This is a genomic window from candidate division WOR-3 bacterium, from assembly GCA_039801725.1.
Taxonomy (GTDB): domain Bacteria; phylum Hydrothermota; class Tepidihabitantia; order Tepidihabitantales; family DTDR01; genus DTDR01.
Window position 1 is genome coordinate 1 of the sequence record JBDRVE010000007.1, and the last position, 57,491, is coordinate 57,491.

Genomic DNA, 57,491 nt, shown 5'->3' on the forward strand with positions numbered 1-57,491 from the left:
GAAGAGAGATAGATGTTGTTGAGCCTTATGACCCCTTTGATTATAAAGAACTTCACCATTTAGAAGGATTACTTTTATGTGATAGAGGAGAAGCACCACAATTATTAGTTGATGGAAAAACCCAAAGAGATGGTGAATTGCCGGTTTGTCCATCAGGTGGTTTATTAGGAGTTGGTAATCCAATTGCTGCTGCTGGTTTAATGAAAGTTATTGAAATCTTTTGGCAGTTAAGGGGTGAAGCAGGTAAAAGGCAGATTGCTAAGAAGGCAAAAAGAGGATTAGCCCAAGCATGGGGAGATTTAATGCAAGTAGGAACTGTTGTTATTTTAGAAATTTAGGAGGTAAAAATGAAAAACTTTTTTGCTCAACCATTAAAAGATGAAGATTTTAAAAAGAGAAATTTTTGCTACGAAACATGGATTGGAAATTGCTTTTATGCTTGGGATTGTGGAAAGGCAATAGGTAGATATTTAGAAGGATTAAAAGAAGGAAAAATATTAGGTGTGAAATGTTCCAAATGTGAAAGGATAATGGTTCCACCAAGGATTTTTTGTGAATGGTGCTTTGTTTTGGTAGAAGATTTTGTTGAACTGAAAGATACTGGAAGAATAAATACTTTTTCTATTTCTTACATTACTTGGGATATGAAAAGGTTAGAAAAACCTCAAATTCCCGCAGTAATTGAAATTGATGGTGCCTCACCGGGTTACGGAATTTTACATTTAGTATCCGAAGTAGACCCAAAAGAAGTAAAAGTAGGAATGAGAGTAAAAGCAGTTTGGAAAGATGAAAAAGAAAGAGAGGGTAAAATTACTGATATTAAATATTTTAAACCTTATTAGGAGGAAAAAATGATACCAAAAGAAAATAGAAAAAAAGAGATTGTCCACTTTTTTGGTCAATTGCCAGTAGAAAGTTTATATACTGCTGGAATTGCTGGCGAAAGATTTCTTTTGGGTTTAAAAGAAGGAAGATTTTTAGCCAATTATTGTGAAGATTGCGATTTTGTCTTTTTGCCACCAAAACTTTATTGTGAATTTTGTTTTAGAGAACTAAAAGAAGAGGATTGGCAGGAAATAGAAAATAAAGGGATTTTACTTTCTTATACTTTTACCCATGTGGATACCAATGGTAACCGGTTGGAAAATCCAATAATTGTTGGCGTTATAAGAATGGATGGTAGTGATACTGGTTTTGTCCACAAACTTTTGGATAAAGTAGAAGATATTGAAATTGGAATGGAAGTTGAGGCGGTTTTTGCTCCCAAAGAAAGAAGAAGGGGAAGTATTAATGACATCGTTGGGTTTAGGAGAATAAGATAATGGCTGAATGCCTTTTTTGTCGCATTGCGGAGAAAAAAGATAAGACATATATTGTTTACGAAGACGAAAAAAATATTGCTTTTTTAGATATCTATCCGGTAACAATTGGTCATACCTTAGTAATTCCTAAAAAACATATTATCTTCCATACTGATTTAGAACCAGAGGATGCTGGTCCTTTTTATCGGGCAGTTTATCTTGTTAGTAAAAAATTAATGAATGCTTTTAAACCCGAATACATATCTCTTCTTATTAGAGGCACAAGAATTCCCCATCTTCATTGCCATTTGATACCGAAGATAAAAGGTAAAGATAATATCTTTGATAAAATCTTAGATTTACACCATTTTTTACAAGTAAGAATAAAAACCGATTTAGAAGAAAAAGATTTTGAAGATATTGCCAAAAGGATAAGAGAAAGTTAAATGGTAAGAGTTAGGATTGCTCCTTCACCAACCGGTGCTATTCATATTGGTTTAGCACGAAGTGCCTTATACAACTTTCTTTTTGCTCGCCAAAATAATGGAAAATTTATTTTGAGAATAGAAGATACTGATCCAACTCGTTCCACAAAGGAATCAGTAGAAGCGATAATGGAAGGATTTAAATGGCTTTCTTTATATTGGGATGAAGGACCTTATTTTCAATCTCAAAGATTTCCTATCTATCAGGAATATGCTAAAAAATTATTGAAAGAGGGAAAAGCTTATTATTGTTATTGTAGCGAAGAAAGATTGCAAGCGGAAAGAGAAAGGGCATTACAAGAAAAGAGAAGCTGGCAATACGACCGGCATTGTTTATATCTTTCTAACGAAGAAAAGGAAAGATTAGAAAGAGAAGGAGTACCAAGAACAATTAGATTTCTTGTGCCACAGGAAAGAAATGTGGTTTTTGAAGATATTATTCACGGAAGAATTGAAAGAAGCGGGAGGGATATTGAAGATTTCATTATATTAAGGGCAGATGGAACACCTACCTATAATTTTGCCTGTGTTGTTGATGATGCTTTGATGGAGATTACCCATGTAATAAGAGCGGTAGAACATATATCTAATACTTTCAAACAAATTCTTTTATATGAGGCATTAAATTTCAAAATACCTTTCTTTGCCCATTTACCATTGATTTTAGGAAAGGATGGTAAGAAATTATCAAAAAGGCACGGTGCAGTATCAATAATGGAATATAAGAAAATGGGAATTTTACCGGAAGCCTTAATAAATTACCTCGCATTATTGGGTTGGTCACCAGGTGGCGATTTAGAGATATTTAGTTTAGAAGAAGCAATAAGACTTTTCCGTTTAGAGAAAGTAAAAAAAGCAAATGCTATTTTTGACTTTCAAAAATTGGAATGGATGAATAGTGAATATATTAAAAGAAGCGATAATAAAAGATTATTAATAGGTGTAAAAGAATTTTTGGAAGATAAGAATATACCATACGAACAAGAGAAAGAAGAGAAACTTTTAGAAATTATCCAATTAAACAAAGATAGAAGTAGAAATCTTTGCGAACTTGCTTTAAATATGGCAATCTATCTTAAAGAAGAGATAGATTATGATAAAGAGGCAATTGAAAAATATCTTGACGAAAAAGGGAAAGAGAGTTTAAAGGAACTTTTGTCTGTTTATGAAGTACTTTCTCTTTTTAATAAAGAAACGGCTGAAAAGGCTTTAAGGGAATTAGCCAATAGTAAAAATAAAAAGCCAGCAGAATATATCCATCCATTAAGAGTAGCATTGACCGGTAAATTGGTTGGTCCACCAATTTTTGATGTTGCTAATATTATGGGAAAAGACTTAGTAATAAAAAGGATTAAAAAAGCATTAATGCTTGGCTTGGAGAAGAATTCCTAAAATAATTAGAAATAAACCGATAATTGTGGTAAAATAAACTCTCTCTTTTAATACAAAATTAATAAAGATTAAAGATAGAAAAGGAGTAAGATAGATAAGGTTATTTATCTTTGCTTTATTTTCCGCCAATCTTAATGCTTTTAAAAAGAAGAAAAAAGTTATTCCCATTTCAAACACACCAACATAAATACCACCCAAAAGATAATTAAATTTTGGGAAAGAAAATTTATTTGTGATTAAAAGAAAAATTGTTGTAAATATAACTCCAAAGAAAAAATTGGCAAAAAGTTTTGCTTCCTCTTTCCTCTCATCCTTAAGATTTAATATCCAATATAATGCCCAGACAAAAGAAGAGGATAGAGCCAAAATTATTCCTAAAAGATTTACATTTTTTAAATCAAAAAATCTTCCATAGGAACTGATAATTAAGACACCAAAAAAACTGAGAATTAAAGCAAGAAAATTTAATAATCTTACTTTTTCTTTTAAAAATATTATTGAAAAAAATGTTAAAACAATAGGCCAAGTGAAATTTAGTGGTTGGGCAATTTGGGCAGGTAAAAGGGAATAGGCTTTAAACAAGATTAAATAATATAAAAAGGGATTAAGAAAACCAAAAAGAAGGGAATTAAAAAAGCCTTGTTTGATTAGTTTAAGGTTTTTTTGAAATAATAATAAGAAAAACTGGACAATAAAAGCAGTTAAAGAAGAGATAAAAAGAAGTTGATAGTGATTTAAATATCTTAGAGAAATCTTAAAGGCAGTAGCAACTGTTGACCAGAAAAAAACTGATAAAATAGCAAAGAGATACCGTTTATATTTCATTATAGAAATCCCCATTTCTGAATAAGAAAACCTATTGGATAACTATCTTCAACATTTCTTTTTTATCTTTTCTTTCAATTTGAAGATAATAAACTCCCTTAGGAAGGACTTTCTCAAGATTTTTTTCTGAGCAACCAGTTTTTATTTTTCTGCCAGTTATTTCATATACAATAACTTCTTTATAATTAGAAATTTCGTTCATCTTTTTAATTTTCTCTCTTTCATCTTTTTTTTCAACGATTCCAACCTCATCTTTTATTACATACAAAGCCGAGTCTTTGAGATCGGTTATATAAATTTGGCGAGTTTTTGGATTGACTTCTATATCAAATAGTTTTCTTCCTAAAGTTATTTTGCTAATTATTGAATCGGTAGAACAATCTAAAACACAAAGATAAAAGATTTGGTTAATATTTTCGGTAAAATAGATACGATTACTAAAAGGAAGAAATTCCCAAGCCCGCATATTCTGGACACTTTCCGGAATTACTTTTATTGCCGAATCAGTATAAGGGTTAACAACAATAATTCCTCCATTGCCATTGATCACCCAACCTACTAAGTATATTTTATCTTCTATGAAATTCCAAATAATTGGATTTCGGATTGTCATAGCATGAAATGGAAAATAAGGGACAATATTTGTGGTTTTAATCATACTATCATATTGAGTAGAGATAACAATTAAGGGTGGAAGATTATTTAAATCAAACAAAATCGCACCAATATATGCTTTTCTTCTAAATTTATTTAAAACACCATAACTTGGGCAGGAAATACTGGTATGAATTTCTTTAATAATAGAATCATTTTTACAATCTATCACATTCAGCAGATCAGAATAGCAAGCCCCGCAATAAACTTTATTACCAATTGAATCAAAAATAGGCAAACCACAAAAATAATGTTGAGAATTAATAACTTTTATTATAGAGTCGGTAAAACAATCAATAACTCCAATATCTCTTCCATTTGGAGAATAAATCTTATCTTCCCAAGCATTGTAAACTAATGACTGAGCGTGCCAAGAAATCACTTTTGTATTAAAATTGCTGTCAATAATTATAATACTATCCGGTGAAGGGTTAAAACAAAAATATACTTTATTTCTTTTCCAATTAAACACACCGTAAGCGCTTCCTTCGTAACCACAAATTCTTTGAATAATTCTTTTTATTTCATAAGTAGAACAATCAAGGACCATATGGTAATTATTTCTTCTAAAATTGATAAATAATTCATTTCTTTGAGGAATATACAATAGCTCGTTGGGTTCATCAGAAAAACGAATTATAGTATCAACAATTTGTAAGAATAAAAAAAGAGTAAAGAAATTCATTTTATTATTATTCTTTTAAATATACCCTTTTCTGTTTTTACATAATAAACTCCTTTTAGAAGTTTATCTTTTCTTTTTATTAAAACTCCAGTAGAGGTATAAATTTTAGTTAAGAAATTTTGAAAATTAGAAAGAAATTTCTCATTTTTAAAAGAGTGGATTGCAAAATTATTATTCTTAAAAATTGGATTTTTACAAACATAAAAACTATCTCTTTCGCCACCTATTGTCAAATACAACCAAGAGCTTTCTGGATAATAGGCAAGAGAAGCACCTTCTTTTAAAGTATCTGGTAACTCATAATAACCTTCCTCCCATCGGTGATAATCTAAATCATAGTAATAATAACGATCCGGAGGACCGCCACCAAAGACTGCCAAAAAGAATCTATTGTGAAAAATAGTATCTTTATAGGAAGAAGCGATTGAAGAACCTCTTCTTTGAGGAAGGAGAGTAGGTAGGTCAGGTAGCCATTTATGGCCATTGATTGAATAACAATAAAAATCGTGTCTTTCGTTTCCAACAAAGGCATAAATACTTTCCGCATTTTGATATTTATGATAACATATTGCACCCCCATTATCAATCGGAATAGTAGGAAGATCTCTTAATCTTTCCCATCCGCTCCTTAGGATTTGGAAAGTATAAATTTTGCTCCAATTAGGATTACTTAAAGATTTTATGCGCCAATAATAAGTTCCGTTTTTTAATGGAAATGATAATTGATATTGATTTGTAGATATTTTTGCGGAAATTATTATAGAGTCAAAGTTTTTATCATAAGCCAATTCAAATTGATAAGAATCTGATGCTGTTAAAGATTCCCATTTAAATAACGGAATTGTATCAGGTATTATTGAACTATCAGGTGGAGCAATGGAAAATTGTGCAGCCTGATATTCGTGAAAAAAATTATATCGGTAGAAAAGGTTAGTGTCGCCTCCTGGTATGAAATATAGTTGTCCAATAAGAAAATATGCTCTTATAGATGGGGGAACATATGCTACTGGGCGATAAGTAATGGAAGTCCCAGCTGAAGGTGAAATTCCAGAAGGCAAAGGAATCCGATAATTTACCCATTCTCCTTCGTAACCATTAGGATACCAAAAACAATATCTATATATTCCAAATTCATTTACATAAAGCAAGGCATCTCCCCAAAGACCCTTTGCAAAACAAAACGATCCATAAATTGTACGCCAAGGATACTCAATATCATCTAAACTAGTCCACATATCCTCCTTTGGTTCATACACATAAAGTGAAGCTCCGTCTCCCTCTTCCCAAGGAACAAAGCGAAAATATATCCTCTCCCATAAGCGATACCGCTGCCAAGTCTCGCCTCTTCAGGCACAGGTTCACAAGGTTCCCATTGAGCAAATAAAAAATTAGATATTGAAAAGAATAAAATATCTCTTAATATTCTTATTTTTTTCCTCCTTTGTTTTTTTATTTTTACTTTTTATAAATTATAAGGCATTTTTAAAAAAAGTCAATAAGAAATAAAAAGCAAGTTTTAAATTATTGATTTGTATGAAAAATTGATTATCTTTTTTAAATGAGACTGGTTAAAATTTTGCTTTTATTTTTTCCTCTAATTTCTTTTGGAAAGAATTATGAGAAAATTTTCTATTTTCTTAAAACCCATCAATTTGATTCCAGTATCTCCTATCTTAATGAGTATTTGTTTAAAAATCCCAAAGACTCTTTTGGCTATTTATATTTAGGAAAGAGTTATCTCTTAAAAAAAGATTACGAGAAAGCAAAAGAAATCTTCCAAGAAGCAAGAAATATCTTTTCTAATTTTGACAGCCTTATCTATTATTACTACTATTCGTCTTTCAAATTGGTAGAAAAGGATAGCGGAAAGTTAAATAATCTAAAAAATAAAATAAGAAATTATTTGGATACCCTTTTATTGAGCCCCACAGAAAAAAATCTTTCTTTTGCCTATCTTTTAAGTTCCTTTTCCGATACTAACTATTTCCAAAGAATAAGTAAAATAATTATAGAAAAATATCCAGAAGGTAAAACCGGCTACGAAATCATCGGTAATATCTTTTATGATAGTTTATATCCTATTTGGTATAATGATACATTAAAAGTAGAATATCTTAAAAGATTCTTAGAAAAATTTAAGAAAAGTGAATGGCGTTTTAATGCTTATCAATTTTTATTATTTTCTTTATATAATTTAAAAGATTTTAATAACTTAATTTCTTATTGTGAAGAGATGGCAAAAGAGATGGCGAATGATGCGCGGGCATTAAATTTTGTTGCTTCCTTATATTTAAGATGTGAAACTTTATTTGATAAGGCGTTAAACTACTCTTTAAAATCATTAAAATTAATTAAAGATTTCAAGAAACCAAAAAATTTACCTATTGAACAATGGGAACTTATCTATCCAAAACTTTATCCTGACGCCTGTTTTAATATTGCCCGCTCTTATTTCTATTTAAAAGATTATAAAAAGGCAAATAATTATATTAAAAAGGCATTAAAGATAAAATTTGATTTGGATAATGATGCTACTGAAGCACCTTATTATTATTTTTCTGGATTAATAAAAGAGAAAAGAGGAAAAATAAAAGAGGCAATTATTGATTATGGTCAAGCTTTAATTTTAGGTGATGTGAATAATTTTTATTCCCAAAAGGCTGAGAGTTCTTTAAAAAGAATTCTTGGTGATACGATTAATTTAATCTCTTATTTAAGAAAGGTTTTTAAATATAAAGGTCCAATATTTACTGATATAACAAAAGAGGTTGGCTTAGAAAACGAAAGGGCAGGAAGGGTTGCTTTTGGTGATTATAATAATGATGGTTATGAAGATTTATTATTAAATGGCAGTAAATTATTTAAAAATGATAATGGCAAAAGATTTAGTGAAGTAACAAAGGAAGCAAAAATTTATGGTAATAATAACGGTGGTCTTTTTGCTGATTTAGATAATGATGGTTATTTAGATATTGTCTGTATCTCTAATGAGAAAAAAGGTGAAAAGGTATTTAAAAATAATGGCGACGGAACTTTTACTGATGTGAGTGAATTAGCAAAGATTTATGATGATTATCCAAGCGAAGGATTAGGGATTGGTGATATTAATAATGACGGGTTTTTAGATATTTATATTGCCAATTATGAAATTTGGGAAGAGCATAGATATCTGCCGGACTTTTTATATAAAAATCTTGGTGATTTTAAATTTGAAGATATTTCCGAAAAAGCTGGGATAAGAAATGTAGAGAACAAAGCAGGAAGAGGAGTAAACATTGGTGATTATAATGATGATGGTTATTTAGATATTTATGTTTCCAATTATCGACTTTGTGAGAATTTTTTATGGCATAATAACAAAGATTTGACCTTTGAAAATAAAGCACATTATTTAGGAGTTGCTGGTGAAGAGCGAGAAGGTTATTACGGACACACTATCGGTTCGGAATGGGCAGATTATGATAATGACGGTGATTTAGATTTGATAACTTGTAATCTTGCTCATCCAAGATATATCCAATTTTCCAATCGGACAATGTTATATGAAAATAAAGGAAATAGATTTGTTGATGTGAGAAAGAAAAAAGGAATAAAGTATGAGGAAACCCATTCAGACCCTGCTTTTGGTGATATTGATAATGATGGTGATTTAGATTTATATATTACTTCGGTTTATGAAAATCGTCGCTCCTTTTTATATCTAAATGATAAAGGAAAATTTAAAGATATTACATATTTGAGCGGTGTGCGGGTATTTAATGGTTGGGGCTGTGCGTTTTGTGATTATGATAATGATGGTGATTTAGATTTGGTTGTTGGTAGTGGTTCAGGAGTTAAATTTTTTAGGAACGATACGGAAAATGGTAATAATTATTTAAAAATAAAAATGATTGGAAAGAAATCTAATAAAGATGGAATTGGTGCTCGGGTAAAAATAAAGATGGATAAAAAAATTCTATTAAGAGAAGTTAATTGTGGCAAAGGAATAACCTCCCAATCCTCAATGATTTTACATTTTGGTTTAGGAAAGAAAAACAAGATAAATTTAAATTATCGTTTTCTTGGCAGTAAAGAAAAAAGTTTCAAAAATATAAAGGCAAATCAATTTTTAATAATTGAAGAAGAATAATTAAATATTGACTTTTCAAAAAATTTGACTTAATATCTTTTGAATTTAAAGGGAGGGTATTATGAAAAGGATATTAGGTTTATTTGTGTTAATTATTTTATTATTCTTTATTAATTGTGGAAGAAGAAGTTTTTTTCCTAATCAGGTAATTGCGACAATTTCGGTAGGCCGAGGTCCTCAAGGAATTGGAGTTTTACCAAATGGACAATATTTATATGTAGCAAATTTCTATGAAAATACTGTTTCAGTAATTAGAGTTTGGGATAACCAAGTAATTACAACAATTCCTGTTGGTGATGGTCCGGATGGAATAGCAGTTTTACCTAACGGAGAGTATATGTATGTCACTAATCATCGTAGTGATGATGTGTATATCATCCGAACTTCTGATAATCAAGTTGTTGGTCGAATTGAAGTTGGTGATGGCCCAGAAGGGATAGTTATTTCGCCCGATGGTGAATATATTTATGTTACTAATCATCATAGCAACGATATTTCAGTGATTGAAGTGAGTTCTAATCAAGTGATAAATACAATTCCAGTAAGTAATGGTCAATTAGATTGGATAACAATTTCGCCAAACGGAAGATTTGCTTATGTTGCTGATTTTTTAAATGACTGTGTTTTTGTAGTCGATTTACAAAATAATCAGGTAACAACAACTATCCCTGTCGGTGATGGTCCACAAGGCATAACTATTTCTCCAAATGGTAATTATGTTTATGTATCTTGTGAATACGATAATAAAGTGGTGATTATTAGAACAAGTGATAATCAAGTAATTGGTAATATTCCTGTAGGAAGAGGTCCTTGCGATGCCCTTACCTTATTACCTAATGGTAGATATCTTTATGTAGCAAATGGAAACGACAATAATGTATCAGTGATAAGAACAAGTGATAATAGTATTGTTTCTATAATTCCGGTTGGTGATCATCCCATCGGCGGAATTTGTGTTCATCCTTCCGGTGATTTTGTCTATGTTTCTAATTTATGGGATAATTCAGTTTCAGTTATTGGTCGTTCCTATATTTATCCTTGGTAGTTGATAGAAAAAAATAATATTCTAATTGTTTTTTGGATAAAATATCCCAGTTAAATTGTTTTGCCCATTCTTTTCCGTTTTCTCCTAAAAATTTTCTTAGATTTTTATCTTTAATTAATTTTAACATTGCCTCACTTAATTGATTTATATTATCTTTTTCAACCAAGATACCTGTTTTGTTATTAATCACTAAGGAATTTAGAGGCTCAATATTGGATACAATTATTGGTTTGCCACAAGCCTGGACTTCACAAGCAACCATACCAAAAGACTCAAAACGAGAAGGCATACAGATAAATAAAGAACTTTCAATAACTTCTTTCTTTTTTTCGCCATAAACTGCTGGTAATAATTTAACTTTATCTTCCAAATTTAAAGAAACAATTAACTTTTCTATTCTTTTTTCATCCTTCCCTTTACCAACAATATATAAATCAGGTAAATCATTTTTTAATTCTAAAGTAAGGTTTTTATAAGCATAAATAAGGGTATCAATCCCCTTTTGTTCAATATCATATCTACCAATAAAAAGAATATAATTTTCCTCTTTAGAAACAGAATCAAAAAGGATTTGTTCGACACCATAAGGGATTAAAATAATATTTGCTTTTTTATTTATTTGATAGACTTCTTTTTTAATTACTTCTGAAACGGCAATAATATATTTAAAATTCTTAATTGCAATATGTTCAAAAATATAAGAAAATAAACCTTGGATTTTTTTGAAAAATTTTCTATTTTTTATTTCATATTTAAAAAAGATATTTTGAAAAAGACCAATAACCGGTCGCTTAGTGTATAAAAAAGCAAAAATTGGTGAATGACTAGAAAAATCTTCAATTAAGATATCATGAGGAATTTTTTTAATATAATAAGGAGCAAAAAGTGAATAAGTTAAGCGAGATAGAAAATAATTAAAGGGAAAACCGATTCTTATATATTTTATATTATCCTTTTTTTCTATTTTTTTACAATGAGGATAAGCACCAGTAATAATAGTAATAAAAATATTTTTGGGAAATCTACTATAAATTTCATAAGTTCTTATTGCCCCGCCACCACCACACCAAGGATTGCTTAAATCGTCATATATCAAATGTAAAATTTTCATTCTCTATTTTATTAAAAACTAAGGATTTTGTCAATTTTAAAATTTCTGGTAACCAAAAGGGCATCTTTTTCGTTATATATATAGAGGAGAATTATAGTATTAAAGGAGACTTATTGTGATAAAAAGAGGGTTGTTAAATTAATATTTCTTAATTTAGAAGAGAAATTTAAAAGGAGGGTTTTAGGGTAGTTAATTAAACCATTAATTAATGTCTTTTATTACTGTTTCACAGAAGAGGAAGGTATTTCTTTAATTAAAATAGGGGACTGTATAGGAGATAGTATAGTTATTTTTTTAAAGTTTCTTTGTAAAGGTCTTTCAAATCGTTAATAATCCTTTCCCAAGAGAAATTTTCTTTTACAAATCTATAACCATTTTCTCCTAATTTTTGAGCTAATTCTTCGTTTCTTAGTATTTCTAATATCTTTTCTTTTAATATTTGAGGTTCTTTTTCAGGAACCAATATTCCATTTTCATAATCTTTTACAATATCTAAAATCCCGCCAACCGCCGAAGCAATAACTGGTTTTTTATAGACCATCGCTTCTAATAGTACAACACCAAGCCCTTCTGTATCGCCTCTTTCATCAATTATTGCCGGCAAAACAAATAAATCACAATTTTTATAATAATAAGCCAATTCTCTATCACTTACAAAGCCTTTAAATTCCACATAATTAGTGAGTTCTAATTCCTTTGTTAAGTTTTCTAAATTTCTTCTTTCGCTTCCATCACCAATAATAATAAGTTTTGCTTCTATTTCTTTTAATACTTCTTTTAATGCTAAAATTAAATAATTAACTCCTTTTCTTTTGACTAACCGACCAACAAATAAGATAGTTTTCTTATCAGATTTTTTCTCTTCTTTTTCTTCTGCTTTTTCTGCCAAAACTTTTACAGCAGCACCGAAAGGAATAATCTTAATTTCCCGAACATAGTATTTTTTTATTTCATTACTTGTATAGTTAGAAATAGCCGTAATCTTATCACTTTTTTTGATAATAAATTTTATTAAACTTTTAATTAATGCTGATTTTAAAAATTTAAATTCCACGCCATAAAAACTACTTATCAATTTTGGTTTTTTGGAAGCAAAAAATTGGGAGATATAGGCAAAGAAAAAATGGGGAAGCGGCCAGTGGATATGAATGATATCGTATTTCTTTCTTCTCAATAAAATTGCTAAATTTAAAATACCAAAAAAAAGATAAAAGATTAAAAGAAATTTATAAAAGAGCCCTTTTTTTAATCTATCCGGCACATTCTCTTCGTGAGTTAATCTTTCATGTTTTTTAAAAAAATATCGGAAGCGATAAACAGGGATATTAAAAATTTGGTGATTTTTTAGACCAAGATAACTGGAAGTAAAAACTTCACAATGAATATTTTCTTCGTTTAATCTTTTTAATGTTTCGGTAAGCCAAGGAGTAATAATATCTTTTTCGTTACGAGCAAAAGCAGTAGCAATGTGAAGAATTTTCATTAATAAAATTTAAGAAAGGGAAGCAATATATTCGGCAAGTTTGCTTTTTATTCGAGCAGCCTTATTTTTATGGATAATACCTACTTTAACTGCTTTATCAATAATTGATTGTACTTTAGGAAATAATTTTAATGCTTCTTCTTTATTGGTTATTTTTTTTAGCTCTTTAATAGCATTCTTTAATCTTTCTTTTCTTGCCTTATTTCTTAAATATCTTCTCCGATTCTGTCTTATCCTTTTTAATACCGAAAGACTTCTTTTCTTCGCCATTTTTACTCCTATTATTAACATATGCCAGGGCGCGGAATCGAACCGCGGACTCCCGGATTTTCAGTCCGGAGCTCTACCTCTGAGCTACCCTGGCATATTTTTTATTATTTTAAAAAAATTTTTCTTATTGTCAACAAGAAGATTATTGATTATAATTATAATTGAAATGGAGAAAAAAGAAATCAGAATTAACAAACGTGATTTACTTTTTGTTTTACAGAAAAGATTACCGGAGATTGATTATTTTTTAGATTTGGAAAATGGCGAGATAATTCCTGTTTTTGAAATTACTAAAGAAGATTTTGAAAGATTACAAAAAAGTTTTCCTAATCGTTTTTATAAAATTAGTGCTTTTAGCGGAAAGGAGACTTTTTTTATTGTAAAAAACTTTGTTAATTTAATTAAAGATAAGAAAATAAGGGAAGAGATTATTAATAATCTTAAAGAAAAGGCAACCTATAAAAATTTTAAAGAGACGCTAAAAAAATATGATAAAGAGTGGCAGGAATGGCTATTATACGAAAGAGAAGAACTTTTAAAATATTTTAAGAAGAAGATAGAAGAAAAATTTTCCTTAAATATTCATTTTGTTTAACCTCTGGTCAGTTAACACATTTACTTATCTTTCTTGACTTTTAAGAAATTTTTATTATAATTCTAAACTATGAAAAAATCGATAATGAGAGTTGTTCTGACGATAATTTTATTAATAGGTTTTTTCTGTAAAAAAAATCAGCCACCGGAATTAATAGAAGCAAATTTCCCATCAACTGGTAAAGTAAATGTGGTAGTTGATTTTAAACTAAAAGCCAAAGATCCGGAAGGAAAGGAAATAAGTTTTAAATTGGATTTTGGAGATAATAACCAATCAGGATGGTCTCCTTATATTCTTACTGAATCGGTGTATACGGATACTCATACTTATCAAAATCCTGGTCAGTTTGACATTAATGTGAAGATAAAAGATATTGAAGGTAAAGAGACAGAATGGATAAAAATAGGTAAGATTGCTATTGCTCCTTTGGAAATAGGTGAAATTTTTTGGATTTTTACCTGTGAAAATAATGGAGAGACAGCGGCTTTTTATTCAACACCAATTATTGATGAGCAAGATAGTGTGATTTATGTGGCGTGTGAATTTGGTCATTTACATGCAATTAAGTTTAATGGCATAGAAAAATGGCATTTTTCTCTTTTGGAAGAAGAAAGGGTAGTTTCTTCACCATTAATGGACGATTATAAATATATTTATTTTGTTACTGAAGAGGGTAAATTTCTTTCTTTAACCAAGGAAGGAAATCTTCGTTGGGAAAGAGATTTATATAACAGTTTTTATGCATCGCCGGCTTTAGGAAAGTTTAATGAAATTTACTTGCAAAGTGAAGATAGTATTTTTGCTTTTAATAATACTGGTGAACTTCTTTGGACAAAAGGGGTTGCTGGTGGCAATAATTCACCAATTGTTGATGAAGAAGGTAATATCTATTTCGCAAGCGAAAAGGACAGTTCGATTTTTTCTTTTGATGCTAATGGTTGGTTAAGATTTGAATTTCGTTTTAATTCTCCAGTTGTTAATTCACCATTTTTTATTAATAGTAAAAAAATTCTTTTTGGTTTAGAAGATAATAGAATAATTTGCATTGATATTCTAGGAGAGACTTTGTGGTCAAGAAATTTAAATGAACCAATATTTTCTTCAGGTGTAGTATTAGATGATTCGGTTTTTTACTTAATTACCAAGTATGGAAGTATATTCCAAGGAGATGTTAATGGTAATTTTTTACCGATTATTTCAGTATCTTGTGATTTAACTTCTTCTTTAGTAATTTCCGAAAATAATTGTCTTTATTTTCGAGCGAGTTGGGAGGATGAAGAGTATGATACTTTATATGGCATTGACTTAAATGGTAATGTGATTTTTCGCACACCAATTCCTGGTGAAGACGAATCAGAAGATTGGGAGATTTTATCTTCACCAAAGGTTGGGCCAGATGGTACAATCTACATAAGCACAGCAAAAGGTTTATATGCAATCGTTGGCAAAGGAAAATCCAAAAATACTAGTTGGTATTCTTTTAGAAAAGATAATAGAAATACGGGAAGAAGATAATGGAGGATAAAAAATTCTTATCAGTACCGCAAATCCCTGATTTTGTAAAAATTGAACATAAAATTTTAAAATTCTGGCAAGAAAATAATTTTCTTAAACAATTAATGGAGAAAAATAAAGGTAAAAAGAAGTTTTCTTTTCTTGATGGCCCAATTACCGCTAATAATCCAATGGGCGTCCATCATGCCTGGGGAAGAACTTATAAAGATGTTATTCAAAGATATAAAGCCCAAAAAGGTTTTGACCAAAGATTTCAAAATGGATTTGATTGCCAAGGACTCTGGGTTGAGGTAGAAGTAGAAAAAGAACTTGGTTTTAAGTCAAAGAAAGATATTGAAAAATTTGGTATTGATAAATTTGTTGAAAAGTGTAAAGAAAGAGTTTTGAAATATTCTCAAATTCAAACCCAACAGTCCATTAGACTTGGTCAATGGATGGATTGGGAAAATTCCTATTATACTATGTCTGATGAAAATAATTATACTATTTGGTATTTCTTAAAAAAGTGCCATGAGCAGGGTTGGATATATAAAGGTGAGGATGTTGTGCCTTGGTGTCCAAGATGTGGCACAGCAATTTCTCAACACGAAATTGTTACTGAAGGGTATAAAGAATTGGTACATCCTGGTGTTTATTTACAATTTCCTGTTAAAGGAAAGGAAAAACATTATCTTTTAGTCTGGACAACAACACCTTGGACATTAACTGCTAATGTTGCTTGTGCGGTTCATCCGGAACTTATATATGTTTTGATAAAACATAATAATAAATTTTATTATCTTTTAAAAGACCGGTTAAATGTAATTGAAGGCGAATACGAAATTATAAAAGAAATTTTTGGTAAGGAGATGTTAAATTGGGAATATGAAGGTCCATTAAGTTTCTTACCGGTTCAACAAGAAGTGAAACATATTGTGATTCCTTGGGAAGGAGTGAGTGCAGAAGAGGGAACGGGAATTGTCCATATTGCTCCTGGTTGTGGTCATGAAGATTTTATTTTAGGAAAAGAATTTTCTTTAAAGATTATTTGTCCGATAGATGAAGAAGGGGTTTTTTTAGACAATTATGATATTTTATCTAAGAAAAATATTAAAGAAAGTGAAGAGATTATTTTTGAGTTGTTAAAAAAAGAAGATAAGTTATATAAAATTGAAAAATATACCCATCGGTATCCAGTTTGTTGGCGTTGTGGTGTAGAATTGGTTTTTCGTCTTGTTCCAGAATGGTATATCTCAATGAAGGAATTAAGATATAAAATAATGGAAGTGGCTAAACAAGTCCAATGGATACCTTCTTTTGGTTTAGATAGAGAATTAGATTGGTTAAGAAATATGGAAGATTGGCTGATTTCTAAAAAAAGATATTGGGGTTTGGCTTTACCTATCTATGAGTGCGAATGTGGTTATTTTGATGTAATCGGTGGAAAAGAGGAACTTAAAGAAAGAGCAGTAGAAGGCTATGAAAAATTTGAAGGCCATTCTCCCCATCGTCCTTGGATTGATTATGTAAAAATTAAATGTGAAAAATGTGGAAACAAGGTCAGTCGTATTCCGGATGTCGGTAATCCTTGGTTAGATGCTGGAATAGTTCCTTTTTCTACTTTACATTATTTAAAAGATAAGGAGTATTGGAAAGAGTGGTATCCTTTTGATTTTGCAGTTGAATGTTTTCCTGGTCAATTTCGCAATTGGTTTTATGCCATTTTAGCAATGGCAACAGTTTTAGAAAATTCTCCTCCGGTAAAAACAATATTCGGTTATGCTTTGGTGAAAGATGAAAAAGGGGAAGATATGCACAAGAGCAAAGGAAATGTTATTTGGTTTGATGAAGCGGCGGAAAAAATGGGAGCCGATATAATGCGTTGGATTTTTGTTTCCCATAATCCTTTTGAAAATTTACTTTTCGGATATAAATTGGGTGACGAAACAAAAAGAAAATTGTTGACTCTTTGGAATTGTTATTCCTTTTTTGTTACCTACGCCCGAATAGATAATTTTGATCCTAAGAAAAAAGAATGTCAGATCAATCTAATAGATATCAAAAATCTTTTAGATAGATGGTTGCTTTCTATTACTAATAATCTTATTAGGAATGTTGATGCTGCATATAATAACTATGAGTTTAATAAAGTTCCTAAATTGATTGAAAAATATATCGATGATCTTTCTAATTGGTACATTCGCCGTTCTCGAAGAAGGTTTTGGAAATCCCAATTGGATTATGATAAATGGTCGGCTTATAATACTTTGTATTATGCTCTAGGAGTGTTAATTAAATTAATTGCACCAATAATGCCATTTTTGAGTGAGGAGATTTATCAGAATTTAGTTGTAAATGTTGATGAACGGGCTCCTAAAAGTATTCATCTTAATGACTTTCCTGAAGTTATAGAAGATTTGATTGATAAAGAGTTAGAGGAAAAGATGGATCTTTGTCGAAAATTAGTTTTTTTAGGGAGAGCTGCTCGCGAAAAAGCAAAAATAAAAATTCGCCAACCTTTAAAAAAGATAGTATTTTTGAAAGTTCCTGATAAAGAAAAATTAAATGATTTAGTTTCTTTGATAATTGACGAGTTGAATGTCAAAGAAATAATTTTTGATGAAGAAAAATATGAAGAAGAGAATTTCGTAAAAGTTGAAGAAGATAATCTGGTAGCTTTTTTAGATATTAGTTTAGATGAAGAACTTTTAGAGGAAGGATTTTTAAGGGAATTTATTCATCGTATTCAAATTTTAAGAAAAGAAGCTGGTTTCGATATTACTGATAGAGTTATTTTGGGGTACCAAACAGATGAAAAAATCGATAAAGTTATTAAGAAAAATGAAGAACATATTAAAAATGAAATTTTAGCAGAAGAGATTAAAAACAGTGTTTTAGCGGCGAAAGATATTGAAAAGAAAATAAAAGTCAATAATTACGAAATTTTGGTGAGTTTAAAAAGGAAAATCTATGGATAGGAAAAAAATAAAAAAACTTCAGGAATTATTAATAAAAGAAAAAGAAAAATTGCTAAGAGGAAAAACTCACATTGAAGAGATTCTTAAAAAGAGTCCCAAAGAAGCGACGGGTGAGCTTTCTACTTATCGTACCCATATTGCTGACTTAGGAAGTGATACTTATCAAAAAGAAATTGCTGCCTATTTGACAACCCAAGAAACGCAGATATTGATGAAAATTGATAAAGCTTTAAGAAAAATAGAGGAAGGAATTTATGGTAAATGTGAAAAATGCAATAAAGAAATTGATGAAGGAAGACTGGAGGCAATACCTTACGCAGAACTTTGTATTGATTGTCAACGAGAATTAGAAAAACGTCAAAAAAAATAATTCTTAATGAAAAATTTTTTATTAACTATTGAATTCGACGGTCACGATTTTTTTGGATGGCAGGAACAGAAAAACAAAAGAACAGTAGCGGGAGAGATTAAAAAAGTCCTAAAAGAAATTTTGAGAAAAGAGATTAAATTATCCGGTATGGGAAGAACTGATCGGGGAGTTTCAGCCTTGAAATATTTTTGTAATTTTAGAGTTTCGAGTGACTCCGAGATAAATTTGGAAAATTTGAGAAAAAGAATAAATTTTTTATTGCCTTCTGAAATTTATGTAAAAGAAATAAAAGAAGTTCCTTTGGATTTTAATGCTCGTTACGCAGTTAAAAGAAAGATCTACTGTTATTTTGTTACGACAGAGATTTCACCAGTGAAGAGATATTATTTTTGGGAAGTTCCCAAAGAGATAGATTTAAAAAAGATGGAGGAAGCTAGTAAACTTTTTATTGGGGAAAAAGATTTTAGTAAATTTTGTTATTATTCTGGAAAAGGAATTTGTCGAATTGAAGAAATTAAAATAATAAAGAAAAACAAAGAAATAATTTTTAAAATTATTGGTAATCGTTTTTTATATAAAATGGTAAGAAGAATAGTGGGTGCTTTGATAGATGTGGGTATTAATAAAAGAAGGATAGAAGATGTTGAAAATGCTCTTTTGGGGAAAAAACATTTACCTCTTGCTACTGCTCCGGCTAAAGGATTAATTCTATGGGATTGTGAAATTGATCCAAAAGAAACAGAAAAAAATTTTTGACAATTGAAAAAAATTTTGTTATATTATATATAATATAACAAAAGCCGGCATAGCTCAGTGGTAGAGCAGGGGTTTTGTAAACCTCAGGTCGGGGGTTCGAATCCCTCTGTCGGCTTAGAAGTGGGCAGGTACCCAAGTGGCCAAAGGGGGCAGACTGTAAATCTGCTGGCGTGATGCCTTCGGAGGTTCGAATCCTTCCCTGCCCACATTGCGGGTGTAGCGCAACGGTAGCGCAACGGCCTTCCAAGCCGTTGGTTGCGGGTTCGAATCCCGTCACCCGCTTGGATAATTAAATATATTGACTTTTGAAAAAAATAATATATAATTTATTTTCTTTTGCCCATGTAGCTCAGGCGGAAGAGCACACCCTTGGTAAGGGTGTGGTCGCCGGTTCGAGTCCGGCCATGGGCTTGAAAAATTTAAAAATTTAATTAAAATTAATTAATAATAATAAAGTGGAGGAAAGAATATGGCAAAACAGAAATTTGAGAGGAAAAAACCGCATGTAAATATTGGTACAATTGGTCATGTAGATCATGGAAAGACCACATTAACTTCAGCAATAACTTTAGTTTTAGAAAAAAAGGGATTAGCAAAATATACTCCTTATGATCAAATTGATAAAGCTCCTGAAGAAAAGGCTAGAGGATTAACAATTCAATTGGCTCATATTGAATACGAAAGTGAAAAGAGACACTACGCGCATATTGATTGTCCAGGTCATGCTGATTATATTAAAAATATGATTACCGGCGCAGCCCAAATGGATGGAGCTATATTAGTTGTCTCTGCTCCGGATGGACCCCAACCACAAACACGAGAACATGTTTTATTAGCTCGTCAAGTAAACGTGCCGGCTATGGTGGTATTTTTAAATAAAATTGATATGATGAGTGATCCAGAACTGATTGAACTTGTTGAGTTAGAAGTTAGAGAAATTCTTTCTAAATATGAGTATCCAGGAGATAAAATACCTTTTGTAAAAGGAAGTGCTCTAAAGATTTTGGAATGTGGCTGTGGAAAAGAAGATTGTCAATGGTGTGGAGCAATATGGCAATTAATTAAAGCTGTTGATGATTATATTCCTGAACCGGTAAGAGAACTGGATAAGCCCTTTTTAATGCCGGTAGAAGATGTATTTTCAATTACTGGCCGGGGTACAGTGGTCACAGGAAAAGTAGAAAGAGGAAAAATAAAACCTGGTGATGAAGTTGAACTTATTGGTTTTGGTACTCATATTAAAACAGTAGCGGTGAGTATTGAAATGTTTAGAAAAGTATTAGATGAAGGTGTAGCGGGAGATAATATTGGGATTCTTTTAAGAGGAGTGGAAAAAGATCAAGCGATGCGAGGAATGGTGGTAGCGGCTCCAGGTTCTATTAAACCTCATAAAAAATTTCAAGCACAGGTATATGTATTAAAGAAGGAAGAGGGAGGAAGACATACACCATTTTTTAGTGGCTACCGACCTCAATTTTATATCCGAACGACCGATGTGACTGGAACGGTAAAATTGCCTGAAGGTGTAGAAATGGTGATGCCTGGCGATAATGTGAATTTGGAAGTAGAATTAATTAGTGAGGTAGCTTTGGAAGAAGGCTCTCGTTTCGCAATTCGGGAGGGTGGTAAGACCGTAGGCGCAGGTGTGGTAACAAAAATTTTAGAATAAAATGCGAATTTTTGTTCATTTAGCTTGTAGTGAATGTAAAAGAAAAAATTATCATACAACTAAGAATAAGAATAAACAAGAAAAATTGGAATTAAGAAAATATTGTAAATTTTGTAAGAAACATACGATACATAAAGAAACTAAATAGGCCAGTAGCTCGAACGGTAGAGCACCGGACTCCAAATCCGGGGGATGGGGGTTCAAATCCCTCCTGGCCTGCTATTGTCTTTTAAATGAAAAAGTTGATTTTAAAAGTAAAAAATTTTATAATGGATGTAAAAAATGAATTAAAAAAAGTTTCCTGGTCTTCTCGTCGGGAACTTTTTCAAACTACTTTGTTGGTGATTGTGCTTTCTTTTCTTTTATCTTTATTTATCGGTTTTTGGGATTTTGTATTTTCACGGGTTTTACGATTGATTATAAAATAACGATAGATAATTATGAAAAAGTTTTATATTGTTCGCACTTATACTGGCAGAGAGAAAAAGGCAAAAGAATTGTTAGAAAAATTGATTGTTGAAGAAAATAAACAAGATTTATTCGGAAGAATTATTGTGCCGATGAAAAAAACCGCCCGATGGTATAAGAAAAAAACTAAGAAAGCAGGCAAAGAGGAAAATGAATATCAAATGATTGAAGAAGAAAGAAAGCTTTATCCGGGATATATTGTAGTCGAAATGGAAGAAGATAATGAAGAAGCTATTAAATTGGTAACTTCAGTGCCAGGTGTTGCTCATTTTTTGGGAACAAAAAACAAACCTACTCCTCTTTCGGAAGAAGAGGTTAAAATGATTGAAGAAATTGAGAAAGAAAAAGATGCTGCTGTTCCTGAGATTCCCTTTTCTCCAGGAGATCATGTGCGAGTAGTTAAGGGCCCTTTTGCAGGTTTTAGCGGCACAGTAGAAGAGGTATATCCGGATCGAAGAAGGGTTAGAATGACTGTCACAATTTTTGGTCGAATGACTCCTATTGAAATTGATTTTTTTGAAGTTGAGAAAATTTGAATATAAATAAGGAGGTAAATAATGGCAAAGAAAGAAATTGCTAAAGTAAAATTACAGATTCCTGCAGGTCAAGCTACTCCTGCACCGCCAGTGGGTCCGGCGTTGGGACAGCATGGTGTAAACATTATGGAATTTTGTAAACAATTTAATGCTCGGACTAAGAATGAACCGCCCGGAATAATTATTCCGGTAGTAGTTACGATTTATTCTGATAGAAGTTTTACTTTTATCACTAAAAGTCCGCCGGCTTCTGTTCTTTTGAAACAAGCAGCAGGATTAGCAAAAGGGTCAAGTGCTCCTAATCAGATAAAAGTGGGGAAGATTACTAAAAAACAATTACGAGAAATTGCTGAGAAAAAATTAAAAGATCTAAATACTAATGATATTGAGGCAGCTATGCGGATTATTGAGGGCACTGCAAGACAGATGGGCATTACCATTGTGGAGGAGTAAAAGATGAAAAGGAGTAAAAGATATCAATTAATAAGTTTAAAAGTAAATAAAGCTAAAACTTATTCTTTAGATGAAGCAATAGATTTGCTAAAAGAAACCTCTAATGCGAAATTTGTTGAGGCAGTAGATATTGCTGTAAAATTAGGTATCGATCCCAAGAGAACGGATCAGATGGTCAAGGGAAGTGTAAATCTTCCTTATGGTACCGGCAAAGAAATTAAAGTATTAGTATTAACTAGAGGTGAAAAAGAAAAGGAAGCAAAGGAAGCCCAAGCAGATTATGTTGGATTAGAAGAATATGTAGAAAAAATAAAACAAGGTTGGACAGATTTTGATGCTGTTGTAGCTACTCCTGATGTGATGCCAGAGGTAGGAAAGTTAGGGAAAATTTTGGGACCAAAAGGGTTAATGCCCTCTCCTAAAACTGGGACAGTTACTTTTGACGTGGCAACTGCTGTTAAAAGTTTAAAAGCTGGGAAAATTCAGTATAAGACTGATAAAACAGGAAATATTCATGCTCGAATTGGAAGAGTGGATTTTGAAAAAGAAAAATTGAAAAAAAACATTATTGCTTTTATAAGTGAACTATTGAAAGAAAAACCGGCTGGAGTAAAAGGACAGTATTTAAAATCGGTTACCATTTCTTCCACAATGGGACCAGGTATAAAATTAGATGTTAAAGAACTACAAGAATTGGCTAGAAAGGAACTATAATTATGGTGGTAAAAGAAGAAAAAATAAATAAAGTAAAAAATTTAAAAGAAATTTTAAAAAATGCTAAAGGAGTATATTTTGTTGATTTTACAAATATCCCTGCTAACGAACTTGCTAAAATTAGAATGCGCTTTCGGGAAGAAAAAATTAAAATGATGGTGGTTAAAAATAACTTATGCGAAATTGCTCTAAGAGAATTGAATTTTCCTAAAGAAACCGAGAATTTTCTTGTGGGTCCTACTGCTTTAGTGATTTCTGACGAGGACCCCACTAAACCTGCCAGATTGATTAAAGAATTGAAATTTCTGAAATTTAAAGGTTGCTTTGTGGAAGAGAAGATTTTTTATGATAAAGATTTTGGATTCTTGGCAAACATTCCGAATAAAGAAGAACTCCGTTCACAAATCGTGAGTTATATTTTATCACCAATTTTTGAATTTGTTTTTGTCTTAGAAAGTAAATTAAGAGAATTAATAATTATTTTAGAAAATTTAAAAAATAAACAAACTTAAGGAGGTTAATATGGCATCAAAAATTGACGAATTAATTAATGCCATTGAAAGTTTAACAGTAATGGAATTAGCGGAGTTAGTTCAAAAATTAAAAGATAAATTTGGAATTACTCAGACTGCTTTCGTAGGACCAGTAACCGGAACAGCTCCCTCTGCTACCCCAACAGAAACCAAGGAAGAAAAAACTGAATTTACAGTGACTTTAGTTTCGGTAGGTGATAAAAAAATTCAGGTTCTTAAAGAGTTGCGTGCTTTAACTAATTTAGGACTTAAAGAGGCAAAGGACTTAATTGATAATGTACCTAGTGTAATAAAAGAAAAGGTTTCGAAAGAAGAAGCTGAAAAAATTAAAGCTAAATTAGAAGAAGTAGGAGCTAAAGTGGAAATAAAATGAATAAAAAAAATTTTACCAAATTTAATCATTCGTTAGAAATTCCTCCTCTTCTTTCTATTCAGTTAGAGTCTTATCGTCAATTTTTTCAATTTGATAAATTGCCGGAAAAAAGGGAGGATATTGGTTTACAAAAAGTCTTCAAAGAACTTTTTCCCATTGTTGATACTCATCATAAACGTTTTATATTAGATTTTGTAAAATATGAAATAAAAGAGCCAAGATATTCGCCAGAAGAAGCTCTCCAAAAAGGATTGAGCTACGATGCTCCTTTTTATGTAACTTTTCGTTTTGTTAGGGGTGAATCTGTTAAAGGAAAAGAGGAATTTAAAATCAAAGATGTTATTGAACAAGATATATACTTATTTAATTTACCTTTAATGACAAACGAAGGTACTTTTATTGTAAACGGTAACGAACGAGTAGTTGTAAATCAATTACATCGGGCACCTGGAGTTTATTTAATTAGAGAAAAAGGAGAACATTCCTTGTTATTGGTGCCTCTCAGAGGCGCTTGGTTTGAGATGATAATTTCTCGGGATAATGATTTTTCAGTGTTACTAGATCGAAAAAAAAGACTCCCTCTGTTTCTTTTTCTTCAAGCATTAGGATATTCTCCCGAAGAGGTTTTAGAGAGGATTTATCCTGATAGGATAATGGAAAAAGAAATTGAGATTGGTGATATGATTGCTGAAAAAACTGAGTTTGAAGCAGTTCCATTGGGAGAAATTGTGACCGAAGGTATTTTAGAATTTCTTCAAAAACAAGGGAAAACAAGATTAAAATGTGTAAAAAGAGGTGCTCCTGGAATAAAAATAATTCATAATATTTTAAAAGCTCACTCTTTTGTCGACGAAAAAGAAGCCCTCGAAAAAATTTTTAGAAAACTGCGAGGAACAGAACCTCAACAAATTCAGGTGGCAAAAAGTCTTATCGAAGGTAGTCTATTTGATGTTGCTCGATTTGATTTAGGAAAATGTGGTCGTTTCCGTTTAAATCAGACTTTCAATGAAAACATTCCCTTGGAAAAAACCAATTTTGAAAAAGAGGAGCTTTTTAAATTAATTCGGCGTCTTTTAGAATTTTATGAACGCGAAATTCCTCCTGATGACATTGATCATTTAGCAGCACGAAGAGTTCGGTCGGTAGGAGAACTTATTGAACCGTATTTTCGTAATGCTCTTTTTAATCTTGCCAGTCAAGTAAAAGAAAAAATTTTACAAATAGGAGTTAACAAAATAAATTCTTTACGAGAAATAATTCAGGGAAAGCCTGTTGAAGGTCAAATACTAAAATTTTTTACTCAACATCCTTTATGTCAATATATGGAACAAGTGAATCCGTTGTCTTCTTTAATTCATAAAAGGCGTGTGTCTGCTTTGGGACCGGGTGGTTTAACTAAGGAAACAGCCGGTTTTGAAGTTCGTGATGTACATTATTCTCATTATGGAAGAATTTGTCCTATAGAAACTCCCGAAGGTGCTAACATTGGTTTAATCAATACAATTGCAACTTATACAAAAATTAATGAATTCGGTTTTCTTACTACTCCCTATTGGCGGGTTAAAAATGGAATAGTCACAAAAGAGATTGTTTATTTAGCACCTTATGAAGAAGAAAATTATAAAATTGCTCAATTTACTACTCCTTTAAATGAGGAAAGGCAAATTATAAATAAAGAAGTAGTAGTAAGATACCGGGGAGATATAATTACTGTGCCTCGTGAAGAAGTTGATTTTATGGACGTCTCACCTAAACAGCTTTTTTCTCCTTCTACTGTAATGATTCCTTTTTTAGAACATAACGATGCTGATCGGGCTTTAATGGGTGCTAATATGCAACGTCAAGCAGTTCCTCTATTAAAGCCTGAAAAACCTTTGGTAGCTACTGGCGTAGAGGAGCAGTGGGCAAGAGAATCGGGAGCGGTGATAATTGCTGAGGAAGATGGAGAGGTTATAAAGGTGGATTCTGAAAGAATATTAATAAAAACAGCAAAAGGTCTTAAAGAATATCGATTAAAAAAATTCAAAAAGACAAATCAATATACTTGTTATAATCAAATTCCCAAAGTAAAAAAAGGTATGAAAGTAAAGAAGGGCGATTTGTTAGCTGATGGCCCTTGCACTGATGAAGGTCAATTAGCGCTGGGGAAAAATATTCTAGTGGCATTTTTGCCTTGGCGAGGATACAACTACGAAGATGCGATTGTTATTTCGGAAAATCTTTTGAAAGAAGATACTTTTACTTCGATTCAAATTTTGGAATTTGATATTCAAGCAAGAGAAACAAAATTGGGACCAGAAGAAATTACCAGAGATATTCCTGGTGCTACCGAAGAAGATTTGGCTCATTTAGATAAGTTTGGAATAGTAAGAATAGGTACGGAAGTTGCTCCGGGAGATATTTTGGTGGGGAGAATTACTCCGCGGGGAGAAACAGAATTTATGCCTGAAGAAAAATTGCTCAGAGCAATTTTTGGAGAAAAAGCAGCAAACGTCCGTGATACCTCTTTGCGAGTAGAACCAGGAGTTTATGGAACTGTTATCGATGTCCAAATTTTTACTCGAAGAACAGATGATCCCTTGGCCAAAGAAGTATTTAAAAGAAGAGAAGAGGAGTTAGAAAAAAGGTTTAACGAGAAGAGAGAATTTATTGTTCAAGAAAGAAATGAAAAATTGAAGAGTATTCTTCTAAATGTTGTTGTTACTAAAAATATTAAAGATAAAAAAAGTAAAAAAATAATTTTAAAAGAAGGCGAAAAAATAACCGAGGAATTTTTTATTTCCAATAAAATTGATAAAATCCGATTAGAAGATTTAATTGATGTGGTAAAAAGTGAAGAAAAGCGAGAAGAGATAAAAAAAATTTTTGAAGAATTTGAAAAAGCGATCGAGGTAATCGAGGATGAAAAAGAAAAAGAGTATAATAAATTAAAAGTAGGTGACGAACTCCCTAGCGGTGTTTTAAAATGGATAAGGGTTTATATTGCTCAAAAGCGAAAAATTAGTGTTGGAGATAAATTGGCAGGAAGACATGGAAATAAAGGAGTGATCGCAAAAATTTTGCCGGTAGAAGATATGCCTTATTTACCTGATGGTACACCAGTAGATATGGTTTTAAATCCCTTGGGTGTTCCTTCTCGAATGAACATTGGTCAAATTTTAGAAACAGCTCTAGGTTGGGCGATGAAAGCGTCAGGTTGTCAAGCAATTACTCCGATTTTTGAGGGAGCTACAATCAAAGAAATTAAAGAAGAATTAAAAAAAGCCGGTTTACCAGAGGATGGAAAGATTACTCTTTATGATGGAAGGACGGGATTGCCTTTCAAGGAAAAAGCAGTAGTGGGTTATATCTACATGATGAAATTAATCCACATGGTAGATGATAAAATTCATGCTCGTTCTGTTGGCCGATATTCTTTAATTACTCAGCAGCCTTTGGGAGGAAAAGCTCAATTTGGTGGCCAAAGATTTGGAGAAATGGAGGTTTGGGCTTTAGAAGCATATGGAGCGGCTTATACTCTTCAAGAAATGCTCACCATTAAGTCGGATGACGTGGAGGGTAGAATAGAACTTTTTGAGTCTTTAATTAAAGGAACGAATCCTCCTACACCTAAAATTCCAGCTTCTTTTTCTGTTTTGGTAAAAGAATTAAGAGGTCTATGTTTAGATTTAGTACCAATAAATTTTGAAAAGGAGAAAAGATGAGTGAAGAATTTATTTTAGCAGATTTTGAAGGATTAAAAATTACTTTGGCTTCACCCGAAACTATTAGGAGTTGGTCTTACGGAGAAGTAACAAAACCAGAGACAATTAATTATCGAACTCAAAAACCGGAAAGAGACGGTTTGTTTTGCGAAAGAATTTTTGGACCGGTAAGAGATTATGAATGTAACTGTGGAAAATATAAAAAAATAAGATTTAAAGGTACAATTTGCGACAGATGTGGTGTAGAGGTTACAACCTCTTTAGTTAGGAGAGAAAGAATGGGACATATTGAATTAGCGACTCCAGTGGCTCATTTTCTCTTCTATCAAGTACCTCCTTCGAAAATGGGCTTGCTATTGGATTATACAATTAATGAGATTCAGAGTATCTTAAATTATGAAGTGTATGTAGTCATTGAGCCAGGCGATTCTCCTTATCAAATGAGAGATTTAATTGAAGAAAAAGAATATTTAGAAAGTAAGAAAAAGTACGATGGACTGGTGGCGGCAACTGGCGCGGAGGCACTAGAGGAACTACTTAAAAGAATTGATTTAGATAGATTAGCTGCTGAATTAAAAGCAAGAATTCCTCATGAACAAACAAGACGTTTTCAACTTTTAAGAAGATTGCAAATAGTGGAAGCATTTAAAAATTCGGGGATAAGACCAGAATGGATGATTCTTCATGTAATACCTGTTATTCCTCCTGATTTGCGTCCCTTAGTGACCTTGGAAGGCGGAAGATTCGCTAGCGCTGACTTAAATGATTTATATAAAAGAGTAATTATCCGAAATAATCGATTAAAACTTCTTTTAAGTACTAAAACACCTGATGTTATTTTAAAATATGAAAAAAGATTGCTGCAGGAGGCAGTAAATGCTTTATTTAGTAATGAGAGTATATCTAGGCCAATAATGGGAAAACAAAATCGTCCATTGAAATCTCTTTGCGAATCTCTTCGTGGAAAACAAGGAAGATTCCGAAGAAATCTTTTGGGAAAAAGAGTGGATTATTCTGGTCGTTCAGTTATTGTTGTAGATCCTACTTTAAAGCTTCATCAATGTGCTTTGCCAAAAGAAATGGCTTACGAATTGTTTAAACCAATGGTAATGAGAAAATTAGAGGAAATGAAAGTGGCCGATAGTCAAAAAAGTGCTAAAGCATTGTACAAAAGGGCTTCGCCAGAGGTTTGGGAAGCATTAGTGGAAGTAACAAAAAACCATCCGGTGCTCTTGAACCGTGCTCCTACCCTTCATCGAGTTTCTATTCAAGCCTTCTATCCTGTTTTGGTTGAACATCGGGCTATTGGAATTCATCCGTTGGTCTGTCCGCCTTTTAATGCTGATTTTGATGGCGATACTATGTCATGTCACGTACCGTTGACACCCGAGGCTATTTTGGAAGCGGCAACTCTTTTGCTTTCCTGTAATAATATTCTTTCGCCTGCTCATGGAAAACCTTTAATGACCCCTACCCAAGATATCGTCGCTGGAATTTATTTTATTACTAAAGAACATCCTAAAGCACCAAAAATTGAACGGGTCTATGATGATTTTGCTGAAATTATAAGCGGTTATGAATTGGGAGAATTTACTGTTCATACCAAAATAAAATTCCGGTATAATGGAATTACCTATAATACTACTGTTGGTCGGGTGATATTAAACGAAATATTGCCTGAAGAACTTCGTTTTGTAAATGAAGTATTAAATAAAGACAAATTAAATGAATTGGTTGATAAATGTTATCGCAAATTAGGAAGTAAAAGAACAGCCCAACTTCTTGATGATTTAAAAGATTTAGGATTTGAAATGGCTACCCGGGCAGGAATTTCTTTGGGTATTGACGATATTATTGTGCCTAAAGAGAAAGAAAGGATTATTAAAGAAGCAGAAGCAGAAGTTAAAGAAGTGTTAGAAAGACACCGAAGGGGTTATATTTCCGATTCAGAACGATACAACATGGTAGTAACAATTTGGAATAATGCTACTCAAGAAATTGAAAATAAATTAATGGAAGAATTAGAAAAATCTCAAGATGGATTTAATCCGCTTTTTTTACTTATTGATTCCGGTGCCCGAGGTTCTAAAGCCCAAGCTGTTCAAATAGGCGGGATGAGAGGTTTAATGGCGAAACCACAAAGAGGTGGAGAGGGCGAAGAGGTAATCGAGACTCCTATAAAAAGTTCTTTCCAAGAAGGTTTATCTGTTTGGGAGTATTTTATTTCTACCCGTGGAGGTCGTAAAGGTTTAACAGATACTGCTTTAAAAACTGCTGAAGCTGGGTATCTTACTCGAAGATTGGTTGATGTAGCCCAAGAGGTAGTAATCACAATGGAGGATTGTGGAACAATTTTAAAACAAGAAGTTACTGCCTTAAAAGAAGGGGGAGATGTTATTGAACCTTTATCTGAAAGGATTATTGGAAGGATCGCAGCAGAAGATATTATAAATCCAATCACCAAAGAGATAATTGTAAAAGAAGGTGAAGAAATAGACGAAGAAAAAGCCAAAGAGATTGAGGATAGTGGGATTGAAAAAGTTGCTGTCCGTTCGGTTTTGACTTGCCAAGCTCCTAATGGTTTATGTGCGAAATGTTATGGAAGAAATTTAGCAACAGGGAAATTGGTTGATGTGGGTGAAGCAGTTGGGATAATCGCTGCGCAATCTATTGGCGAACCAGGAACTCAATTGACATTAAGGACCTTCCATGTTGGTGGTATGGCTACTCATATGGTGGAACAGAATAAAGCAACTGCCCGATTTGCTGGAAAAATAATTTATCAAGACTTAAAGACTTCTATCAGAAGCGATGGACAAAGGGTAGCTTTAAGTCCTGGAAAGATTGAACTTTCGGAAAATGGTAGAAAAATTACCTACGATGTACCAAAAGGTGCGGTTATTAAAGTAGCCGATAAAGATTTAGTAAAAGAAGGTCAAGAATTGTTTGAATGGGAGCCTTACTCTATTTTAATCATTGCTGAATATGAGGGAGAAGTAAGATACAAAGATATTGAATTAGGAAGAACATTGCAAGAAGACATTGATGAGCGTGTTGGAAGAAAAGAAAAGAGGATAACCGAAGATCGGGAAAAGGAATTGCATCCTCGTTTAGAAATTGTCGCCAATAATGAAGTAGTGAAAGTGTACGAATTACCTAATGACGCTTATTTAGTAGTTGAAGATAAACAGAAAGTTAAACCTGGAGATATTCTAGCCCGGTTAGTGAGGGAGGTAATAAGGGCGAAAGATATCACTGGTGGATTACCTAAGGTTGCTGAATTATTTGAAGCAAAAAGAGTTAAAGATCCGGCGATAATAAGTGAAATTGATGGACGAGTGGAGGTATATCCACCTCAGATGGGAATGAGGATCGTAAAAGTGATAAGTGAAGACGGTAAAACAGAAAGAAGTTATAAAATTCCTTATGGTAAATATCTTTTGGTTAAAACCGGAGACGTGGTAAAAGCTGGAGATAAATTATGTGAAGGTGAAGTGGATCCACACGATGTATTAAAAGTAAAGGGTTGGATGGCAGTACAAGAGTTTTTAACCAATCGTATTCAAGAGGTTTATCGATTACAAAATGTTAAAATTAATGATAAACATATTTCGATAATTGTGCGTCAAATGTTAAAGAAGGTAAAAATTGAAGATGCTGGAGATAGTAGTTTTATGGAAGGACAAATTGTAGATGCTCAAAAAGTAGATATGGAGAATCAACGATTGGTTGGTGAGCATAAGAGGCCTGCTAAGTATACTAGAATTATTTTGGGGATTACTCGAGCCGCTTTATTAACCGATAGTTGGCTTTCGGCTGCTTCTTTTCAGGAAACTACTCGAGTAATTTCTGAAGCAGCAATTGAAGGAAGGGTTGATTATCTGCGGGGATTAAAAGAGAACGTAATTGTGGGTAGGTTAATTCCAGCGGGCACAGGATTTCGAGAATTTAAAAAAATTAAAGCAATTACCAAAATTGAAGAAATTAAGGAGGTGGGGTAAATGCCAACAATTAATCAATTAGTTAGAAAAGGGAGAAAAAAGGTAAAGAAGAAAAGTAAATCCCCGGCTTTGATGGGTTGTCCGCAAAAGAGAGGAGTTTGTATCAGGGTTTATACTACTACTCCTAAGAAGCCTAATTCGGCATTAAGAAAAGTTTGTAAAGTTCGATTGAGTAATGGTCATGAGGTAATTGCTTATATTCCCGGCGAGGGTCATAATTTACAAGAACATTCCATAGTGTTAATTCGTGGTGGAAGAGTGAAAGATCTGCCGGGAGTGAAATATCACGTAATAAGAGGAGTTTATGACTGCGCGGGAGTGGAGGGACGACGGCAAAGTCGTTCTCTCTATGGTGTTAAAAAACCAAAAGAAAGCAAAAAGTGAGGTGAAAAATGGCGCGAAGAAAAAGAGCAGAAGTGAGAGAAATTCCTCCCGATCCAGTATATAATTCGGTTCTTGTCCAGAAGTTTATCAATAATTTAATGTGGGACGGTAAAAAAACGATTGCTCAGAAAATTTTTTACGGTGCATTAGATCTTATCAGGAAAAAAACCGGAGAAGATGGTTACACTGTTTTCTTAAAAGCAATTAATAATGTCAAACCCGTCTTGGAAGTGAGACCGAGAAGAGTAGGAGGTGCTACTTATCAAATTCCAGTAGAAGTTTCGCCACGAAGAAGAGAATCCTTAGCAATTAAGTGGATTATTCGTGCTGCTCGGGAAAGAAGTGAATATCGAATGGTCGAAAGATTGGCAAACGAGTTAATCGATGCTTCTAAAGGTACCGGTCAAGCAATTAAGACCAAAGAAACGACACACAAAATGGCTGAAGCTAACCGAGCTTTTGCTCATTTTCGCTGGTAATTATTGCTAAAACCTTACTCTTAAACTTTTATCTCGACCATCAAAAAGAGAAGATAATCCCTTATATTGATTTAATAAAAGATTTTAGCGACTACCAAGTTCTTGGTGAGAAAGAGTTAAGTTTAAAGAATATAAAAAATTTTGATGCTATTATTCTTTCTGGTTCTCCTAAAATGATTTCGCAAAATGAGTTTAATCAAAGCATTTTAGAAATATTGAGAGAAATAGAAATTCCTATTTTGGGAATTTGTTACGGTCATCAACTTTTGGCAAAAGCCTTTGGTGGCGAAATTGGAAAATATTTAGAATTCATTGAAAGAAATGAAGAAATATTTCTTTTGAATAAAGAGGATATATTTTATAATTTGGAAGATAAAATTGTTGCTAAAAAGTCGCATCAAGAGTATGTAATAAAATCTTCTTTAACAAAAACAGAATTAGAAATCACCGCTTTTTCTAAGAACTGTGAAGTTGAAGCAATAAGACACAGAAAAAGAAAAATCTTCGGGGTCCAATTTCATATTGAACGTTCAGGAGAAGTGGGCTATAGAATAATCAAAAATTTCTATGAAAAGATAGTTAAATATTGACAATTTATAAAAATTTTGTTATAATTTATTATGAAAAGAATAATTTTAACTCTAATTTGTTTTTTTGTTATTAGTTGTTTACTATTTAATTTCCAAAATTATCAAAAATTAAATTTTTATAATAAAAAATTTTTAGAGGATAATAGCAATTTCAATAAAGAAATTTTTTTATTGAAGGAAATTGCTATTAATTTAGAAAAATTTCGCCTTTTTTTTGAACCAATTTATTTGGAAGAAATAAAAAGATTAGTAAAGGAAAGTGAAATTCTAAAAAAGGATAACAGTATAATTGACTCATTTATTAATCACTTAGCCTATTTAACTACTTCCTCCAGAAAAAATGATCTTACCGTATTTACTAATTTTCGACAATGGTTAAAAGAGAAAGAAAAAATCTTGAAAGAGGAACTAACCAGGTTGATAATCCAGTTTCAAAATTTTCAAAATAAAAAAATTAGGGAAAGTTATTTTGTTAATATAATAACAATTATCGGATTGGGTTTGTTAGTAGTTTTGGCAAATTTCTTTTTGCCTTCGAAAAGGAAAAATGTCGTTTCTAACAATTATCTTTCGCTACTGGAGATTTTAAAACTCGTTAAAGAAAAAACTGATCAATATTTAGAAAAAATAAATAATTGGGAAAATCGAATAAAAGAATTTCAAAAACCTTTAATCGATACAAAAAATAATGAAGAGGCTTTATCTAATTATAAAAAAATTTTTACTTATTATCTCCTCAATCTTCAATTAGGATTGTTAAGTAACGATCCTTTTTTAGTAAACAAATATTTCACCAATTTTAAAGAAACCGGTGAAAAAATTGCTCAACTGCTTTCACCAAATGATAGAGAAAAATTAATTAATTTTCTGAAAGCAAGCGAAGAGGAATTTAGTCTTTTTAGAGAAGAATTGCTCAATTTAAAAAAAATAATCGGTGAAATTAAAAATTACGAAATAAAAAAATAATGATTGGAAAGAGTGCTTATTTAATTTGTGAACTGGGAAAAGAAAAAATTGCTTTACCAATTTGGGGTATAAAAGAAATATTATGGGATATAAAGGTTTATCCTTTGCCGGAAGTTTCCGCGTATATCGTTGGTATTCTTGCTGAAGAAAAAAAATTAGCGGTAGTAATAGATTTAGCGAAATTCTTTAATATTAAAGAAGAAAATAGAGGTGTTTTTTTAAAATTTAAAATGGACGATAAGTTGGTGTTTATTGCCGTTAAGGATGTTGAAGAAATTTTAGAGGTAAAAGAAGAGGAAATTTATCCTTGTCCTCCTTTGTTTTCTTCAACTGTTCCTAATTATTATATTACTGGTTTAATAAAAAAAGAAGAAATTTTTATCCCCATTATTGAATTGACAAAAATTTTTGAACATCAGGAAATAAAACCCTTTATTTCTATTGGTAAGTAATGTAATTAAGCAGAACTACTTCTAGTAAAAATTCAACAATCTGTTAGTTTATAAATAATTTTAGAAAATTAATCACTTTATTATTCTCTTAAAGATAAAATATTTCTTTTAGGACTCTATGAGTGGTTTATTGAAAATGTGTAAAAAATAGTTAATTAAAATTAAACAATTTGTTGAAAGGGTATCAATTTTGTTCCTTTACTTTTGAATTAATTTAGCCTATAACTATTAATGATTTTAAAAATATAATATAATAACGATAAAAAATACCTTCCATTTTTTAATTAAATGCCAATAAATTAATTTAAGCACCGAAGCAGAAAAAACAGGGTAGGAGAATGCTATAGGGTAGGCTTCCAAAAGTTAGAAGCAACGATGTCAAAAGGACTGAAAAAAACAAACCTTTAAAGGAGACAAAAGGTTAATTCTGCAAAGAAGGCGATTAATAACTTTGAAAAAATTTTTATTAATAAGTTTTTAACGAAAAGCACAAACAATTTCTTTGCTGTTAGGTAGTTTTTTGGAAGAGTATGAATAAATAAAAAGACTTTCAAAATTAAATCTTAGGATATTTTTTTCATTTTAGATTTTTTTAATTGTTTTTTCTGGACTGGTTAAAAAATTTTTGATAATTTTTATTTTCTACTTCCATCATTTTTAATTCTTTTTATTAGTCTCCTTATTATATTGGTAACCAGATGTTAATACATTTACTCTATTCGCTTGACTTTTAAAAAGATTTTATTATAATTTATAAAATTATGAAAACAACAATTATTACTGATAAGGAAAAAGTAGAAAGGAAATGGTGGTTAGTAGATGCTAAAGGAAAGATTTTAGGCAGACTAGCATCAAAAATTGCTTTTCTTTTGATGGGAAAACATAAACCTTATTATACTCCCCATATTGATTGTGGCGATTTTGTAATTGTAATTAATGCCTCTCAAATTAAAGTTACTGGCAAAAAAGAAAAGAAAAAGGTATATTATTGGCATACCGGTTATCCCGGAGGTTTAAAATCAATGACTTTTGAAGAGATGATGAAAAAAAATCCTAAGAAGGTGATAGAATTAGCAGTAAAAAGAATGTTGCCTAAGAATCGTCTAAGAAAATATCGTTTAAAAAGGTTAAAGATTTATTTAGATGATAAGCATCTTCACCAAGCACAGAAGAATTTAATAGTGGAGGCAAAAATATGAACGAATTTTATTTCGCTTGTGGAAGTAGAAAAGAGGGTGTTGCAAAAGTTTGGCTTTATCCAAAAGCAAATAATGAAAACTGGAAATTCGTTGTGAATAATCAACCGGCGGAGAAATATTTTGGTCGTTTTGATTTGGTACTTTTGGCTCAACAACCGTTAAAAGTTACGAATCTTTTGGGACAATTCGATGTGAAGTGTGAAGTGAAAGGAGGAGGTAAATCCGCTCAAGCAGGTGCTATTTCCTTAGGGATTGCTCGTGCTTTAGTAAACTATCAACCCGAATTAAGAAAATTACTTTCTGACGCAGGATTGCTAAAAAGAGACCCCCGAGAAAAAGAGAGATGTAAGTATGGATTAGCTAAAAGGAGAAAAAGTTTCCAATGGACCAAACGTTAACTGTTAAAGACTTATTAGAAGCAGGAATCCATTTTGGTCATTTGTCTAAGAGATGGAATCCAAAAATGGCTCCTTTTATCTACGGAAAGAAAAATGGAGTTTATATTATCGATGTTGAGAAGACTTTAGAACGATTGAAAATTGCTTACGAGGCGGTACGTCGGACTGCAGAAAAAGGAGACGATGTATTATTTGTTGGTCGAAAACAACAAGCAAAGCCAATTATTGAAGAAGAAGCTAATCGCTGTAAGGCCCTTTATGTAACAGAAAGATGGGTTGGTGGTCTTTTGACCAATTTTTCGGTTGTGAGTTCGCGAATTGCACGATATTTGGAATTAGAAAGGAAGTTTCAAGAAAAAGATTTTAAAAATTTAGGAAACAAAGAAATAAGAAAATTAGAAAGAGAGTTTGTTAAATTAGAAAAAATCTATAAAGGATTGAGAGAAATGGAAAGATTGCCAGGAATTATTTATGTGGTAGATGTGAGAATGGAAAAGACGCCGATTTTAGAAGCAAAAAGAGTAGGAATTCCAGTTGTTGCTTTGGTGGATACTGATGGAGATCCAACTTTGGTAGATTATCCAATACCCGGAAATGATGATGCGATGCGTTCTATAAAATTGATTACTTCTAAAATTGCTGATGCCGTAATTGAGGGAAGAAAAATTTTTGAACAAGATTTAAAGGAGGAGATATGAAAGATATCCCGATTGAAAAAATTAAAGAGTTACGACAAAGGACAGGTTCTGGAATTTTAGATTGTAAACAGGCTTTAATTGAAGCAGAAGGTGATATTGAAAAGGCGATCGAAATTTTAAGAAAAAAAGGAATTGCCAAAGCAGAAAAAAAGATGGAAAGACCTACTGCCGAAGGGGTTGTGGAGGCTTATATTCATCCTGGCGAAAGATTGGGAGTGTTGGTAGAAGTAAATTGTGAAACCGATTTCGTTGCTCGTAATCCGGAGTTCCGGAGATTTGTAAGAGATATTGCTATGCAGATCGCTGCTACTGACCCTTTAGCGATAAGTCCGGAGGATTTGCCGCCCCAGATTGTCGAACGCGAGAGAAAAATTTATGAAGAACAATTAAAAGATAGTGGCAAACCCAAGGAGGTAATTGAAAAAATAATTCAAGGAAAATTACAAAAATTTTATGAAGAAGTTTGTCTTTTAAATCAATCTTTTATAAAAAATCCAGAAAAGACCGTTGAAGTGTATTTAAAAGAACAAATTGCTAAATTTGGTGAAAATATAAAAATAAGAAGGTTTGCCCGATTTAAAATTGGTGAGTAAATCCTCTCCCTATAAGCGTGTACTTCTTAAATTAACTGGTGAAATTTGGGAGAACGAACAGATTTTAAAGGCTATAAGTGAAGAAATTATTGAAGTAGTTGAAAAATTGTTAATAAATATAGCGATTGTAACCGGCGGCGGAAATTTTGTGCGGGGAGCGATAAATGATATGGGAAATCGACTATTAGCCGATCGAATAGGGATGTTAGGAACAATAATCAATGCTTTAATAATTGAAAACTATTTAAAAGAAAAATGGCCTTGCGTTATTTTTTCTTCTTTTCCTTGTATGCCGATTGTTGACTATTATAGTGTAGAAAAAGCCAACGAAGCAATGGAGAAAGGCAGAATTGTGATTTTAGCCGGTGGCACTGGGAATCCTTATTTTTCTACTGATACCGCTTGTGTTTTACGAGGACGAGAGTTAAAAGTAGATGTGATTTTGAAAGGAACAAAAGTTGAAGGCGTCTATTCCGAGGATCCTTTAAAAAATAAAAATGCTAAGTTTTATAAAAAACTTACTTATGAAGAAGCAATCAAAAAAGAGTTAAAAATAATGGACAAAACGGCTTTTTTTCTTCTTAGAGAAGCAAAAATTCCTTTAGTCGTTTACAATGGAATGAAAAAAGGTAACTTAAAAAAAATTTTATTAGGAGAAAAAATTGGGAGCGTAATATGTTAGAGGAAATATACAAAACAACTAAAAACAAAATGCAAAAAACCTATGAATTATTGGGACAAGAACTAGCCCGAATCAGAACCGGACGGGCCAATCCAGCAATTTTGGATGGAATTAAAGTTGAATATTATGGAAATCCAACCCCTTTAAAACAATTAGCAAATATTTATGCTCCTGAACCAAGAATGTTAGTTATTCAAGTATGGGATAAAAATGTCGTCAATGAGGTAGAAAAAGCAATCTATAAGGCAGAGTTAGGATTGACCCCAAAGATTGAAGGTTCTTTAATAAAAATTCCTATTCCTCCCTTAACAGAAGAAAGAAGAAAAGAACTAATTAAATTATGTGCTAAGTTAACCGAAGATGCCAAGGTGGCAATCAGAAATATTAGAAGAGATGCTAACGATGAGATAAAAAAATTAGAAAAAGAGAAAAAAATTTCCGAAGACGATAGTAAAATAGGAATAAAGAAAATTCAAGAAATTACCGACGAGTTTACCGAAAAAATAGAAGAACTTTTTAAGAAAAAAGAAAAGGAAATCTTAGAAGAATAAGTGTCCGAAAATATTCCCCAGCACATTGCAATTATTATGGATGGCAACGGTCGTTGGGCAAAGGAACGTAATTTGCCCCGTTATTTTGGCCATCGTGCTGGAGTAGAATCAGTAAGGGAGATTGTTCGAAGTTGCGCTAAATTAGGAATTAAATATTTAACTCTCTATGTTTTTTCCACGGAAAATTGGGAAAGGCCGGAAAAAGAGGTCAACGCTTTGATGAATTTGTTAAAAAAATTATTAAAAAGTGAAGCCAAAGAATTAAATAAAAATAATGTTCGTGTAAAAGCTATTGGCCAGATAGAAAGATTACCAAAAGAAGTAAGAAAAAATTTAGACGAGTTAATTGCCTTGACAAAAAATAATACTGGTTTAACGTTGGTACTTTCGTTAAGTTATGGTGGTCGTCAAGAAATTATAGAAGCGGTGAAAAAAATTTTAACAAAGAAAGTTGAGCCTGAAAGTTTAGACGAAAAAAAATTTAGAGAATTTCTTTATGATCCAGAAATTCCTGATCCCGATTTACTTATCCGAACCGGTGGAGAATACCGGATATCAAATTTTTTACTTTTTCAATCAGCTTATACCGAATTTTATTTTACCAAAACTCTTTGGCCCGATTTTCGAGAAAAGGATTTGTTATTGGCAATTGAAGATTATAAAAAAAGAAAAAGGAAATTCGGTCGAGTTTTAGAATTTGAGTGAACTATTAAAAAGAATAACTATTGCTTTAATTTTTGGTGGTTCTTTAATTTTTTGTTCTTTTAATAATTTCTTACTTTTTCTTTATTTACAATTTTTTCTATTCATTGCCGGTTTAGAACTTATTAGAATATACCGATTACGACTTTTTAATTTTAGTTGGATTTATTATCTTTACCCTTTTTTAAATATTTTGTTATTAACATTTTTTTATTTTTCTCAAAAACTTGATTTATTATTATTCCTTTTTCTAATTATTCTTACCATTATTACTTTGTTAAGAAGACCACTCACAATAGATAATCTCGTTTTTGGTATTTTTTATTTTGTATATTTAGGCATTTTGCCATCCCACCTATTTTTGTTAAAACGTTTGGTCAGCCAAAAACAGTTTTCTCATTGGATTTTTTTATTTCCTTTATTTTTTACCTGGTTTAATGATACGGTTGCTTACTTTTCAGGTAGTATATTAGGAAGGCATAAAATTGCCAAAGATATAAGTCCTAACAAGAGTGTAGAAGGGCTAATTTTTAGTATAATCTTTTCTTTACCCTTTACTCTTATATATTTGAAAAAATTGGCTAGTCCATTAAACTTAATTATTTTAAGTGTTTCGTTAAGTTTTTTAGCTTTTTTGGGTGATCTTTTAGAATCCTTAATGAAAAGAGAAGTAAAAATTAAAGATAGTTCGAATCTATTACTAGCCCATGGCGGTTTTTTGGATAGAATTGATAGTTTACTTTTTACTATTCCCGGATTTTATTATTTTTTAATTAACCAATGAGATGAAAAAGAAGATTGGTTTTCGGGTTTCGAGACATCAAATAGTAAAATCCTTGTCGCGACAAAGAAAAATTATTAAACCTACTAAAATTTTTGAAAGTAAAAAGTTATATAAAAGAAACAAACAAAAAGAAGAATTGAAAAAGATGATAAAAGAAGAAAATATTGAAGATAATTAATAATTTTAGTAAAATAACAGAATATGACAAGAGGAGAAGCCTTAAAATTAGTAGATAATTTTATTAAAAATGAAAATCTAAAAAAACATTTGTTAGCAGTGGAAGCCTGTATGCGGAAATTGGCTAAATATTTTAACGAAGACGAAGAAAAATGGGGTCTATGCGGTTTATTACATGATTTGGATTATGAAGAGACTAACAAAACCCCCGAAACTCACGGTAGTCGGACAGTTGAAATTTTAAAAGAAAGAAATTTTTACGATAAAGAAATTTTCAATGGAATTCTTGCTCATTGTGAAAAAAAAGTTCCGGAAAATAAATTAGAAAAAACAATATATGCAGTTGATCCTTTAACGGGTTTAATAGTAGCAGCTTGTTTGATGCATCCGACAAAAAAATTAAAAAATGTAGATGTGAATTTTGTCTTACGTCGTTTTAAAGAAAAAAAATTTGCGGCAGGCGCAAATCGGGAACAGATAAAAAAATGTGAAGAAATCGGATTGGATTTAGAAAAATTTATTGAAATTTGCCTATCGGCGATGCAAGAGATATCTGAAGCACTTGGCTTATGAAGAAAAAGAAATTTCAAGATATTGTACTAACTTTAAAAAATTTTTGGAAAAAAGAAGGTTGTTTAATTTATTCTCCCTATAATTCCGAAGTTGGGGCAGGTACTTTTAATCCGGCAACTTTTTTCCGTGTGCTGGATGACAAACCTTGGAGGGTGTGTTATATTGAACCTTCTAAAAGACCGCGTGATGGAAGATACGGTAAAAATCCTTTAAGAGTCCAACAATATTGGCAATTACAAGTCATTTTAAAACCTTTCCCTAAAAATATTCAAGAGATTTATTTAAAAAGTTTAGAAGCGATTGGTATTGATTTAAAAAATAATGATATTAAATTTATTGAAGATGATTGGGAATCACCTACTTTGGGCGCTTGGGGTATTGGATGGCAAGTTGAACTCAATGGAATTGAAATAACCCAATTTACCTATTTTCAACAGATGGGCGGATTGGATTTAAAGATAATCCCAGTAGAAATCACCTATGGTTTAGAAAGAATTGCAATGTTTTTACAAAAGGTTTTTTCTATTTTCCAAATTGAATGGAATGAAAACCATACTTGGGGAGATATCTACCTTCAAAATGAAAAGGAGTTTTCTTTTTTTAATTTTGAAGAGGTTATTCCTCAAGAATACTTAAAATTGTTTAATTTTTACGAAAAAGAAGCAAAAAGATTATTGGAAAAAGGCTTAGTTTATCCTGGATATGATTACGTAATTAAATGTTCTCATATCTTTAATCTTTTAGAGGCTCGAGGGGCAATTAGTGTTTCCGAAAGAATAACCTATATTAAACGGATAAGAGATTTAGCCCGACTGGCAGCAACAAAATACTTACAAAAGATTACCCCCTAATATCTTCTAATCCTATTCTTTAAGTAAGTTTTTAAATATCAAAAAGTTAGCTTCTCTTTTAATTATTGACATAATTTAAATTAAAAATAAAATAATATATTCAATAATTTTTGAGGACTGGGCTATGGAAATAGATTTAATAAAAACTGGTATTGAGGAAATTGATAATCTTTGGGGTGGATTTCAACCAGGTTACGGATATTTTTTAATTAGTGAGAAAGAAGAGATCAATAATGAAATTCTTTTAAAATATGTGAATAAAGTTTTAATCTCTCAGGAACAAGTATTATATTTTACTTCCTTAAACTTAGAAGATTTTTTAAGACAGGCAAAAAAGATTATGCCTGATGTGGATGAGTGGGTGAGAAAAAGTTTACTTTTTATTCATTTTGTTAATCCTGATTTTTTAAAAATTAAAGAGGATAAAAAAACGATTTTTGCCTTAACTTCTTTGAAAAAGATTTTGATTAAAGAAAAAGCACGGCAAATTGTTATAAGTAATTTTGGTTATTTTCTTAATTTTGAAAATTTAGAAAAATTTTATAAAGAAATTTTTGAATTCTTTATGTTGTTAAGAGAATACTGTTGTGTTGGTTTTTTTTCTTTAACGAAAGAATTTGTTGAAGAAAATAAAGAAATTTTTTGTTTTTTAAGAGAAATTGCCGCCGGAATAATTTTTTATGAGGAAGAGAAATATAATTTATTTTCCCGTTTCTCCCATCAAATAAAAATTTCGAAAAAAGAAGATTTTTTTATTCCCGAATATCCGCAAGAATCATCTGAACAGGATAGTTATACGGGACTATATAATTATCAAGGATTTAAAAAAATTTTGGTTAAACTAATTGAAAAAAATTTTTTCTTTTCACTTTTTGGTTATCGAATTTTGACAGATTTAGATGATCACTTAAAGAGGATTTTTCTTTATCGGCTAACGAAGATTTTGAAAGAAAAAGGAATTAGGGTTCCGGCAATGCGTTACCAAGATAAGGTTTATTTGCTATTTTTGAATAATAAAAAAGAATTAGAGGAGTGTAAAAAAATTATCAACGAAGAAGAGGCGACCGGAGGGATAAAGATTGCTAATTTTATTTATCATTATCCAGAAGATTTTCAAAATATTGAAGAATTGAATAAAATCTTATGAAGATTCTTTTAATTGTTTCAATTCTTTTTTCCCACTGGGAATTAGAAAAGGCAAAAGAGTTGTATGAAAAGGGAATATATTTAGAAGCAGTTTATTATTTGAATAAGTATTTAGAAAAAAAACCTAAAGACAAAAAAGCAAGAGAGTTAAAAAGAAAAATTCTCTTCGAATTAAATTTGTCTGATTCAACGGAAAGGATTAAGGGTCTTTATAATTTTTCTAAAACACAAAAATCACAAAAAGAGATTAAAAAAGGGGAAATCCAATATTCCGAAATATTACAAAAAGCCCGAAGTGCAAAGGAAAGGGGAGATTATTTTAAAAGTTTGGCTTTTTACGAAGATTTTCTAAAAAAAGATACAAGTGATAAAAGAATTTTTTATGAAATTGCTCAGGTGAGTAGTTGGTTAGGATTTTTTAACAAAGCAATTTTTTATTACGAAAGATATTTAAATTATTTTCCTAAGGATAAAAGAGCTCGTTATGAATTAGCCTTAGTGCACAGTTGGAATGGTAATTATGAAAAAGCATTAGAGATTTTAAAAAATTTAGAAAAAGAAACAACCGATATCAAAATAGATTTGGCTAAAGCAAGAATTTATAAATGGCAAAACGATTATTCGAATTCTTATCGGATTTATCAGCAATTAAAAAATTTGTATCCGGAAAATGAAGATATTTTAAAAGAGTATGAAGAAGTAAAAAGCAAAATGGAAGAAAAGGAAAAAAGGGAAGAAAAATCTGAAATTTTATATTCCTTTTTACCAATCTTTTCTTATCAACAAACAACGGAAGAATGGCAGAGGATTTTATTGGGCTCATATTTTCAATTTAATTGGAATAAATTATCCTCTACTATTCTTTATGAATGGCAACAATGTCAAGAAGACGATAGTTTGCGAATAATAAATAAAATTGGTTTAAAAAACAAAATCAATTTTTTAGAAAATCTCTATCTTAATTTTAATGTTTATTATTTAGCAATAAAAAGAAGTGAAGATTTAATTCTTTATGGTATTGGGGTCAATTATCAAAATCCGAAGTTGCTATTAAATTTAGAATATAATAAAAAACCGGTTTGGGAAGAAGTTTATAAAATAAATACTTGTTATCGTTTATTAACAGCCGATGCTCTTTGGGGAGGGATATATTATCAGCCTTTCAAATTTTTGGGCTTTGAAGGAAATTATCAGTATGGTCTTTATAGTGATAAAAATGAATTGAATAATTTAAATCTTAAACTAATTTTTTTACCTTTTAATAATTTAAAATTTGGTTATCACTATTATTTTTTAAGTTATCTTATAGAAAAAGAGGAATATTGGTCACCAAGATTTTACGAAGTTCATTCAGCGTTTTTAAATATTTGGGTAGAAAATTTTGAAATATTTTTTAAATTGGGGAAACCGATTGATTTTTCCTTCTTAGAGAAAGATTTCTCAATCGCTTTTAGAATAAAATTAGTTAAAAATTTCTTTTTATTACTGAATGGCAAATACGGCGAAACTTACTATTACAAAATTGGTGAAGGAACTATTGGTTTTGAATATTTATGGTAAAATGAGAGAGAAAAAGTTTTTTATTACTTTAATTTTACTGATAGTTATCACAATTGGTTGTATTTATCTTTTATCCTTTATTAAAGAAAAAATTAATTTAAGTTATGCCCATATTTTTATGCTTAGTCTAACAGTGCTTTTGCTTTCCTTTTTTATCTTATTACTTTTCCGTTATTTAATAATCCTTATTCTCTCTCTTCTTGCCCATTTTCGCTATAAAAATGAATTACTTAAAGAAGAAGACTTAAAAACAGTCTCTATTATTATGCCTGTTTATAATGAAGAAAAGATCTTGGCAACGGTAATTAATTCTTTATTAAATTTAAATTATCCTAAAGAGAAGTACGAAGTGATTATTGTTGATGATGGTTCAAAAGATAATTCTTATTCAATCGCTTATCAATTTTTAAAAAATGAGAAAGGGATAAAACTAAAATTGTTAAGGCAGGAAAATCAAGGAAAGGCTAAGGCATTGAATCGGGGTATTTGGGAAAGTAATGGTGAGATTATCGTTTGTATTGATTCCGATTGTGTGATAACTAAGAATTCTTTGATTTACGGAGTAAGACATTTCCAAGATGAAAAGGTGGGAGCGGTTGCCGGTAATGTGAAAATTTGGAATCAGGATAAATTATTTGTAAAATTACAGGCATTAGAATATATGGAAGGTTTAAATTTCACTCGGCAGGCATTAGGTTTTTTGAACAAAGTTAATATTGTGCCCGGGGCAATTGGTTTTTTCCGTAGAGAAGTTTTAGAGAAAGTTGGTTTATACAATGGGAATATTTATGCTGAAGATTGTGATTTAACTTTGAGAATATTAAAAGCCGGTTATAAAGTTGTTTATGAACCAAAAGCAGTTGTTTACACCGAGGCTCCGGAAAGTATTAACTGTCTCTTTAAACAGAGATATCGTTGGACAAGAGGTATTTTACAAGCAGTAAGAAAAAATAATCATCTTCTTTATCATTCTAAGGCTTCTTTTTCATTAATTTTAAGTTATTTATTATTGATTTACGAAGCCTTTTTCTGGCCAGCAATGAATCTAATTGCTCATCTATTTTTCGCCCTTTTAGCACTTCTTTATGGATTTATTCCTTTTCTTTTTATCTGGTGGTTTTCCTTAACCCTTCTTGATTTTAGTTCCGCTTGTTATGCTTATGTTAGTGATAAGAAAAGCGAAAATAATGCTTACAATAACAAAAAGATTATCTTTTCCCATTTACCTTTTTTGGTTTTAATCTATCGTCTTTTTTATCTTTTATTGATTGATACTATTAAGGTTTTTGCTTTTTTAGAAGAGGTTTTAAACTTAGAAATGGGCTGGCAAAGAATAAAAATTACTGGTAAACTTAATGGATATATAGTAAGAGAAAAGGTATGAGAGAAGTAATTACTGTTCTTTCAGCAATTGTTTTGGGAATTACTCTCATTACTCTGATTTTTTCATTAGTGATTTATGTTTTATTTCGTTTAAAGATAAATAGAAAAGAGAATTTAAATAACCAAAGAGTAAAACAAGAAAAAGAAATAGAGGAAGAAATATTCATCCGTTATCAGCCGAAAGAGGATGAAAAAAATTAATCTCTGGTTTCTTATTTTAATCTTTTTTATTTTTCTCTTATTTTTAATTACCGCCCTTGGGCTTACCCAATTAGTAATAAAAAAACCAGAGTTTTATCCAATAGTTAAAGAAGAAAAAGATACTTTATTAACTTATGATACTTTAAAATTATCTTTCTTTAAAGAAGAATATCTGCCTTTAAAAGGTTATGTGCTTATTAATAAAAATTTTATTTTTGATAATGAGATAAAGGTTTTAGAAGAGATATTAAAAGATTTTTCGGAATTTGATTATCAAATAATTGATGAAAAGATTTTTGAGAGATTGCCAGAAGAAAAAGGGGTTATTATTTTATTAGAAAAAACTAAATATGATCCAAAGATAAGTGAGAAAATTAAAGAAAAAGTTTATTCCGGTTGGGGAATTTTAATAATAAAAAATCCGCAGACGAAAGAAAATGTTTCTTTATTAAGTCATATTAGTGGTGTTATCCCGATAGAAAATAACAAAATAGAATACCAAGAAATACTTCTCAAAGGAGAAACACCATTAACCTTTAATATGAAGGTTGGAGATTTTTTAGGGATTGTTGGCGAAAAAAGTTATTATTTAAAGCCAGTGGAAAAGAGGGTAAATGTTTGTGGTTATTATAAATTTGGTAAAGAGGCAATTGTTTATGGTTTTTATAATAAGGGAAGATATGTTGCTTTAGGCTTTTCTTTAAATAGTTTAACAGGTGATTCTTTTACCCAAAAGAATATTAAAATTTTATTTAGAAATATAATAAATTGGTTAACCAAAAGACCGATAGTCCAAATTGGCTATTGGCCTGATAATAAAGAATATGCTTTTATTTTTACGTGCGATGTAGAACATCAAGGTGAAAATTGGCATAAGATTAAAGAAATAGTAAATGAGGGTACTTTCTTTTTTTTATCATCAGAGTTTAAAAGTTTTGATAAGAAAGATATAGAAAATATTGAAGTTGCTCTTCACGGACAAGAACACGAACCACTAAAAGGTAAAGATTATAAAAAGCAAGAAAGAATTATTTTGGAAGGGAAAAATTACTTAGAAAAGAAATTGAAAGAAAAGATTTTTGGTTTCCATCCACCCCTTTTGATGTATGATAGTTTAACTTTGGAGATTCTCAAAAAATCTGGTTTTCTCTATTTTCTTACTGAATACCAATTGGGAGTTCCTTTCCTTCCCTATTTATCTTCATTAATTTCCATTCCCCAGACAATTCCTGATGATTATGATTTGATGATAAGAAACGGGATAAAAAATCCTGATACATTACTTAATTACTTCCTAAAATATATTGAAGAACTAAAAAGAATAAATGGGTTAATTGTTTTTAGTATCCATACCCATTTATTGGGCAATAGCGATTATCAGCCAGTAATAAAACAAATTATTGACTTGATAGAAAATGATAAAAATTGTTATTTTACCAAGGCAAAAGATATTGCCCAATGGTGGCAAAAAAGGTCAAAGATAGAAATGGATTTTAAAGAGAATAAAATAGATGAGATAATTATAGCAAACTTTACTCCAGAAGATATTGAAGGGATTGTTATAAAGTATTATCCTTCAACTAATGAAATATCAGAGAGAGAGATTACAATTGATATTAAAAAATTGGCTAAAAGAGAAAAAAGAAAAATATATATTATTTACCAAGATCATTAATAAAAAGATTTAAAATTTAGATAGGAAATTGAATAGATAACTATAATATATCCTATACAGCCCCTATCTAAATGAGTATAAAATATTAATTATAATATCTAATAATAAAAAATCAATATTTAAAACTTCTTTTAAATTTTTATTAGTCGGGCGATATTTTTTTGACTTTTTCTTTGATGCCCAAAATTTTTTGGATAGGAAGATAAGATTTTCTTACAAACCAAGGGAATTCTTTATGTTTTTCGTACCATTTTTTTAACCATTCTCTTGTTTCGCTGTCGCCCAAATTTCCGCTGCCGATTGTTAAGTTCTCAATTTGGTATTCCGGATTACTTTTAAGTTGAAAAAGGAATTTCTCTTTAAAGAATTTGGCAATAAGAGAGGCGGTTTTCACTTCTAAATATTTTTCATCAGCATTTTTCTTAATTATCACTTGTGTTCCTTTTTTGGCTAAATCAGTTAAAAAATTCTTTAAATTTTTACCTACTCCGTAGTCGTCAATTGTAATCCTTAAATTCTTTAAATCTTTCTCTTTAATTAATTTCTTTAATATCGTTAAATAACCGAGATCCATTAGATAATTGATTTTATATTTATCAATCAATTGGGGAGAGATTTTTTTACCAACGAAGGTTAAGCCAGCCTCTTTATAAAATAAAATCTTTTTATAAATTTCTTGCCAATACGAAAAAGGATGCTCTTTTTTGGTATCAACAGTTGAAATAATTTCTTCTAAAAAGGGAAAAAGATTTTTGGGAATAAAGACACTAATAAGAATTAAAGGTCCAAATATTTCTCCCTTGTTTGTTTCATCCAAACCAATGGCAAAATCTTTGTTTAAGGGAACAAAGAGAGAGCCAGCAATTTTATTTATCTCCTCCCAAGCATTAATAACTTCTGGCGATTCAACCTTTGTTGGTGTTGAGTATAAAGTTTTTGTGGAATAATAAGTAAAAACTGCATCTTCTAATCTTATCCGCCAAATTTCATAAGGACTATTTACTTTTTCCTGTTTTCCGCCTTTCTCTAATAAAAGGGATTTTATTTTTTCTGCCTTATTTTTATTAACCCTCCATTTTCTACCGGTTAAAATCTCTTTCGCCATTAATAATCATAAATTCTCTTTTCGCCTTCAATTTTTTTAATTTCGGTAATATCCTGCGTAACTTCAATACATCCTAAATAATCACCTTCTTTATTACGGACAGCAAAATAACGAATATGAACTAATCTTCCTTTATGGGAAATCCAAAATTCAGCAACATCTCTTTTCTTATTTTTAAAATCGCTTAAAATTCTTTCAACAATATGGATACTTTTTTGGGGATGGCATTGTTGAACTTTTCTACCCAAAACTGCTTTGGTACGTAAAAATATTCTTTCTTTTGACTGGTTGAAGTATCTAACAATATCGTTTTTATCAACAAAAGTAATATCAAAAGGCAGAGTGTTTAAAAGATTTTCTAATTCTTCCAAAGAAAAGGCACCAGTTTCAAAATTGATTGGTAAGGTTTCTGAAATTTTTTTAGTTGTCTCTTTTATTTCTTCTCTTTTGGTGCTCTCGTCGGGTGTAAAACAGCAATAACCGATTTCATTAAATTCTTTCTTTATCTCCTGCCATTCTTCTTGGGTTATTACATTTAAAGAGGTAGGGAAAAGGATTTTATTTTCCTTATAAAAATGGGAATTTAACATTTCAAAAAGTTCTTGTGCCTTTTCTTTTAAAAGATTTAAATTTTCTTTCTTTTCCCATAATTGATAAATCTCTTTTTTTATGCTGCGGATTTTATCATGTTCCATCCACATTATTGCTGGTGGCTGGGTAATTCCGTGTTTCTCTAAATAAGGAAAAAGGACATTCTCTTCTCTTAAATAATGGGATTCGGAGTCTTTAAAATGATGAATAATATGTTCTAATTTTTCATCTAATTTATTTTCTAAAAGAATTTGATAAAACTCTCGACTATTCTCTAAAAGAATTTTATGCTCAGTCATTAAAATATAAATCGGGTGTCCGGGTTCAGTTAAAATCTCTTCTTTTGCTAACTCCTCTTCCATAAGTGCCAAATGAAGAGAACAAAATTTCTGGATTTCTTCTTTACTCATTCCTTCCCTAATCAATTCCTCTTCAATTTCCGCAACTATCTTCGGTGTTAAACCTTTTAAAGAATCTTTAAATTCCTCTTTCAATTTTTTAACATCTTCACCTTGATGGATTCTTTTTATTATTTCCTTTATTATTTCTTTTTTATTTTTGCCAAAAAGTTCACTCACTTTTCCTCCCTTTTGTTCAATTCTTTACATAATTTATCAATTTTACTTTTTAATAAATCTCTTATTTTACGATAAAAATTTAAAACTTCTTCTTCACTACCCTTTGCTAATTTAGGATTAGGAATTGGCCAAGATAATCTTTCTTTTACTTTTCCGATAAAATAGGGACAACTTTCTTTGGCATCTTCACCGCAAAGGGTGATTACATAATCAAATTCTTTGTTGAAAAACTGATTTACCAATTTACTTTTTTGTTGAGAGATATCAATATTAATCTCTTTCATTATCAAAATTGCCTTTGGATCAATTTCGGTTAATCTGCTACCAGCACTTTTTGCTTCGCAACAATAGGAATAAAAATTATTAACAATCGCTTCTGCCATTTGGCTACGGCAGGAGTTTTCTTCGCAAAGAAAAAGAATTTTAATTTTTTCCATTTCAATAATTTTATTTGATTTTTATAAAAATGTCAATTATAATTTAAACCTATGAAAAAAAATTTCATTGTCGCCATTGATGGTTATGCCGGTTCAGGAAAAAGTACGATTGCCAAAGAGGTTGCCAAAAGATTAAATTTTTTTTATTTAGATACGGGCGCAATGTATCGGGCAATAACTTATAAAATTATCAAAGAAAAGATTGATTATAAAAACGAACAGAAGTTAGCAAAGGTGCTAAAAAATATAAAAATTGATTTCAGAAATGAGAATAATAAAATAAAAATTTATCTAAATAATGAAGATGTAACGGATAAGATAAGAGAGCCAAAAGTAGAAAGATTAGTTTCGCCGGTCTCAGCAATCAAAATTGTTCGAGAAAAAATGGTAAAATTACAAAGAAAAATAGCCCATCAGAAAAATATAATTGCTGAAGGTCGGGATATTACTTCCGTAGTTTTTCCTAAAGCCAATTTAAAAATCTTTGTTGATTGTGAACTAAAAGAACGAGCAAAGAGGAGATTTAAGGAAGCAAAAGAAAAGGGTTACAAGATAAAATTTTCTGAAGTATTAAAAAATCTTATTATTCGTGATAAAATTGACCAAGAAAGAAAGTATAGCCCTTTAAGAAAAACTTCTGATAGTATTTATTTAAATACAACTAATTTGACAATTGAAGAAGAGATTGATTTAGTAAAATCTTTAATTGAATATTTACTAAAAAAAAGATGAAGTGGTATTGGCGATTAGGTTTTATTTTAACTTTGCCGCTATCTTTTCTCTTCTTAAAAGTAAAAAATAGATATTATTTACCGAAGGGAAAAGCAATTATTGTTTGTAATCATACCTCTAATTTTGATCCAATTTTAGTAAGTTTAGCCAGTTTACAAGAGTTATATTTTCTTGCTAAAAAAGAATTGTTTCAGGTAAGTCGCTTTTTTACTTGGTTAATAAAGACTTTTAATGCTATTTCTTTAGATCGAACAGGAATTGACCTTACTGCCTTAAAAAAAGTGGAAGAAGTTTTTAAAAAGAATAAAAAAATTGTTCTTTTTCCGGAAGGGACCCGTTCAAGAAATGGAAAATTAGGGAGTTTTAAAGATGGCGCCAGTTTTTTAGCCTTAAAGTTTAATGTACCAATTGTTCCTTGTTATATTAAAGGAGTAAGGGAATCTTTTATTCCTTTGCTTGTGGATCAGGATTTAAAAAAATTGGGTAGTGGTAAGAAAAAATTTAGAAAAATTGAAGTAACCTTCCTAAGACCAATAAGGATTCTCTTCTCTGAAAGAAATAATTGGGATAAAGATTTAATAAAATATTTAACTAAAACAATTGAAGAGCGGTTTAAAAATTATGGCTAAAATATATTTAGTAAAACCTTATGGTTTTTGTAGTGGATTAAAAAGGGCGTTTACTTTAATTAAAGATTGTGAAAAGAAATATTCTCAAATTTATCTGCTCGGCGAATTGCTCCACAATCCGATTGTGATAAAAGAATTAAAAAATAAAGGTGTCAAAATTATTGGAGAAAGAAGGATTTCTCTTTTAGATAATCTTCCAGAAAAAGAGAAAGTTGTTTTGATAATTCGGACTCACGGAATACCCAAGGAAATATTGAAAAAAATAGAAAGTTTTGGTATAAATATAATTAATACAACATGCAATTATATAAAAAAGATTTGTACAATCGTAGAAAATTTAAAAAAGGAGGATTATTGGGTTGTGATAATTGGCGATAGTGGGCATCCGGAAGTTAAGACAATTAAAAGTTTTGCTGAAGGAAAAAGTTTAATTTATAAGGAAAATTTAAAATTATCCAAACACGTAAGAATTGGTGTTGTAAGTCAAACAACATTAGACGAAACAACTTATTATCAAGCGTTAAACAATATTATTACTAATTTCCAATTTAATGAATTAAGAATTTTTAATACTCTTTGTCCCGAAGTTATTACCCGTCAAAAGGAAGTAAGAAAAATTGCGAAGAAGGTTGATTTAATGATAATTATTGGTGGTAAAAATAGTGCCAATACTAAAAGATTAAAAGAGATTGCTGAAAGAGAAGAATGCGAGACTTTTTGGATTTCTGATTGGAAAGAAATGGAGGATTTAAAAACTTTCGCTAAGAAATTTGATAAGATTGGTATTGCTTCCGGAACTTCTACACCGGAAGAGTTTGTTGATTTAGTAATAAAAAATCTAAAAAAGGAGGTAACCGAAGATGAAATTTGATGATTTATTATCTCAATATACTGTCCCTTTGAAAGAGAAAGAAATTGTTAAGGGAAGGATTGTGAAAATTTTAAAAAGCACTGTTTTAGTAGATTTAGGTCTAAAATCCGAAGGCGAATTAAGTATTGATGAGTTTTCCGACCCCGATGAATTAAAAGAAGGGAACGAAGTATATGTGTATTTAGAAAAATTAGAAGACAAGGAAGGTAAGCCGGTGATTTCTAAAAAGCAGGCTGATTTTCTTCTTCGTTGGGATAAGATAAAAGAGAAATACGAAAAAGGTGAACCGGTGGATATCAAAGTAAAAAAGAAAGTGAAAGGTGGCTTAATGGTGGAAGTTTTTGGTTTACCTGCTTTTCTTCCAGGTTCTCAAGTGGATATTAAACCGGTACTCAATCAGGATGCTCTTATTGGTCAAACTTTAAAAGCCAAAATTATTCAGGTAAATTATCCCAAACAAAACATTGTTGTTTCTCGGAGGGAACTTTTAGAAGAGGAGATTCAAAAAAAACGGGAGGCTTTATTAAAGAAAATAAAAGTTGGCGACGTGGTAACCGCGCGAGTAAAATCCCTTGCTGATTTTGGTGCCTTTGTGGAAATTGATGGTGTTGATGCTCTTTTGCATGTTTCTGATATTTCTTGGAACAAGGTTGTACATCCTAGCGAAGTTTTATCTATTGACCAAGAAATAAAAGTGAAAATTTTAGCGATTGATGAAAAATCTTTTCGAATAACAGTAGGGATGAAGCAACTTCAACCCCATCCTTGGGATGTGATCGAAGAGAAATATCCGGTGGGTTCTCGCGTGAAAGGAAGGGTTACCTCTTTAGCAGAATACGGAGCTTTTGTCGAATTAGAAAAGGGGATAGAAGGTTTGATTCATGTTTCGGAGATGTCTTGGACAAGAACGATTCACCATCCTTCACAAATTCTAAAAGTAGGTCAAGAAGTGGAAGCGGTTGTGTTACATGTGGATAAAGAGAATCGGCGGATTTCCTTGGGATTGAAGCAAACAATGCCTGACCCTTGGTCAATGGTGGATGAGAAATTTAAGATTGGTGAAAAGGTGATAGGGAAAATTAGATCTTATAAAGAGTTTGGTGCTTTTGTGGAGTTGGATGAAGGTATTGAAGGGTTAATACCTACTACGGAAATTTCTTGGACAAAGAGGATAAAACATCCCAAAGAGGTCTTTAAAAAAGGTCAAAAGGTAGAAGCAGTTATTACCGAAATCGATAAAATTAATCGGCGGATCACATTAAGTGTGAAAAGATTAAAAGAGGATCCCTTAGAAATGTTTATCAAAGAATATAAAGTGGGCGATACTTTAAAAGTAAGAATTATTGATACTCCCAAGGCAGGCCTGGTGGTTGGTTTGCCCTATGGATTAGAAGGTTTTATTCCTAATAGTCTGATTGCTCGCGATGAAAATCGAAAAAGAATAGAGCATAAGATTGGTGAAGAGATTGAAGTAAAAATTAGTGAAATTGACAAAGAAAAAAGAAGGATTGTTTTGAACGAAAGGGCGGTAAAAGAAGAATTGGTCAAGGCAGAAACTAAAGAAGAAATTGAACCTATTGCCACCGCTGGTCCCAAGAGTAAAGAGAAAAAGAGGAAATACACAATTGGGGAAAAGATTAAAAAACAAAAAAAGGGAAGTGAATAGACTCTATATTAAAACCTTAGGCTGTAAAGTTAACTATGCGGAAAGCGATGCTCTGGCGAATTATTTTAAAAATCGCGGATACGAAATTGTAAAGGAAGAAAACCAAGCCGATATCATTTTACTTAATACCTGTGCGGTTACCCAAGAGGCGGAGAAGAATTCCTATAAATGGTTTAATCGCTACCGAAAAAAGAATTACCAAATTATTCTCACCGGTTGTCTTATTCCTCTTTTAAAAAAAGCCTCCTTTTCTTTAAATGGTCAAGTAAAAATTCTTTCCCTGGAAGATAAGCAAAGGATTGTGGAAAGAGAGAATCTTCTACCTTCCCGTCGGCGGGCTTTCTTAAAAATTGTTGATGGCTGTGAGAATTTCTGTCATTATTGTCTGGTAGGAAGGATTCGAGGAAAATTGAAAAGTGTGTGTGAAGAGTGGATAATTAAAGAATGTGAAAGATTAAAGAATTTAGGAATCAGGGAGATTGTTCTTTGTGGAATAAATTTGGGATTATATGGTAAGGATATTGGTACTTCTTTATTCACTTTACTTTCCCATTTGGCAAAAAAAATTAAAGGAATAAGTTTTCGGCTTTCTTCTTTAGAAGTGGATACGTTCTCTGATGAACTATTATCATTAATTATTCAATTGGTAAAAGATGGGTTTTTATGCCCCCATTTTCATTTACCCCTTCAATCGGCATCGGACAAAATTTTGGAAAAGATGGGCAGGAAATACCGGCTTAAAGATTACGAAAGGGTGCTTACCAAAATTGTCGAAAACCTTCCAGACGCAAATATTGGTTGCGATGTAATAGTAGGATATTTAGGAGAGGAAGAGAAAGATTTTTTATTTACTTATCAATTTTTAGCGAAGATGCCCTTTGGCTATTTTCATGTTTTTCCTTTTTCTCCGAGACCTTTTACACCGGTTTATCACGAAAAGGAAACTGTTTCGGAAAAGGAGAAAAAGGAAAGGTTAAAGGTTCTTATTGGTTTAAGAGAGAAGAAAATATTAGAATACTGTCAGAAATTTTTCAATCAAGTGCGGAGAGGAATTTTAATTGAAGAAGACATTTATTTAACTGATAATTATTTAAAGGTAAAAATTTTTGAACCTTCCGAGGAAGTGGCTTATTTAAAAATTAAAGATTTTTATCTAAAAGATAAGAATTTCCCTATTTTGTTAGGTGAAGAGTTTAAAGGAGGATAAAATGGTTTATCTTTTAATGCTGTTAAATTTTCTCTTTTTCAAAGAGATTAAAATTGCTTATGTAGATATGGATAAAATTTTGAAGGAATACCAAGAAGCCCGAGAGGTTTTGAGCCAACTTGAGAAGGATATTGACCAATGGAAAAAGGAGGCGGATTCATTAAAAAATCTTCTTGACAAACTGAAAGAGGAATTGGAGATAAAAAAATTGATGCTTACCGAAGAAGGTTTTAAAATTGAAATGGAAAAAATAAATAATATTAGTGAGAGGTATAATAATTTTCTTTATGAAATATGGGGAAGAGGAGGTCGATTAGAGAGACGACAGGATGAGTTGCTCACACCAGTGGTAAAGAAGATTAGCGAAGTAATCCAAAAAATTGCTGAAAACGAAGGTTTGACAATTGTTTTTGATGCTAGTGCGACAAAAGTATTATATGCCGAACCAGGTTTAGATATCACCGATTTAGTATTAAGTGAATTAAATAAAGAATATACTAAGAAAGAAGGAAAGATAACAAAAGAAGTTTTAGTAGGGGTTCTCTCAATTTACGAAAGTGAGGCACGGGCTAAAGAAGAAAAGTTAGGAGATTATTTTTACAACAGATTAATCGTTTTTTTAAAAAGAAATCCTAATATCAAATTAGTTGAAACAGAAGATATAGAAAATGCTTTGATGCGACATAATCTCAAAAAAAATGATAAAATTGAAAGGAATATGGCTTTTCTTATTGGTCAAGAACTTTCTTTGGATTACATTGTTTATGGTAATGTTAGTCAAACCGGTAAAAAAATTATTTGTGAGACAAAAATTATTGATATAAAAAATAATACTGATATTTCTGTTGGCAAGGCGGAAGGAGGCAATAAAGAAGAAACGGCGGCAAAATTAAATGATTTTATCGGTCGGGCATTTTATCGATTGATAAAATAAATGTCAAATTTTTTTATTTCGAATAAAGCGAAGATTGCCGATAGTGTTTTGATTTATCCTTTTACTTATATTGGCGAAAATGTTTTTATTGATGAAAATACAATAATCTATCCCTTTGTTTGTATTTTAAGGAATACCAAAATTGGCAAGAACTGTCGGATTTTTCCTGGTGCCTTAATTGGTTTTGATGGTTTTGGCTATGAAAAGAAAGGAGGAGAGTATTTTTTTATTCCCCATAACGGCTGGGTAATTATTGAGGATAATGTAGATATTGGTCCGAATGTGACAATTGCTTTAGCTAAGGAAGGAGAGACAAGAATTGGGAAAGGAACAAAGATTGATGCCTTGGTTCATATTGGTCATAATGTAAAAATTGGTAAGAATTGTATTATTATTGCTCAGGTGGGGATTGGTGGTAGTGCCAAAATTGGTGATAATTGTATTTTAGCAGGTCAGGTGGGAATAAGGGACCATTGTGAGATTGGTGATAACTCAATTATCTATGCGAAATCAGCAGTTTTTAAATCGGTTCCGAAGAATAGTAAATATTCAGGTATTCCTGCTCGTCCTCATTTTTTAAATTTAAAATATTGGGCAAAACTTTTAAGAGATGTTCCAAAGAACGATTAAAAGGGAGATAACTTTTCAAAGTTATGGTGTGTATTCTCAAAAA

At 31.1% G+C, this 57,491-nt stretch carries 60 protein-coding genes and 6 tRNA genes (1 of these 66 running past the window's edge); 56 read left to right on the forward strand and 10 right to left on the reverse strand.

Annotated elements, in window-relative coordinates; translation table 11 throughout:
* The 5 genes from ABIK75_02440 to gltX form a co-directional block, all read left to right on the forward strand.
* Positions 1-338 (forward strand): thiolase domain-containing protein (locus ABIK75_02440; protein ID MEO0089952.1); only part of this gene is annotated, 338 nt, incomplete at its 5' end.
* A 9-nt stretch (positions 339-347) separates the two neighbouring features.
* The gene (locus tag ABIK75_02445) at positions 348-842 is read left to right on the forward strand and encodes a Zn-ribbon domain-containing OB-fold protein (protein ID MEO0089953.1); all 495 of its coding nucleotides are present in this window, start codon (positions 348-350) and stop codon (positions 840-842) included.
* A 9-nt stretch (positions 843-851) separates the two neighbouring features.
* A complete protein-coding gene (locus tag ABIK75_02450) occupies positions 852-1,322 on the forward strand; it encodes a Zn-ribbon domain-containing OB-fold protein (GenBank protein ID MEO0089954.1) in 471 nt (156 codons plus the stop codon).
* Positions 1,322-1,747: an HIT domain-containing protein gene (locus tag ABIK75_02455; GenBank protein MEO0089955.1), complete on the forward strand. Its 426-nt coding sequence runs from the start codon at positions 1,322-1,324 to the stop codon at positions 1,745-1,747. The genes ABIK75_02450 and ABIK75_02455 overlap by 1 nt, the downstream gene beginning before the upstream one ends.
* A complete protein-coding gene (gene gltX, locus ABIK75_02460) occupies positions 1,748-3,178 on the forward strand; it encodes a glutamate--tRNA ligase (protein ID MEO0089956.1) in 1,431 nt (476 codons plus the stop codon).
* On the opposite strand, the gene ABIK75_02465 is transcribed toward gltX, so the two are convergent.
* From ABIK75_02465 to ABIK75_02475, 3 genes are read right to left on the reverse strand one after another with little or no spacing between them, the layout of a single operon-like run.
* On the reverse strand, positions 3,149-4,003 hold the full coding sequence (locus ABIK75_02465; protein ID MEO0089957.1) for a DMT family transporter: 855 nt from the start codon (positions 4,001-4,003) through the stop codon (positions 3,149-3,151). The genes gltX and ABIK75_02465 overlap by 30 nt on opposite strands.
* A 31-nt stretch (positions 4,004-4,034) precedes the next feature.
* Entirely contained in the window at positions 4,035-5,342 is a 1,308-nt protein-coding gene (locus ABIK75_02470) for a hypothetical protein (protein MEO0089958.1), read from the reverse strand.
* Positions 5,339-6,577 (reverse strand): hypothetical protein, encoded by a 1,239-nt coding sequence (locus ABIK75_02475; protein MEO0089959.1) that lies wholly within the window; start codon positions 6,575-6,577, stop codon positions 5,339-5,341. Before ABIK75_02475 ends, ABIK75_02470 begins: the two co-directional genes overlap by 4 nt.
* A 323-nt stretch (positions 6,578-6,900) precedes the next feature.
* Between ABIK75_02475 and ABIK75_02480 the strand changes: the two genes are divergently transcribed.
* Positions 6,901-9,471 (forward strand): FG-GAP-like repeat-containing protein, encoded by a 2,571-nt coding sequence (locus ABIK75_02480; GenBank protein ID MEO0089960.1) that lies wholly within the window; start codon positions 6,901-6,903, stop codon positions 9,469-9,471.
* Between the two features lie 61 nt (positions 9,472-9,532).
* The gene (locus ABIK75_02485) at positions 9,533-10,516 is read left to right on the forward strand and encodes a YncE family protein (GenBank protein ID MEO0089961.1); all 984 of its coding nucleotides are present in this window, start codon (positions 9,533-9,535) and stop codon (positions 10,514-10,516) included.
* Here ABIK75_02485 and ABIK75_02490 read toward each other — a convergent pair.
* The 4 genes from ABIK75_02490 to ABIK75_02505 all read right to left on the reverse strand — a co-directional run bounded on the left by ABIK75_02490 (position 10,485) and on the right by ABIK75_02505 (position 13,474).
* Positions 10,485-11,627 (reverse strand): glycosyltransferase family 4 protein, encoded by a 1,143-nt coding sequence (locus tag ABIK75_02490; GenBank protein MEO0089962.1) that lies wholly within the window; start codon positions 11,625-11,627, stop codon positions 10,485-10,487. The two genes, ABIK75_02485 and ABIK75_02490, sit on opposite strands and share 32 nt — an antisense overlap.
* A gap of 286 nt (positions 11,628-11,913) precedes the next feature.
* Positions 11,914-13,110: a glycosyltransferase family 4 protein gene (locus ABIK75_02495; protein ID MEO0089963.1), complete on the reverse strand. Its 1,197-nt coding sequence runs from the start codon at positions 13,108-13,110 to the stop codon at positions 11,914-11,916.
* Between the two features lie 9 nt (positions 13,111-13,119).
* Positions 13,120-13,380 carry a 30S ribosomal protein S20 gene (gene rpsT / locus ABIK75_02500; GenBank protein MEO0089964.1) on the reverse strand — a complete coding sequence of 87 codons (261 nt, stop codon included), beginning with the start codon at positions 13,378-13,380 and terminating at the stop codon, positions 13,120-13,122.
* Between the two features lie 22 nt (positions 13,381-13,402).
* Positions 13,403-13,474: transfer RNA gene (locus ABIK75_02505), tRNA-Phe, on the reverse strand.
* A gap of 72 nt (positions 13,475-13,546) precedes the next feature.
* Here ABIK75_02505 and ABIK75_02510 point away from each other — a divergent pair.
* The 41 genes from ABIK75_02510 to ABIK75_02710 all read left to right on the forward strand — a co-directional run bounded on the left by ABIK75_02510 (position 13,547) and on the right by ABIK75_02710 (position 48,068).
* Entirely contained in the window at positions 13,547-13,975 is a 429-nt protein-coding gene (locus tag ABIK75_02510) for a UPF0158 family protein (GenBank protein MEO0089965.1), read from the forward strand.
* Positions 13,976-14,044: 69 nt separating this feature from the next.
* Complete coding sequence (locus ABIK75_02515; protein ID MEO0089966.1) at positions 14,045-15,490, forward strand: PQQ-binding-like beta-propeller repeat protein; 1,446 nt, start codon at positions 14,045-14,047, stop codon at positions 15,488-15,490.
* On the forward strand, positions 15,490-18,447 hold the full coding sequence (ileS, locus tag ABIK75_02520) for an isoleucine--tRNA ligase (GenBank protein ID MEO0089967.1): 2,958 nt from the start codon (positions 15,490-15,492) through the stop codon (positions 18,445-18,447). Before ABIK75_02515 ends, ileS begins: the two co-directional genes overlap by 1 nt.
* Entirely contained in the window at positions 18,440-18,817 is a 378-nt protein-coding gene (locus ABIK75_02525; GenBank protein ID MEO0089968.1) for a TraR/DksA family transcriptional regulator, read from the forward strand. The genes ileS and ABIK75_02525 overlap by 8 nt, the downstream gene beginning before the upstream one ends.
* A 6-nt stretch (positions 18,818-18,823) precedes the next feature.
* Positions 18,824-19,573 carry a tRNA pseudouridine(38-40) synthase TruA gene (gene truA / locus ABIK75_02530; GenBank protein ID MEO0089969.1) on the forward strand — a complete coding sequence of 250 codons (750 nt, stop codon included), beginning with the start codon at positions 18,824-18,826 and terminating at the stop codon, positions 19,571-19,573.
* A gap of 43 nt (positions 19,574-19,616) precedes the next feature.
* Positions 19,617-19,688 (forward strand) — tRNA-Thr (locus ABIK75_02535).
* A 7-nt stretch (positions 19,689-19,695) separates the two neighbouring features.
* Positions 19,696-19,779: transfer RNA gene (locus ABIK75_02540), tRNA-Tyr, on the forward strand.
* A gap of 4 nt (positions 19,780-19,783) precedes the next feature.
* Positions 19,784-19,855, forward strand: a tRNA-Gly gene (locus ABIK75_02545).
* A 56-nt stretch (positions 19,856-19,911) separates the two neighbouring features.
* Positions 19,912-19,984 (forward strand) — tRNA-Thr (locus ABIK75_02550).
* 58 nt (positions 19,985-20,042) lie between these two features.
* On the forward strand, positions 20,043-21,242 hold the full coding sequence (gene tuf / locus ABIK75_02555; GenBank protein ID MEO0089970.1) for an elongation factor Tu: 1,200 nt from the start codon (positions 20,043-20,045) through the stop codon (positions 21,240-21,242).
* A gap of 1 nt (position 21,243) precedes the next feature.
* Positions 21,244-21,390 carry a 50S ribosomal protein L33 gene (rpmG, locus tag ABIK75_02560; protein ID MEO0089971.1) on the forward strand — a complete coding sequence of 49 codons (147 nt, stop codon included), beginning with the start codon at positions 21,244-21,246 and terminating at the stop codon, positions 21,388-21,390.
* Positions 21,389-21,461: transfer RNA gene (locus ABIK75_02565), tRNA-Trp, on the forward strand. Before rpmG ends, ABIK75_02565 begins: the two co-directional genes overlap by 2 nt.
* A gap of 14 nt (positions 21,462-21,475) precedes the next feature.
* Complete coding sequence (gene secE / locus ABIK75_02570) at positions 21,476-21,670, forward strand: preprotein translocase subunit SecE (GenBank protein ID MEO0089972.1); 195 nt, start codon at positions 21,476-21,478, stop codon at positions 21,668-21,670.
* A 12-nt stretch (positions 21,671-21,682) separates the two neighbouring features.
* Positions 21,683-22,246 (forward strand): transcription termination/antitermination protein NusG, encoded by a 564-nt coding sequence (gene nusG / locus ABIK75_02575; protein ID MEO0089973.1) that lies wholly within the window; start codon positions 21,683-21,685, stop codon positions 22,244-22,246.
* A gap of 21 nt (positions 22,247-22,267) precedes the next feature.
* The gene (gene rplK / locus ABIK75_02580) at positions 22,268-22,699 is read left to right on the forward strand and encodes a 50S ribosomal protein L11 (protein ID MEO0089974.1); all 432 of its coding nucleotides are present in this window, start codon (positions 22,268-22,270) and stop codon (positions 22,697-22,699) included.
* A gap of 3 nt (positions 22,700-22,702) precedes the next feature.
* Positions 22,703-23,413 carry a 50S ribosomal protein L1 gene (gene rplA, locus ABIK75_02585; protein MEO0089975.1) on the forward strand — a complete coding sequence of 237 codons (711 nt, stop codon included), beginning with the start codon at positions 22,703-22,705 and terminating at the stop codon, positions 23,411-23,413.
* Positions 23,414-23,415: 2 nt separating this feature from the next.
* The gene (gene rplJ, locus ABIK75_02590) at positions 23,416-23,925 is read left to right on the forward strand and encodes a 50S ribosomal protein L10 (protein ID MEO0089976.1); all 510 of its coding nucleotides are present in this window, start codon (positions 23,416-23,418) and stop codon (positions 23,923-23,925) included.
* A gap of 10 nt (positions 23,926-23,935) precedes the next feature.
* On the forward strand, positions 23,936-24,319 hold the full coding sequence (gene rplL, locus ABIK75_02595; GenBank protein ID MEO0089977.1) for a 50S ribosomal protein L7/L12: 384 nt from the start codon (positions 23,936-23,938) through the stop codon (positions 24,317-24,319).
* Complete coding sequence (gene rpoB, locus ABIK75_02600; GenBank protein MEO0089978.1) at positions 24,316-28,023, forward strand: DNA-directed RNA polymerase subunit beta; 3,708 nt, start codon at positions 24,316-24,318, stop codon at positions 28,021-28,023. The genes rplL and rpoB overlap by 4 nt, the downstream gene beginning before the upstream one ends.
* A complete protein-coding gene (gene rpoC, locus ABIK75_02605) occupies positions 28,020-32,024 on the forward strand; it encodes a DNA-directed RNA polymerase subunit beta' (GenBank protein MEO0089979.1) in 4,005 nt (1,334 codons plus the stop codon). Before rpoB ends, rpoC begins: the two co-directional genes overlap by 4 nt.
* A complete protein-coding gene (rpsL, locus tag ABIK75_02610; GenBank protein ID MEO0089980.1) occupies positions 32,025-32,408 on the forward strand; it encodes a 30S ribosomal protein S12 in 384 nt (127 codons plus the stop codon). It begins immediately after the preceding gene.
* A gap of 8 nt (positions 32,409-32,416) precedes the next feature.
* Entirely contained in the window at positions 32,417-32,887 is a 471-nt protein-coding gene (gene rpsG, locus ABIK75_02615; GenBank protein MEO0089981.1) for a 30S ribosomal protein S7, read from the forward strand.
* Between the two features lie 131 nt (positions 32,888-33,018).
* On the forward strand, positions 33,019-33,477 hold the full coding sequence (locus ABIK75_02620) for a gamma-glutamyl-gamma-aminobutyrate hydrolase family protein (protein ID MEO0089982.1): 459 nt from the start codon (positions 33,019-33,021) through the stop codon (positions 33,475-33,477).
* A 30-nt stretch (positions 33,478-33,507) separates the two neighbouring features.
* Complete coding sequence (locus ABIK75_02625; GenBank protein MEO0089983.1) at positions 33,508-34,443, forward strand: hypothetical protein; 936 nt, start codon at positions 33,508-33,510, stop codon at positions 34,441-34,443.
* A complete protein-coding gene (locus ABIK75_02630; GenBank protein ID MEO0089984.1) occupies positions 34,443-34,895 on the forward strand; it encodes a chemotaxis protein CheW in 453 nt (150 codons plus the stop codon). The genes ABIK75_02625 and ABIK75_02630 overlap by 1 nt, the downstream gene beginning before the upstream one ends.
* Positions 34,896-35,656: 761 nt before the next feature.
* Positions 35,657-36,094 carry a 50S ribosomal protein L13 gene (gene rplM, locus ABIK75_02635; protein MEO0089985.1) on the forward strand — a complete coding sequence of 146 codons (438 nt, stop codon included), beginning with the start codon at positions 35,657-35,659 and terminating at the stop codon, positions 36,092-36,094.
* Positions 36,091-36,492: a 30S ribosomal protein S9 gene (gene rpsI / locus ABIK75_02640; protein ID MEO0089986.1), complete on the forward strand. Its 402-nt coding sequence runs from the start codon at positions 36,091-36,093 to the stop codon at positions 36,490-36,492. Before rplM ends, rpsI begins: the two co-directional genes overlap by 4 nt.
* The gene (rpsB, locus tag ABIK75_02645) at positions 36,477-37,190 is read left to right on the forward strand and encodes a 30S ribosomal protein S2 (GenBank protein ID MEO0089987.1); all 714 of its coding nucleotides are present in this window, start codon (positions 36,477-36,479) and stop codon (positions 37,188-37,190) included. The genes rpsI and rpsB overlap by 16 nt, the downstream gene beginning before the upstream one ends.
* On the forward strand, positions 37,187-37,783 hold the full coding sequence (tsf, locus tag ABIK75_02650; protein MEO0089988.1) for a translation elongation factor Ts: 597 nt from the start codon (positions 37,187-37,189) through the stop codon (positions 37,781-37,783). Before rpsB ends, tsf begins: the two co-directional genes overlap by 4 nt.
* Positions 37,758-38,465, forward strand: coding sequence for a uridine monophosphate kinase (locus ABIK75_02655; GenBank protein MEO0089989.1), 708 nt, complete (start codon positions 37,758-37,760; stop codon positions 38,463-38,465). Before tsf ends, ABIK75_02655 begins: the two co-directional genes overlap by 26 nt.
* Complete coding sequence (gene frr / locus ABIK75_02660) at positions 38,459-39,016, forward strand: ribosome recycling factor (GenBank protein ID MEO0089990.1); 558 nt, start codon at positions 38,459-38,461, stop codon at positions 39,014-39,016. The genes ABIK75_02655 and frr overlap by 7 nt, the downstream gene beginning before the upstream one ends.
* Positions 39,017-39,721 (forward strand): isoprenyl transferase, encoded by a 705-nt coding sequence (locus ABIK75_02665; GenBank protein ID MEO0089991.1) that lies wholly within the window; start codon positions 39,017-39,019, stop codon positions 39,719-39,721.
* Positions 39,714-40,502 carry a phosphatidate cytidylyltransferase gene (locus ABIK75_02670; protein ID MEO0089992.1) on the forward strand — a complete coding sequence of 263 codons (789 nt, stop codon included), beginning with the start codon at positions 39,714-39,716 and terminating at the stop codon, positions 40,500-40,502. Before ABIK75_02665 ends, ABIK75_02670 begins: the two co-directional genes overlap by 8 nt.
* 1 nt (position 40,503) lies before the next feature.
* Entirely contained in the window at positions 40,504-40,680 is a 177-nt protein-coding gene (locus ABIK75_02675; GenBank protein MEO0089993.1) for a hypothetical protein, read from the forward strand.
* A gap of 23 nt (positions 40,681-40,703) precedes the next feature.
* Positions 40,704-41,252 carry an HD domain-containing protein gene (locus tag ABIK75_02680; protein ID MEO0089994.1) on the forward strand — a complete coding sequence of 183 codons (549 nt, stop codon included), beginning with the start codon at positions 40,704-40,706 and terminating at the stop codon, positions 41,250-41,252.
* The gene (locus ABIK75_02685) at positions 41,249-42,103 is read left to right on the forward strand and encodes a glycine--tRNA ligase subunit alpha (GenBank protein ID MEO0089995.1); all 855 of its coding nucleotides are present in this window, start codon (positions 41,249-41,251) and stop codon (positions 42,101-42,103) included. The genes ABIK75_02680 and ABIK75_02685 overlap by 4 nt, the downstream gene beginning before the upstream one ends.
* A 124-nt stretch (positions 42,104-42,227) precedes the next feature.
* Positions 42,228-43,250, forward strand: coding sequence for a hypothetical protein (locus tag ABIK75_02690; protein MEO0089996.1), 1,023 nt, complete (start codon positions 42,228-42,230; stop codon positions 43,248-43,250).
* A complete protein-coding gene (locus tag ABIK75_02695) occupies positions 43,247-44,809 on the forward strand; it encodes a CDC27 family protein (GenBank protein ID MEO0089997.1) in 1,563 nt (520 codons plus the stop codon). Before ABIK75_02690 ends, ABIK75_02695 begins: the two co-directional genes overlap by 4 nt.
* 1 nt (position 44,810) lies before the next feature.
* Positions 44,811-46,193 (forward strand): glycosyltransferase family 2 protein, encoded by a 1,383-nt coding sequence (locus ABIK75_02700; GenBank protein ID MEO0089998.1) that lies wholly within the window; start codon positions 44,811-44,813, stop codon positions 46,191-46,193.
* Entirely contained in the window at positions 46,190-46,393 is a 204-nt protein-coding gene (locus tag ABIK75_02705; protein ID MEO0089999.1) for a hypothetical protein, read from the forward strand. The genes ABIK75_02700 and ABIK75_02705 overlap by 4 nt, the downstream gene beginning before the upstream one ends.
* Positions 46,380-48,068, forward strand: coding sequence for a hypothetical protein (locus ABIK75_02710; GenBank protein MEO0090000.1), 1,689 nt, complete (start codon positions 46,380-46,382; stop codon positions 48,066-48,068). Before ABIK75_02705 ends, ABIK75_02710 begins: the two co-directional genes overlap by 14 nt.
* 142 nt (positions 48,069-48,210) lie before the next feature.
* Here ABIK75_02710 and ABIK75_02715 read toward each other — a convergent pair whose 3' ends face one another.
* Genes ABIK75_02715 through ABIK75_02725 form a run of 3 tightly spaced genes read right to left on the reverse strand, consistent with a single transcriptional unit; the run spans position 48,211 to position 50,779 of the window.
* Entirely contained in the window at positions 48,211-49,173 is a 963-nt protein-coding gene (locus ABIK75_02715) for a hypothetical protein (GenBank protein ID MEO0090001.1), read from the reverse strand.
* A complete protein-coding gene (locus ABIK75_02720) occupies positions 49,173-50,342 on the reverse strand; it encodes a DUF438 domain-containing protein (protein ID MEO0090002.1) in 1,170 nt (389 codons plus the stop codon). Before ABIK75_02720 ends, ABIK75_02715 begins: the two co-directional genes overlap by 1 nt.
* Entirely contained in the window at positions 50,339-50,779 is a 441-nt protein-coding gene (locus tag ABIK75_02725) for an arsenate reductase ArsC (protein ID MEO0090003.1), read from the reverse strand. Before ABIK75_02725 ends, ABIK75_02720 begins: the two co-directional genes overlap by 4 nt.
* 51 nt (positions 50,780-50,830) lie before the next feature.
* Between ABIK75_02725 and cmk the strand changes: the two genes are divergently transcribed.
* The 8 genes in view from cmk to ABIK75_02765 are tightly spaced (at most 1 nt apart) and all read left to right on the forward strand, a layout consistent with a single transcriptional unit that may run on beyond the window.
* Complete coding sequence (cmk, locus tag ABIK75_02730; protein MEO0090004.1) at positions 50,831-51,511, forward strand: (d)CMP kinase; 681 nt, start codon at positions 50,831-50,833, stop codon at positions 51,509-51,511.
* On the forward strand, positions 51,508-52,140 hold the full coding sequence (locus ABIK75_02735; GenBank protein ID MEO0090005.1) for a lysophospholipid acyltransferase family protein: 633 nt from the start codon (positions 51,508-51,510) through the stop codon (positions 52,138-52,140). Before cmk ends, ABIK75_02735 begins: the two co-directional genes overlap by 4 nt.
* A complete protein-coding gene (gene ispH / locus ABIK75_02740; protein ID MEO0090006.1) occupies positions 52,133-53,011 on the forward strand; it encodes a 4-hydroxy-3-methylbut-2-enyl diphosphate reductase in 879 nt (292 codons plus the stop codon). Before ABIK75_02735 ends, ispH begins: the two co-directional genes overlap by 8 nt.
* Positions 53,001-54,677 carry a 30S ribosomal protein S1 gene (locus ABIK75_02745; GenBank protein ID MEO0090007.1) on the forward strand — a complete coding sequence of 559 codons (1,677 nt, stop codon included), beginning with the start codon at positions 53,001-53,003 and terminating at the stop codon, positions 54,675-54,677. The genes ispH and ABIK75_02745 overlap by 11 nt, the downstream gene beginning before the upstream one ends.
* Complete coding sequence (locus tag ABIK75_02750) at positions 54,670-55,884, forward strand: MiaB/RimO family radical SAM methylthiotransferase (GenBank protein MEO0090008.1); 1,215 nt, start codon at positions 54,670-54,672, stop codon at positions 55,882-55,884. The genes ABIK75_02745 and ABIK75_02750 overlap by 8 nt, the downstream gene beginning before the upstream one ends.
* A 1-nt stretch (position 55,885) precedes the next feature.
* A complete protein-coding gene (locus ABIK75_02755) occupies positions 55,886-56,818 on the forward strand; it encodes an OmpH family outer membrane protein (GenBank protein MEO0090009.1) in 933 nt (310 codons plus the stop codon).
* Positions 56,819-57,448 carry a UDP-3-O-(3-hydroxymyristoyl)glucosamine N-acyltransferase gene (gene lpxD / locus ABIK75_02760; protein MEO0090010.1) on the forward strand — a complete coding sequence of 210 codons (630 nt, stop codon included), beginning with the start codon at positions 56,819-56,821 and terminating at the stop codon, positions 57,446-57,448.
* On the forward strand, positions 57,429-57,491 hold the 5' end (the start) of the coding sequence (locus ABIK75_02765; GenBank protein ID MEO0090011.1) for a UDP-3-O-acyl-N-acetylglucosamine deacetylase. The gene runs 714 nt beyond the window's last position; 63 of the gene's 777 nt are visible here — the first part of the coding sequence; the start codon lies at positions 57,429-57,431; the stop codon falls past the right edge of the window. Before lpxD ends, ABIK75_02765 begins: the two co-directional genes overlap by 20 nt.

What these genes read in the sequence shown, in the direction of transcription:
- ABIK75_02445 (MEO0089953.1), top strand. Translation starts at nt 348, where the DNA reads ATGAAAAACTTTTTTGCTCAACCATTAAAAGATGAAGATTTTAAAAAG.
- ABIK75_02450 (MEO0089954.1), top strand. Translation starts at nt 852, where the DNA reads ATGATACCAAAAGAAAATAGAAAAAAAGAGATTGTCCACTTTTTTGGT.
- ABIK75_02455 (MEO0089955.1), top strand. Translation starts at nt 1,322, where the DNA reads ATGGCTGAATGCCTTTTTTGTCGCATTGCGGAGAAAAAAGATAAGACA.
- gltX (MEO0089956.1), top strand. Translation starts at nt 1,748, where the DNA reads ATGGTAAGAGTTAGGATTGCTCCTTCACCAACCGGTGCTATTCATATT.
- ABIK75_02465 (MEO0089957.1), bottom strand. Translation starts at nt 4,003, where the DNA reads ATGAAATATAAACGGTATCTCTTTGCTATTTTATCAGTTTTTTTCTGG.
- ABIK75_02470 (MEO0089958.1), bottom strand. Translation starts at nt 5,342, where the DNA reads ATGAATTTCTTTACTCTTTTTTTATTCTTACAAATTGTTGATACTATA.
- ABIK75_02475 (MEO0089959.1), bottom strand. Translation starts at nt 6,577, where the DNA reads ATGTGGACTAGTTTAGATGATATTGAGTATCCTTGGCGTACAATTTAT.
- ABIK75_02480 (MEO0089960.1), top strand. Translation starts at nt 6,901, where the DNA reads ATGAGACTGGTTAAAATTTTGCTTTTATTTTTTCCTCTAATTTCTTTT.
- ABIK75_02485 (MEO0089961.1), top strand. Translation starts at nt 9,533, where the DNA reads ATGAAAAGGATATTAGGTTTATTTGTGTTAATTATTTTATTATTCTTT.
- ABIK75_02490 (MEO0089962.1), bottom strand. Translation starts at nt 11,627, where the DNA reads ATGAAAATTTTACATTTGATATATGACGATTTAAGCAATCCTTGGTGT.
- ABIK75_02495 (MEO0089963.1), bottom strand. Translation starts at nt 13,110, where the DNA reads ATGAAAATTCTTCACATTGCTACTGCTTTTGCTCGTAACGAAAAAGAT.
- rpsT (MEO0089964.1), bottom strand. Translation starts at nt 13,380, where the DNA reads ATGGCGAAGAAAAGAAGTCTTTCGGTATTAAAAAGGATAAGACAGAAT.
- ABIK75_02510 (MEO0089965.1), top strand. Translation starts at nt 13,547, where the DNA reads ATGGAGAAAAAAGAAATCAGAATTAACAAACGTGATTTACTTTTTGTT.
- ABIK75_02515 (MEO0089966.1), top strand. Translation starts at nt 14,045, where the DNA reads ATGAAAAAATCGATAATGAGAGTTGTTCTGACGATAATTTTATTAATA.
- ileS (MEO0089967.1), top strand. Translation starts at nt 15,490, where the DNA reads ATGGAGGATAAAAAATTCTTATCAGTACCGCAAATCCCTGATTTTGTA.
- ABIK75_02525 (MEO0089968.1), top strand. Translation starts at nt 18,440, where the DNA reads ATGGATAGGAAAAAAATAAAAAAACTTCAGGAATTATTAATAAAAGAA.
- truA (MEO0089969.1), top strand. Translation starts at nt 18,824, where the DNA reads ATGAAAAATTTTTTATTAACTATTGAATTCGACGGTCACGATTTTTTT.
- tuf (MEO0089970.1), top strand. Translation starts at nt 20,043, where the DNA reads ATGGCAAAACAGAAATTTGAGAGGAAAAAACCGCATGTAAATATTGGT.
- rpmG (MEO0089971.1), top strand. Translation starts at nt 21,244, where the DNA reads ATGCGAATTTTTGTTCATTTAGCTTGTAGTGAATGTAAAAGAAAAAAT.
- secE (MEO0089972.1), top strand. Translation starts at nt 21,476, where the DNA reads ATGAAAAAGTTGATTTTAAAAGTAAAAAATTTTATAATGGATGTAAAA.
- nusG (MEO0089973.1), top strand. Translation starts at nt 21,683, where the DNA reads ATGAAAAAGTTTTATATTGTTCGCACTTATACTGGCAGAGAGAAAAAG.
- rplK (MEO0089974.1), top strand. Translation starts at nt 22,268, where the DNA reads ATGGCAAAGAAAGAAATTGCTAAAGTAAAATTACAGATTCCTGCAGGT.
- rplA (MEO0089975.1), top strand. Translation starts at nt 22,703, where the DNA reads ATGAAAAGGAGTAAAAGATATCAATTAATAAGTTTAAAAGTAAATAAA.
- rplJ (MEO0089976.1), top strand. Translation starts at nt 23,416, where the DNA reads ATGGTGGTAAAAGAAGAAAAAATAAATAAAGTAAAAAATTTAAAAGAA.
- rplL (MEO0089977.1), top strand. Translation starts at nt 23,936, where the DNA reads ATGGCATCAAAAATTGACGAATTAATTAATGCCATTGAAAGTTTAACA.
- rpoB (MEO0089978.1), top strand. Translation starts at nt 24,316, where the DNA reads ATGAATAAAAAAAATTTTACCAAATTTAATCATTCGTTAGAAATTCCT.
- rpoC (MEO0089979.1), top strand. Translation starts at nt 28,020, where the DNA reads ATGAGTGAAGAATTTATTTTAGCAGATTTTGAAGGATTAAAAATTACT.
- rpsL (MEO0089980.1), top strand. Translation starts at nt 32,025, where the DNA reads ATGCCAACAATTAATCAATTAGTTAGAAAAGGGAGAAAAAAGGTAAAG.
- rpsG (MEO0089981.1), top strand. Translation starts at nt 32,417, where the DNA reads ATGGCGCGAAGAAAAAGAGCAGAAGTGAGAGAAATTCCTCCCGATCCA.
- ABIK75_02625 (MEO0089983.1), top strand. Translation starts at nt 33,508, where the DNA reads ATGAAAAGAATAATTTTAACTCTAATTTGTTTTTTTGTTATTAGTTGT.
- ABIK75_02630 (MEO0089984.1), top strand. Translation starts at nt 34,443, where the DNA reads ATGATTGGAAAGAGTGCTTATTTAATTTGTGAACTGGGAAAAGAAAAA.
- rplM (MEO0089985.1), top strand. Translation starts at nt 35,657, where the DNA reads ATGAAAACAACAATTATTACTGATAAGGAAAAAGTAGAAAGGAAATGG.
- rpsI (MEO0089986.1), top strand. Translation starts at nt 36,091, where the DNA reads ATGAACGAATTTTATTTCGCTTGTGGAAGTAGAAAAGAGGGTGTTGCA.
- rpsB (MEO0089987.1), top strand. Translation starts at nt 36,477, where the DNA reads ATGGACCAAACGTTAACTGTTAAAGACTTATTAGAAGCAGGAATCCAT.
- tsf (MEO0089988.1), top strand. Translation starts at nt 37,187, where the DNA reads ATGAAAGATATCCCGATTGAAAAAATTAAAGAGTTACGACAAAGGACA.
- frr (MEO0089990.1), top strand. Translation starts at nt 38,459, where the DNA reads ATGTTAGAGGAAATATACAAAACAACTAAAAACAAAATGCAAAAAACC.
- ABIK75_02675 (MEO0089993.1), top strand. Translation starts at nt 40,504, where the DNA reads ATGAAAAAGAAGATTGGTTTTCGGGTTTCGAGACATCAAATAGTAAAA.
- ABIK75_02680 (MEO0089994.1), top strand. Translation starts at nt 40,704, where the DNA reads ATGACAAGAGGAGAAGCCTTAAAATTAGTAGATAATTTTATTAAAAAT.
- ABIK75_02685 (MEO0089995.1), top strand. Translation starts at nt 41,249, where the DNA reads ATGAAGAAAAAGAAATTTCAAGATATTGTACTAACTTTAAAAAATTTT.
- ABIK75_02690 (MEO0089996.1), top strand. Translation starts at nt 42,228, where the DNA reads ATGGAAATAGATTTAATAAAAACTGGTATTGAGGAAATTGATAATCTT.
- ABIK75_02695 (MEO0089997.1), top strand. Translation starts at nt 43,247, where the DNA reads ATGAAGATTCTTTTAATTGTTTCAATTCTTTTTTCCCACTGGGAATTA.
- ABIK75_02700 (MEO0089998.1), top strand. Translation starts at nt 44,811, where the DNA reads ATGAGAGAGAAAAAGTTTTTTATTACTTTAATTTTACTGATAGTTATC.
- ABIK75_02705 (MEO0089999.1), top strand. Translation starts at nt 46,190, where the DNA reads ATGAGAGAAGTAATTACTGTTCTTTCAGCAATTGTTTTGGGAATTACT.
- ABIK75_02710 (MEO0090000.1), top strand. Translation starts at nt 46,380, where the DNA reads ATGAAAAAAATTAATCTCTGGTTTCTTATTTTAATCTTTTTTATTTTT.
- ABIK75_02715 (MEO0090001.1), bottom strand. Translation starts at nt 49,173, where the DNA reads ATGGCGAAAGAGATTTTAACCGGTAGAAAATGGAGGGTTAATAAAAAT.
- ABIK75_02725 (MEO0090003.1), bottom strand. Translation starts at nt 50,779, where the DNA reads ATGGAAAAAATTAAAATTCTTTTTCTTTGCGAAGAAAACTCCTGCCGT.
- cmk (MEO0090004.1), top strand. Translation starts at nt 50,831, where the DNA reads ATGAAAAAAAATTTCATTGTCGCCATTGATGGTTATGCCGGTTCAGGA.
- ABIK75_02735 (MEO0090005.1), top strand. Translation starts at nt 51,508, where the DNA reads ATGAAGTGGTATTGGCGATTAGGTTTTATTTTAACTTTGCCGCTATCT.
- ispH (MEO0090006.1), top strand. Translation starts at nt 52,133, where the DNA reads ATGGCTAAAATATATTTAGTAAAACCTTATGGTTTTTGTAGTGGATTA.
- ABIK75_02745 (MEO0090007.1), top strand. Translation starts at nt 53,001, where the DNA reads ATGAAATTTGATGATTTATTATCTCAATATACTGTCCCTTTGAAAGAG.
- ABIK75_02755 (MEO0090009.1), top strand. Translation starts at nt 55,886, where the DNA reads ATGGTTTATCTTTTAATGCTGTTAAATTTTCTCTTTTTCAAAGAGATT.
- lpxD (MEO0090010.1), top strand. Translation starts at nt 56,819, where the DNA reads ATGTCAAATTTTTTTATTTCGAATAAAGCGAAGATTGCCGATAGTGTT.